Origin of the sequence: Paraconexibacter sp. AEG42_29 (assembly GCF_040581415.1) — a bacterium.
Classification (GTDB): domain Bacteria; phylum Actinomycetota; class Thermoleophilia; order Solirubrobacterales; family Solirubrobacteraceae; genus Paraconexibacter.
Map to the genome: position 1 here is coordinate 4308440 of NZ_CP114014.1, position 54618 is coordinate 4363057.

Below are 54618 nucleotides of genomic sequence, written 5' to 3' on the forward strand. Positions count from 1 at the left end.
CGTTGACGACCGGGATCCCGGTCACGCCGAGCGTGTAGACCGCACGCTGGCCGGCGGTCGAGTCGCCGTAGCAGTAGCCGGCGAACGCACGCTGGATCTTGTCGTAGCCGATGCCGGCGTCCGCCAGCGCAGCCTGTCCCGCCTCCTTCGCCCAGTCCGGGTAGTCCCCGTCCTTGGTGCCCGGCTTGTCGAACTTGGTCATGCCGACCCCGATGACGAACGTGCGATTGCTCATCGCATCACCTTAGCAATGAAACCATCACGGCTGATTGTTTGATCCCGGCACCTCAGAGCCCTGCTATCTCACAGCCGCGGGACCCGCCGGTGAACCCCTTGATCATCGCGTCGGCGTTCGCCCGCTCCATCGTGAGATAGGTCGCGCCCGGCGACCCCTCCGGTCCGAGCGTGTCGCCGTACAGCGTCAGCCCGGCCGTCGCGCCCGTCTGCTTCGCGATCGCCCTGGCGAGCCGCGCGTTCACCGAGCTCTCGGGGAAGACGGCCTTCACCGCCTGCGCGCGGATCACGCGCGCCAGGCGGCTGATCGCCGCGGCGGACGGCTGGGCCTGGGTCGTCTGCGACGGGATGACGGCGCCGACCACGGTGATGCCGTAGCGCCGCGCGAAGTAGCCGAAGGCGTCGTGGTCGGTCACGAGCTTGCGCTCTGCGGCGGGGACCGCGTCGAAGCAGGCGGTGATGCCCGCGTCGAGCTTTCGGACCTTCGCGACGTAGGCGGCGGCGGCTCGCTCGACGGCCCCGCGCGCCGCCGGCTCCGCCTTCACGAGCGCCGCAGCGATGACGCCGACCGCGGCCTCGACGTTCCGCGGGTCGTGCCACCAATGGGGGTCGTGCTCGGATGCCTCCCCGTGGCCGTGGTCCTCCCCCGGGAGCGTCTGCGGCAGGCCCTCGGCGAGGTCGACCGTGGCGGGCGAGCCGCCGCTCTGCTTCACCACGTCCTCCATCCAGTGGTCGAGGTCGTCGCCGCTGGTGAAGACGACGTCCGCCCCGGCCGTGGCCCGCACGTCCTTCGGGCGCGGCTCGTAGTCGTGCGGGTCGGTGTTGGGCGCGAGGAGCTGCGTGACCTCCACGCTCGAGCCGCCGACGGCGCGGACGATGTCCCCGACCTGGGTGGTCGTCGCGACGACCGCGACGGACCGCGCCGGCGAGGTTCCCGGCGTGGCGCCGGACGCCGCGCGGTCCTCGGTCGAGGATCCACAGCCGGGGGCCGCCGCGGCGACGGCCACCGTCACGAGGGCGGCGGCGGACAGGAGGGCGCGCGGGGGCCGGGTCGTGCCGGGATGGCCGCCGGCGAGGCGTTCGTCGCTCATCTACGCGACCGGGACGAGGTCGAGGGGCATCCACGCCGGGAACGGGTCCGGCAGCGCCGCGAGGGCGGACGGCCCGGCGGCGAGCTCCGCGTCGGTGAGCAGGCACGCCCCGAGGCGCTCGCGGATGCCGTCCTCGTCGAGGTCCTGCCCGATGAAGACGAGCTCCTGGCGCCGGTCCCCCATCGGCTCGGCCCAGAACGGCTCGATCTCGGCCGGGTCGGGCCACTCGTCCCGGGGGACGACCGCCCACCAGGCGCCGGCCGCCTCGAGGGTCAGGACGCGGCCCGCCTGCGACCAGGCGCCGGCCAGGTCCGGCCGGGTCGCGAGCCAGAAGTAGCCCTTGGCGCGCAGCAGGCCCGGCCACGCCTCGTTGGCGCGCGCCCACAGGCGCTCGGGGTGGAACGGGCGCCGCGCGGTGAACGCGAAGCTTGCGATGCCGTACTCCAGGGTCTCGGGCTGCTCGTCGCCGCGGAGCGTCGCCAGCCAGCCAGGGGCGTCCGCGGCCGCCGCGGGGTCGAAGCGCCCCGTGTCGAGGACCTCGGCGAGCGGGACCGCGCCGCGAGTCGCGCGGACGAGCCGGGCGCGCGGGTTCAGCGCGCGGATCACGGCCTCCGTCCGGGCCACGTCCTCGGGGCCGGCCAGGTCGCACTTGTTGAGCACGACGACGTCGGCGAACTCGACCTGCTCGACGAGCAGGTCGACGAGCGCCCGGTCGTCCTCGTCGGAGAGCCCGAGCCCGCGCTCGTTCAGGTCCTCGACGCAGTCGCAGCCGTCGAGGAACGTCGCGCAGTCGACGACCGTGACCATCGTGTCCAGCCGGGCGAGGTCGCCGAGGGTGGCACCCGTCTCGTCGGCGAAGGTGAAGGTCTCCGCGACGGGCAATGGCTCGCTGATGCCGCTGGACTCGATGAGCAGCGCGTCGAAGCGGCCCTCACCGGCGAGCCGCGCCACCTCCTCCAGGAGGTCCTCGCGCAGCGTGCAGCAGATGCAGCCGTTGCTCATCTCGACGAGCCGCTCCGGGACGTGGTCGACGCCGACACCGCCCGTGCGGAGGGTCTGCGCGTCGATGTTGAGCTCGCTCATGTCGTTGACGATCACCGCGACGCGACGGCCCTCGCGATTGCGGAGGAGGTGCTCGAGCACCGTCGTCTTGCCGGCGCCGAGGAAGCCGGACAGGACCGTGACGGGGAGGCGAGCGTCGTGAGAGCTGCGGATGCGGGTCATGGGGCGCATGGTACAAAATGAGAATGAATCTTGTTTTGAGCGCCAGCGCCGGAAGTTTGCCCACCAGGTCGCGTGACGGACGCGGCCACGCCCACTGACCGTCAGCCGACCGGTTGCAATTCCTACGGTCCCGTAGCTACACTGGTGTTACTTGGCCGGAGGGTGCTTCTCGACGCCCCGCCGACCGCCCGTGAGCAAGGAGCCCCAGTGTCCGTCACCGCCCCGCCGCAGCCGACCGCTGCGCCGACATCCCCGTCCAACGGCGCCGCGCCGTCCGCCGACAGCGGCCGCCGGAAGGCGAGCAACACGCGCGTCTTCCTCGATCGCCTGCGCCGCGCCAGCCCGCGCAACCTGAAGCCGATGGAGGACTACGGCTGGTTCCCGCCGGACTCGGTGACGCGGCGCGTGTGGGCGTACCCGACTGGGATGACGGTCGGCTTCAGCCGGGCCGTGGTCGTCGAGGAGCTCGACCCGTTCCTGATCGCCCCGGTGAAGAGCTCGAGCAAGATCTACAGCCAGACGAGCGTCCGCTACGACCGCACGCTGCGGTACTTCGCGACCTACCTGTTCGGCGACTCGCGGTCGATCACCAAGGCGACCGAGGTGCTCATGCGGGTCCACGCGCGGGTGGCCGCGCCGGACCCGGTGTCGGGCCTGCTGTCGGACCCGAACAACCCCGACGAGCAGCTGTGGATCCACATGACGGCGTGGCACTCGATCCTCTACACGTACGAGATCTACGGGCCCGGCCGGCTGTCGCAGGCCGACGAGGAGCGCTACTGGGCCGACTGTGCGACCGCCGCCCACGCCCAGACCATCGATCCGGACAAGGTCCCCCGCAGCCGCGAGGAGGTGCGCGAGTACTTCGCCCGGATGCGTCCGCGGCTCGCCGCGTCGGAGGCGACCCAGGAGGCGATGGGCCACCTGATGAAGGTGGACAGCCTGTACCCGGACCTCCCGCTGCTGCTCAAGCCGGGCATGTGGGTGTTCGCGAGGCTCTTCCGCATCGCGGTCATCGGGTCCCTGCCGCGGTACCAGCGCGACCTCGCGAACCTGCGCCAGCCGCGGATCCTGGACTCGGCGATCCGCCCGGTCATGCGTGCGCTGCTGCGGATCGCGTCCATGTCGCCGCGCTTGGAGCTCGCGATCGTCGGCATCGTGTCGCCGTCGACCGTCCCGGTGGTGGGGCCGACGCTGCTCGGGATCAAGCCGCTCAGCGACGAGGTCCTCTCCCCCGCCGAGTCCTTCCGCCGGCACGGCGTCCCGACGCCGGCCGAGCTCTACGCGGAGCTCGGGCACGACCAGTCGACCGCGGTCTACCCGCCGTCCGCCCCGGTCCCGGCCGAGGTCGCGGCCGCCTACCGCGTGGGCTGACGAGCCTCGCGGGGCTACGCGCGATAGCGCAGCCCGTCGAGGGCGACGCCCAGGATGCGGCGGGTCTGCTCGGGGTCGGGTGACGGGATCTTCACGATCCCGACCACGAGCTGGATGAGCTCGCCGATGGAGATGTCGGGGCGGACCGCCCCGGCCTCCTGCGCGCGGACGAGCAGCGGCTCGCCCGCGCCCCACAGCGCCTGCCGGGACGTCGCGAACAGCTCGGCGTCCTGGTCGAGGTAGTTCAGGAGCTCGCCGGCGAGCGCGCGCTTGGTCCCGATGTAGTCGACCACGCGACCGATCCAGCCGGTCAGCGCGTCCCACGGCTCGGCGTCCGCGAACTCCGAGGCCGAGCGGCAGACCTGCTCGACCTCCCCGAGGTACAGCGCCTCCAGGAGCGCCTGGCGGTTCGGGAAGTTGCGGTAGAGCGTGCCGATGCCGACCCCGGCCCGGCGCGCGATCTCCTCGAGCGCCGTGGCCTCACCGCCCTCGGCGAACGCCTCGCGTGCGGCGACGAGGACCTTCTCGTAGTTGCGCAGCGCGTCAGCGCGCTTGGGGCGCTTGAGCAGCTCGGTGGGGACAGCGTCGATGGAAGTCATGGGAGCGCGGGCTTGACAAAGCGGAGGCTACCTCCGTACTGTTCCTGAAGCAAACCGGAGGCGACCTCCAGATGTATCGGAGGTGTCCTCCAGTTTAGCCCCTCTCGCCCCAATCTCAAGTCGACAGGAGTTCCTCGTGACTCTCAGTGCTCCATCCACCCCCAGTCGCCCCTGGGCGATGCTGTTCGTGGTCTGCCTCGCGCAGCTCATGATCGTGCTCGACGCCACCATCGTGAACGTCGCGCTGCCCACCATCCAGGACGACCTCGGGCTTTCCGGCAGCGGCCTGACCTGGGTCGTCAACGCGTTCCTCGTCAGCTTCGGCAGCCTGCTGCTGCTGGCGGGCCGGCTCGGCGACCTCGCCGGCCGCCGGACCATCTTCCTCGGCGGCGTCGCCGTCTTCACGGCTGCGTCCGTGCTCTGCGGGCTCGCTCCCAGCGGCGAGGCGCTGATCGCCGCGCGGTTCCTGCAGGGCGTCGGCGCCGCCGCCCAGGCCTCGGTGATCCTCGCGATCATCGTGACGAACTTCTCGCCCGGCGCCGAGCAGGCGCGCGCGATGAGCGCGTACGTCTTCGTGTCCGTGGCCGGCGGATCCCTGGGCCTGCTGGTCGGCGGGCTGCTGACCGAGGCGCTCAGCTGGCACTGGGTGTTCTTCATCAACGTCCCGATCGGGCTGGCGACGGTCGTCCTCGGGCGGCGCTTCGTCCCGGCGGATCGCGGCCTCGGCTTCGGTCACCACGTCGACTGGTCGGGGGCCGTGCTGGTCACGACCTCGCTGATGGTGGGCATCTACGCCATCGTCCAGGCGAGCACCCACGGCTGGACGTCACTTCCGGTCCTGGGCTTCGGCGCCGTCGCGGCCGGCCTCATGGCGGCCTTCGTCGCCCTCGAGCGTCGGATCGCCGCGCCGATCATGCCGCTGCGGATCCTGGCCGTCCCGGGCCTCGTGCGGGCGAACGTCGTCCGGGCGCTGCTCGTCGTCGGCATGTACAGCACGTTCTTCCTGGGGACCCTGTACCTCGAGCGCGTGCGCGGCTTCAGCGCCATCGAGACCGGCGCGGCGTTCCTGCCGTGGACGCTCACCGTGGCGGTCCTCTCCCGCGGCGTCACGACCCGGCTCGTCGCCCGCTTCGGCCCGCAGCACGTCCTGGTCGCCGGCATGACCAGCGCGAGCCTCGGGCTGCTGCTGTTCGGCACCGCCGGGGAGAGCACGCCGTTCTTCCCGACGATCTTCTTCGCCTGCTTCGCCATCGGCCTCGGGATCGGCAGCGCGATCCAGCCGCTGCTCTCGCTGGCGATGGCCGGCGTGCCGCGGGAGGACGCCGGCCTCGGCTCGGGCCTGGCGAACGTGAGCCAGCAGTTGGCCGGCGCGCTCGGCGTCGCCGTGCTCAGCACCCTTGCCGACGACCGCACCAAGGGCCTCGTCGCGGCCGGCCACACCGAGGCGTCGGCACTGGTCGCCGGCTACCACCTGGCGTTCTTCGTCGCCGCCGCGGTCACCGCCGGCGGCGCCCTGCTCGCCGCTGTCGTCCTGCGTCCGCAGCCCGCGCGGCGCCCCGCCCCCACCCACTCCCTGGAGACCGCATGACCCCCATCACCCGCACCGCCCAGTCCGCCACCGCCCGGCGCCGCGGCATCGCTCACCGCGCAGCCGAGGGGACGATCACCGCCTACCTGCGGGACGTCTCCGCCGCCGGGCGCCGCGAGCCGATGCCCGCGCCGCCGCGGGTCCGCGCGCCGCGGACCCGCAGCTCGCGTTCACCCGGGTGAACCCGGGCTACGGGCCGAGCTGCTGCCCGCGCCCGACGGCTCGGCCAGGGCCTGGGCGAACACCTCGGCGCGCGCCTTGGAGCCGGGGAGCCGGCCGACGATGCGGCCGATGGGACCCACCGCACGGTTCAGGTCCGAGGCCGCCAGCGTCAGGTCGTTGACGGTCGGCTGCAGCGTCTCGAGGTAGCTGATGATCTGCTCGACCATCAGCTCGACGCTCTGCACGCGCGGCGTCAGCTCCGGCAGCGCGGCCGCGTGGCGGGTCAGGTCCGGGAGCGCCGCGGCGTACCCGGTGAGCTCGGTCAGCGCACCAGCGTGCTGCGTGAGCTCCGCCAGCGCCGCCGCGTGCGTCGTCAGCTCCGAGAGCGCGCTCGCGTGCTGGGAGAGCTCGGCGAGCGCCGCGGCGTTGGCCGTCAGCTCGGGCAGCGAAGCGGCGCTGTCCGCCAGCCGCGAGAGCGCCTCCGCGTGGCGCGTCAGCTCCGGCAGTGCCCCGGCGTTCTCGGCCAGCACGGCAAGGCTCTCGATGCCGCGCAGGATGCCGTCGATGCGGCGCGGGATGGCGACCGCGTGCTGCGTGATCGACAGCGTCAGCCCCACCACGGGCAGACGCGACGGGTGCTCGAGCGGTCCCCATCCCATGGCGAGAGCATGCCATCTCGCGGCTTGGGCGGCAGGCCTTGCACCCGGCCGGCATGGCACCGGCCATCCGCCGGCGATGGCGCGTGCACGCGCAGATGACGCCGCTCTCCTAGCCTGGGCAGCGCATGCGGATCCCGGGCACCGACCCTCCACTGCCCACCGGCGGCACCGGCCCCGAGCAGCTCGCCCGCAAGCTGCTGGCCGAGCGGCAGGACAAGATCCTCGCCGGTTGCCTGGCCGCCGTCGGCCTGTACGGGCTCGCGCTCACGCCGGTCGCCCCCTCCCTGCTCGGGACCCACCCGATCCTGCTGGAGATCCTGCGCGGCTCCCCCGCCTCGATGATCACGGCCGGCGGGCTGGTCCGCACCGGCGAGGCCTCGCCGGTCATCGCGGTCCTCGCCGGGCTGATCGGCTGCATCATGTTCGACTGGCTCTACTGGTGGGCCGGCCGGCGCTGGGGGCAGCACGCCATCGACCTCGTCACCGCCGGCCGACCGCGGACCGCCAGGGCCGTGGGCTCGCTGCAGCGGCAGATGCAGCGCCGCGGCAGCACCATCGTCCTGGTCTCCTACCTGCTCCCGGTCCCGACGACCGTCATCGGGGTGCTTGCCGGCTGGACCGGCATGACGCTGAGGCGTTTCCTGATCCTCGACGCGATCTCGGCCCTCGCGTGGGTCTGCGGTCTCGTCGCGCTCGGCTACTCCATCGGCCAGCCCGCCGTCGATGCTGCCGCCACCGTCTCCCGCTATGGCCTGTACATCGGGATCGCCCTGATCGTGGTCCTGGTGTTCCGCCAGCGAGGCCGCGGGACCGCCTGACGCCCGTACCCCTGACATGCAGCACGTCACCCACCGCCAGCGCGTCGACGCGCACCTCAAGGCCTACCTCGCACAGCCGGCCACCTCCCGTTCACCAGAGGCGTTCGCGGCGTTCGCGGCCGCCCGCGGGGCACCGGTCCGGATCGTCGACGCCGGCGGCGGTGCCGGGCCCGATCGCACCTGGGTCAGGATCCTCAACGTCGACGGCATCCACGGCTACGACGTCGACGTCGCGGAGCCCGAGCCGTTGGTCTGGCCGATGGACGGCGCGCACCCGGTGGCCGGGGGCTTCACCACCATGAACGTGCGGGCCCCGGGTCGTCGATGACAGCTTCTTCACCGCATGGTGGGTAAAAACTGCCAGCGGCCGCGACGCGGCGCTCAGGCCCGGTCGTCCTGCGGGTGCGCCGGGAGGAAGAGGGCGACGAGGATCGCGCCCACGAGCGCGACCCCGGCGGCGACGAAGCACCCCGCGGTGAGGCCGTCCAGGAAACCCTCCTGCGCGTGCGTGAGCAGCGTCGGGTCCCCGGCCCGGGAGGCGGCGACAGAAGCCGCGCCGAGGGACTCCTGCGCGAGGTCGCGCAGCGGGCCGGCGGGGATGGCGTCGGCGATGCTCTCGCGATAGATCGAGAGCGCCACCGAGCCGATCACCGCGACGCCGAGCGTGCCGCCGAGCTCACGGGTCGCGTCGTTGACCGCCGACCCGATGCCGGCCTTGGCCGCCGGGACGACGCCCATGATGGCCTCGGTCGCCGGTGCGCTCGTGAGCCCGAGTCCCGAACCGACCATGACCATCTGCAGCGCGATCGCCAGGTAGCCGGTGTCCCGGCCGACCGACGAGATCCAGAGGAAGCCGCCGGCGAAGACGAGCAGGCCCCCGGTCACCACCGCCTTGCTCCCGAACCGCACCGCGAGCTGCGTGCCGAGCAGCGACGTGGCGGCGACCGAGAGGGCCACCGGGATCTGGCGCAGGCCGGCTTCCAGGACGCCGTAGCCGAGCACGAACTGGAAGTACTGCGCGATGAGGAAGACGAACCCGAAGAGCGAGAAGAACGCGAACGTCACCGCACCGCTGGCAGCCGTGAAGCGCAGGTTCGCGAACAGGGTGACGTCGAGCATCGGGTGCTCCTGGCGGCGCTCCCACAGCGTGAAGAGCCCGAGCACAGCGAGCGCAACCGCGAAGCCGCCGAGCGTCTGCGCCGAAGCCCAGCCGCGCTCGGGGCCCTCGATGATCGTGTGGACCAGCGCGCCGAGCCCCGCGCTGCTCAGCAGCAGGCCGGGGACGTCCAGCGGCGGGGTCTGCGGGTCGCGACTGGTCGGGACGAGCCAGGCGGCGAGCGCGAAGGTCACGGCGCCGAGCACGGCGCAGAAGACGAAGGCCGAGCCCCACCAGTAGCTGTTCAGCAGCGCCCCGCCGACGATCGGCCCGGCCGCGATGGCGATGCCGGTCGCCGCACCCCACAGCCCGATCGCGCGGGCACGTTCGTGGCGATCCGGGAAGACGTTCGAGATGATCGAGAGCGTCGTCGGGAAGATGATGGCGGAGCTGACGCCGGCCACCGTCCGCCAGAGGATCAGCTCCCCCGGGGAGTCGCTCCAGGCGCACAGCAGCGACGAGATGACGTAGACGGCGAGCCCGGCGAGCAGCGCACCCTTGCGCCCGAAGCGATCGCTGAGCGACCCGGCCGCGAGGACGAGCGCGGCGAACGCGAGGTTGAAGGCGTCGACGATCCACAGCAGGTCGCGCGACGACGCGTCGATCTCGCGCGTCAGCGTCGGCAGCGAGACGTTGACGATCATGGTGGCGACGTTGATGGTGAACGCCGCGAGGCAGAGCACGAAGAGGACGGCGGCGCGCGAGTGGCTCATGAGTTTAGAAACTAAACCATATTGTGGTTTAGAATGGCAACCAGATGCGGTCCTACGGTCAGTACTGCGGCGTCGCCCGGGCGCTGGACGTCGTCGGCGATCGCTGGTCGCTGCTCATCGTCCGGGAGCTGCTCGCCCGTCCGTGTCGCTTCACCGACCTGCTCGACGGCCTGCCCGGGATCGCGCGCAACCTCCTGTCCGAGCGGCTGCGCGCGCTGCAGGCGGCTGAGCTCGTCGCCCGGGACGACGACCGCTACGTCCTCACCGACCGCGGCTGTGCCCTCCGGCCGGTGCTGGGCGAGCTCGTCCGCTGGTCCGTCCCGTACATGGTTCACGGCGCCGGCGAGGACGAAGCGCGCGGGCACTGGGTCGGGCTCGCCGCCGAGGCGCTCTTCGAAGGGGCCGACCTGGCCGGCCTCGGCGGCCTCGAGATCGGCGTCGACGCCGACGCCGAGCTGCTGACGCTGCGGGTCCTGGAGACCGAGGGCCTCCGCGCGCACGTCGGCCCCGCGACCGCGCCCGACGTCCGCCTGCGCGGCAGCATGGAGGGCGTGCTGGCCGCGCTCACCGGCCTGCCGGCGCCGCAGCCGGCGACCGTCGAGGGCGATGTGGCCCGACTGCGTATGCTCCGCGAACGGCTGCCGAACCCGGGCTGACACTACGTCGCGGCCAGCACCGCGCGCAGCCGTTCGGCGAACGCCTCGGGCTGCCCCGGATGGCCGAACTCCGGCCCGGCGAACCCGCCGTGATGACTGGGGAAGAAGACGGCCTCGAGCCCGAGGTGCTCCGCCGTCGCCTTCGCCGCGCGTCCGGGCATCTGCTCGGCGGACTCCTCGCCGATCGCGAGCACCACGCGCGTGGCGGCCGCGGCGAAGTCCGCGGGATCAGGCCGGTAGTCGACCATCGGCCGAGCCGCGCCCGAGAGCAGGACGTCGTCGCGGGTCCCGTCGTCCTCGGTCGGCATGCCGAACTGCGCGGGGTCGGGGGCGGGCAGGTCGAGGTAGGCGTCGGTGAACGGTCCGCTCCAGGACACCATGGTGATGAACTGCGCCATGCCGGCTCCGAACCCGCGCTCGTGGTAGGCACGCTCGGTCGCCATCGACGCGGCCTCCGCCGCCTCCGCGTCGGGCAGGAGCCGGAGCAGCGGCGGCTCGTGCGCCACGAGCGTGCGGACGAGGTCGGGATGCGCCGCGACCAGGGCGAGCCCGGTGACGGCGCCGCCGCTGCTGCCGAAGAGGTCGACGGGGCCGCCGCCGATCGCCTCGATGACGGCGAGCACGTCCGCGGCCTGCTGCTCGGGGGTCCGGTCAGTGCGTCCGTCGGTGCGCGTGCTGCGGGCGATGCCGCGCGGGTCGTAGCTGACGACCGTGCGGTCCTCCAGCAGCTCGGCCTGCCGGGCGAAGCCGGACGCCTGCATCGGGTGCCCGACCATGACCAGCGGCGGCCGGCCGTCGGCGGTGGGGAGCGGACCCCAGACGTCGTAGGCGAGTTCCGCGTCCGGGGTGGTGAGGGTGTGGGAGCGCATGCGTGTCATGCCGATCCAGACCGCGGGGGCGAGCAGAACTCATCGGCCGGTCCGCTCGACCTGGATGACACGTTCGGGCGTAGCCGGACATCTCCCTCCCATGGCCTTCTCCGTCTGTTCGTTCCGCGCGGCGTGCCGCGTGTCCGTCGTCGTGGCGGGCGTCGTGCTGCTGGGCTCCTGCGCCGGAGCCGCTGCGGCGACGTCCCCGGACTTCCGCCCGGGAGCCCGGTCACTCGGGGACTCGCTGTTCCCGACGATCGGCAACGGTGGGTATGACGTCGGCCACTACGACCTGGACCTCGACTACTCGGTGGCCACGAAACGGCTGAAGGCCACGGCGACCATCGATGCGGTCGCCACCCAGGACCTCTCCCGCTTCTCCTTCGACCTGACCCGGTGGAACACCGTCCGGCGGGTGAGCGTCAACGGGCAGCCGGCGACGTTCACCACAGACGCCAAGCGGTCCAAGGTCCTGATCACGCCGTCACGCGGGATCCGCGACGGAGCCCGCGTCCGCAGCGTCGTGCAGTACGAGGGGGTCCAGCGGCCGCTCCCGGGCAAGACCATCCTGAAGGAGGGCTGGATCCCGAACGCCAAGGCGGGCGCGGTCGCCGTCAACCAGCCGGCCGGAGCCATGGGCTGGTACCCGAACAACAACGTCCCGAGCGACAAAGCGACCTACACGACCCGCATCACCGTTCCCCGCGGCTACAGCGCCATCGCCACCGGCGTCCTCACCGACCGACGACACGACGCGCGCAACACCAGGAACCCCAGGAGCACGTTCGTCTGGAAGAGCACCGACCCGACCTCGACGTACCTCGTGTCGGTCGCGGTGGGGAGGTTCGACGTCAACTCGCTGAACCCGGCCCGGCCGAAGAAGACCGCACCCGTCGCCGGAAGCCGCAACCGACCGTTGCCGTTCTACACCGCGATCACCTCGGCGCTGCCGGCGAAGGGCAAGGCCAGGTCGGCCGCCACCCTCGGCCAGTCCTCTGGGATCGTCGACTTCTACTCCGCGTACTACGGCGTGCGCTACCCGTTCACGTCGCTCGGCGGCATCGTCACCCTGCAGTCGTTCGGCCTGAACCTCGAGACCCAGGGCAAGCCGACGTACGCCGTCACGACGATCGACCGCGACTCCGGACCGTGGATCGGCGTCGTCGCGCACGAGCTGGCGCACCAGTTCTTCGGCAATCTCGTGACGCCCGCTCGGTGGCGGGACATGTGGCTCAGCGAGGGGATGAGCATCTTCTCCGAGTGGGTCTGGTCGTCCACCGGCACCTTCTTCCCCATCCCGACGCGTGACCAGTACCTCGACGTGTACGCCAACCCGGCCTACCCGATCTCCTGGCGTGTCCCGCCGGCCGACCCGGCCCGGCCGGAGGACCTCTTCGACGGCGACGGCATGTACCGGCGTGCCCCCGCCACGATCGAGGCCATCCGCCAGGTCCTTGGCGACGCGACGTTCAAGGCGATGATGCGCCGCTGGCTGACCGAGCACGCCTACGGCAGCGCCACGACCGAGCAGTTCATCGCGCTCGTGAAGCAGACCGATCCCGCCCGGGCCGGCCGCTGGACCGAGTTCTTCCGCCAGTGGCTCTACACCAGCTACCCGACCGCGCCCCTGAGCCCCGGCGCGCCGCGGGTCGACAAGCCGCAGATCAACGCCGACAACTTCGACACCTACATCGACACCGCGGCCCTCAGGCGCTGACGGGTCGACTCACAGATCCAGCAGCAGGTCGCGAACGACCCCGGGCTGCGAGAGGAACGGGTGGTGACCCGCGTCGAGCTCGATGACGCGGTCGGCGCGCTCGGCGAACACGCGCTGGCGGTCGGCCGGCGTTCCGCGGTCATCGGCGCAGACGACGTAGGTCGTCGCCAGCTCCTTCCACCCGGCGTGCCCGACCGGTTGGCCCACGACCTGCAGGCTCTGCAGCGCCGTCCGGTCCGTGGCGTCGCGCTGCACGGATGCGTCGCAGTCCTGCAGGAACGTCCCGGCAAGGGCGTCGGGACGCACCGTGAAGGTCCCGGCCTCGGGGTCGAGGTCGAGGAAGGGTGCGGGTTCGTCGCTGCCGAACGACGAGAGGCTCTCACCGACCTCCGGCAGGTAGCTGGAGATCAGCACGAGGTGGTGGATGCCGGCCACGTCGGCCACGGCCTCCGCGGCGACGATGCCCCCGTAGCTGTGGGCCACCACGATGGTCGGCTCCTTCGCCTCGGCCAGGAGTGCGCGCAGCGCCGCGACATCCTCCGGGAGCCCGGGGCCGTCCGGCCCGGGTGTCGCGCCGGTCTCGCCGCAGCTGGGCAGCGCCGCCGCCCGGCTGGTCACGCCACGGCCGGCGAGCAGCTCGGCCGTGCGGTGCCACCACCACGCCCCGTCCTTGACGCACGCCCCGTGGACGAACACGATCTCCATGCGGCTGATGCTACGACCTCCTCGTCAGGTGTACGCCGCCGTCGGACGGCGGCTGACGAGCATGGTCGTGCGGTGCGTCATCAGCGTGTCCCCGTCCTGGTCCACGAGCTTCACCGTGAATCCGATCAGGCCGCGCCCGTCGTCGTCGAGCCGCTGCTCGTCGATCTCCGCCCGGCCCGTGATGATGGTCGACGGGCGCACGGGCCGCCGCATGCGCAGCCCGTCGACCGCGACCCCGGCGATCACCGCTGTCCCGGCGAAGAACGCGTCGAAGAGCAGGCGCTGCGCGACCGCGATGGTCTGCACGCCGCTGGCGATCAGGCCGCCGAAGTCCGTCTGCTCGGCGAACGCAGGGTCGACGTGGAACGGCTGCGGGTCCCAGTCCCGGGCGAACGCGACGATCTCCTCGGCGCTGAGCTGCCGCTCCCCGAGCTCGAAGACGGTCCCGACGGTGAGGTCCTCTGCGTAGCGCATGCGCGGCATGATCACGGACTCGGTCCCAGCCGGGCGGCGCGCTCCTCGAGGTAGCGCCGCTCAGTGTCGTTCGTGGCCCTCGCGGCTGCGCGAAGGTACTGCTCGCGTGCGTCGTGGTGGTTGCCCGCCAGCTCGTCGAGGTGGCCGCGGACCGCATCGGCGCGGTGCCCGCACGCGGCCAGGTCGTCGGGGGACATGGCGTCGACCGCCCCGAGCCCGGCCGCCGGGCCGGCTGTCAGCGCGATCGCGACGGCGCGGTTGAGCGCGACGACGGGCGTCGGCGTGAGGCGGTGCAGGACGTCGTAGAGCGTGCGGATCTGTGGCCAGTCGGTGTCCTCCGCGCGGGTCGCCTGCGCGTGGACGGCGGCGATCGCGGCTTGCAGCTGGTATTCGCCGACGGCGCCGGCCGCGAGTGCCTGTTCGACCAGGGCGGTCCCCTCCGCGACGGCGGCGGCGTCCCAGCCGCCGCGATCCTGATCGGCCAGCACCACGAGGCCCTCGTCGGCGGTGTTGCGCGCCGGGCCGCGGGCGTGGGTGAGCAGCATCAGCGCCAGCAGTCCGGTCAGCTCGTCCTCGTCCGGGAGCAGGCGGTGCGCAAGGCGCGTGAGCCGCAGCGCCTCCCGCGCGAGGTCGACGCGCTGGAGGGCCGGGCCACCGGTGGCCGTATGGCCCTCGGTGAACATCAGGTAGAGGACGTGCATCACGACGCGCAGCCGCGCCGCGCGCTCGTCGGGGTGCGGCAGCGTGAAGTGCGTGCCGGTGGCGCGGATGCGCTGCTTCGCGCGACTGATGCGCTGTGCGACGGTCGCCTCGGGCGCCAGGAACGCGCTCGCGATCTGCGCGGTGGTGAGGCCGCCGACGGCACGCAGCGCGAGCGCCAGCTGCGACGGCGGCGAGAGGGCCGGATGGCAGCAGAGGAAGAGCAGCGTCAGCGTGTCGTCGGCGCGAGTCTCCTCGTCATCGGCGCGGCCCGGGTCGCGCAGCTCGAGGGCGGCGACCTGCTCTTCGCGCCGGCGCCGGGCGCCGTCGCTGCGCTGGTGATCGATCAGGCGGTTGGCGGCGACGGTGACGAGCCAGCCGCGCGGGTGGTCCGGGATGCCGTCGACCGGCCACCGCGCGGCGCCCTCGACGAGCGCCTCCTGCACGGCGTCCTCGCACAGGTCGAAGTTCGGCTCGCGCCGGGCGAGGACGGCCAGGACCTGCGGCGCCAGGCGGCGCAGCAGGTCCTCGACGAGCTGCTCCGGGTTCACCCGTCGTGGACCATCAGGGGTCGTACCTCGATCGCCGCCGTCAGGGCGGCGGCCGGCCAGTCCGCGGCGATCTGGTTCGCGCGGGCGGCGTCGCACTCGAGGATCAGGAAGCCGCCCATGACCTCCTTCGCCTCCGCGTACGGACCGTCGGTGATCACGGGGGCGCCGCCGACCTGCGGCTTGACCGTCGTGGCCGTGCCGGCGAAGGCGTCGGTGGCGACGAGCTCCCCCGACGCGGTGAGCTCCGTCATCAGCGCGCCCATGTCCTCCATCAGCTCCGGCGTCAGCAGGTGACGGGCGTCGGGGTTGTCGTACAGCAGCAGCATGAACTTCATCGGTCGCTCCCTGGTCGTCGACGGCGAGTGATTCTCGCCTTTACCCTGACGACGGAGCCGCGAGCGGTTTCTCGACATGTCGAGAAACCGTGGTCCGCGCCGTCCTGCTGGAAACGGCGCCGAAACGCGGCGCCGGCCACCCGAGAGGCCCACCCTCATGCCCAGCCATGCGCTCACGCTCCACGAGCATCCCTTCGCGTCCTACTGCCAGAAGGCCCTGATCGCCTTCTACGAGCGGGACGTGCCGTTCACGGCGAAGGTCGTCGTGAACGCAGCCGACCGTGCCGAGCTCGCCAGGCTCTGGCCGGTCGCCAAGTTCCCGGTCCTCCGGGACGACACCGCGGGCCTGACGCTGCCGGAGTCCAGCACGATCATCGAGTACGTCGACGCGCTCGCCGACGGCGGCCCGCGGCTGCTGCCGGCCGACCCGGCCGCCGCGCTGCAGGTGCGCCTGTGGGACCGCTTCTGCGACCAGTACCTCCACACCCCCATGCAGAAGATCGTCGCCGACAGCATGCGCGCAGAAGACGAGCACGACCCGGCCGGCGTCGGCGAAGCCCGCGGCATGCTCGACGTCGCCTACGGCGTCCTGGAGGCGCAGCTCGGCGTCCGCGAGTGGATCGTGGGCACCGCTTTCTCGGCGGCGGACTGCGCCGCGGCGCCGCCGCTGTTCTACCTCCGCGCCGTCCACCGCTGGGACGAGGCCGCCCACCCGCAGATCACGCGCTACCACCGCGCGCTCATGCACCGCCCGTCGGTACGACGGGTCATCGACGAGGCCCGCGAACACCGTCCCCTCTTCCCGCTCCCCTGGCCGGACGACATCGACGTCTAGGAGCCTGTTGAAGAAAGCCCGCCGCGCGACCGAACCGTCTCGCGGCGCCAGACGCCAACGGGCGAGCCGGTGAAAGGCCACCAGCCTTCTTCGGCTCACCCGTCGTCGTCTGGCATCCACGATCCGGCCACGCTCGCATCGACGGCAGATTCTTCAACAGGCTCCTAGTTGCCGGGCCCGTCGGCGCCGGCGATGAGCCGGCGTGCCGCGACCAGCATCGGCTCGTCGACCATGGCGCCGTCGAAGACGATGACGCCCTGCCCGTCGCGGGCCGCAGCGGCGGCCGCCTCGAGGGTGGCGCGCGCTCGCGCGAGCTGCTCGGGGGACGGGAGGAACGCCTCGTCTGCGAGGGCCACCTGTCGCGGGTGGACGCAGAGCTTGCCGGTGTACCCGAGCTCGCGACCCTGGCGGGCGTCGGCGCGGAACGCGTCGTCGTCGTGGATGTCGACGACGACCTGGTCGAGGCACGGGATGCCGGCGACGCGGCAGGCGAGGGCGACACGGGAGCGGGCGTAGAGCACCTCGGTCGAGTGCTTCGTGCGAACCCCGCCGAGGTCCGCGACGTAGTCCTCGGCGCCGAAGTAGGCGGTGGTCACCGGTCCGCCGAGCAGGGCCCGGACATCGAGGACGCCGCGGGCCGTCTCGATCCCGGCGACGACGCCGAGCCCGTCGTGGCCCGCGGCGGCGAGGGCTCGGGCGACCTGCTCGAGCTGCTGCGCGTCTTCGACCTTTGGCACGACGACCGCGGTCAGCCCGGCCGGCAGCGCGGCCACGTCCGCCGCGAACGACGCCGTCGGCGGCGCGTTGACGCGGACGCAGACCGCGAACCCGGGATGCCGCTCGAGCAGCCCGGCGACCTGCCCGGCCAGCGCGGCGCGCGCCGCGTCCTTGCGGCCTTCGGGCACCCCGTCCTCGAGGTCGATCACGCCGGCTCCGGGCCGGCTGCGGGGCAGCTTGGCGACGAGGTCGGGGCGGACGGCAGGCGCGAACAGGAGCGAGCGCATCAGGTGTCCTGGGGGCGGCAGCGCATGAGGGCGGTCCGCTCGCACCGCGCGACGAGCACGTCGCGCTGGTTGTAGCCGCGGTGCTCGAACGCGACGATCCCCTGGCCGGGGCGCGAGCTCGACGGCCGGGCGCTGAGGACGGTGGACTCGGCACGGAGGGTGTCGCCGTGGAACATCGGGGCGGGGAACTCGACGGCGCCGAAGCCGAGGTTCGCGACCGTGGTGCCGAGCGTGAGCTCGTAGACCGACAGGCCGACGAGCATCGCCAGGGTCATCATGCTGTTGACCAGGCGCTCGCCGAACTCCGACTCAGCGGCGAAGTGCGCGTCCAGGTGCAGCGGCTGCGGGTTCATCGTCAGCGTCGAGAAGAGCGTGTTGTCGGACTCGTTGATGGTGCGCGTGATCGCGTGCGGGACGACGAGCCCTTCAGGCAGATCCTCGAACCAGCGGCCGGAGACGGGCCGCGCGCCGCCGGCAGCGCTCATACCGGGAAGGTCCCGTGATGACGGGTGTGGCCGCGGCGACGCCAGCCGTCGCTCGCGCTGAGCCGCGCGATCAGCTCGCCGCGCAGCTCGCCCGGCTGCACGACGGCCTCGATGTGCAGCTCCGACGCCAGGCGGATCGCGTCGAGCTCTGCCTCGAGCGTCGCGCGCCGCTCGGCGATGAACGCCTCGCGTTCCTCAGGGTCGGCGATCTCCGCGATCGTGTTGGCCCACACCGCGTTGACCGCGGCCTCGCCGGCCATCGCACCGATCTGCGCGCCGGCAAGCGCGATGGTCGCGCGCGGCTCGAAGCCGGGGCTGGACATCGCGTAGTACCCGGCGGCGAACGCCTTGCGCAGCACGACGCAGAAGCGCGGGACCTCGGCGCTCGACATCGCGGCGACCATCTTCGCGCCGTGGCGGATGATCCCCGCCCGTTCGACCTGCGAGCCGATCATGAACCCGGGGATGTCGGCGAGGAAGATCAGCGGCAGGTTGAACGCGTCGCAGAGCGAGATGAACCGCGCCGCCTTGTCGGCCGAGTCGACGTTGATCGTGCCGGAGCGGACCTTCGGCTGGTTCGCGACGATCCCGACCGCGCGGCCGTCGATGCGAGCGAAGCCGACGACGATCTCGGCCGCCCAGCGCGCCTTGACCTCGAAGAAGCTGCCGGCGTCCACCACGCGGTCGATCACGCCGTGCACGTCGTAGCCGGCGCGGAGCTTGGCCGGCAGGACGCGGTCGTCCCAGTCGGTGTGCGCCGGGGCGGCCCCCGCCGTCCGGGCGGGACGCGCGTCGTAGTGCGACGGCAGGTAGGACAGCCACGCGCGTGCTGCGGCGATCGCCACGGGCTCGTCGGCGAAGAGCTCGTCGCCGCAGCCGGAGACCGTGCAGTGCATGGTGGCGCCGCCCATCTCCTCGAGCGTGACGACCTCCCCGATCGCCTTCTCCGCGATCCGCGGCGACGCCAGGAACATCGACGCGTTGCCGTCCACCATCCCGACCCAGTCGCAGAACGCGGGCATGTACGCGCCGCCGGCGGCCGACGGGCCGAACAGGCAGCAGACCTGCGGGACGCGGCCGGACAGGCGGACCTGCAGGTGGAAGATGCGCGCGGCGCCACGGTGGCCCGGGTGGAAGCCGAGCGCGTCGGTCAGGCGGCCGCCGGCGGAGTCCACGAGGAACACGACGGGCAGCAGGTCGCGGTCGGCGAGCTCGAGGATGCGAACCTGCTTCTCGACCGTCCGCCGCCCCCACGACCCGGCCTTGACCGACGGGTCGTGTGCGATCACCGCGACGCGGCGGCCGTCGATCGTCCCCGTTCCGGTGAGCACGCCGTCGGCCCGCAGGCGCTCGTCGGCGGCGCTCGCGAGCAGGCCGTCCTCGCAGAAGCTGCCGGCGTCGAGCAGCAGCGCCAGGCGATCGCGGACGGGCAGCTTGCTCGCAATCCGGCCCGGTGCGCCGGGGGCCCGCGCGGCAGCCGTCTCGGCGGCCAGCCGGTCGGCCGGGCTGGCGGTGGTGGCCGGCACCGTGCTCACAGTCCCATCCGCTTCGCGAGGATCTCGAGCTGGACCTCGTCCGTCCCGCCACCGATCCGCAGGATCCGCGCATCGCGGTAGTGCATCGCGACGCGCGTCTCCTCGATGAAGCCGTAGCCGCCGAAGACCTGCACGGCGTGGTCGGCGACCGTGTTCGCCACACGCGCCGCGAGCAGCTTCGCCATCGCGACCGACGCCGACGCCTCCGGGTGGCCGCTGTCGCAGCGGGCGGCGGCCTGATGGGTGATGAGGCGCGCCGCGGCGATGTCGGTCGCCATCTCCCCCAGTCGATGGCTGATCGCCTGGTTGCGGCCGATCGGACGACCGAACGCCTCACGCTCGCGGGCGTGCTCGAGCGCGTCGTCGAGGCACGCCTGTGCCAGTCCGACGCCCATCCCGGCGAGCGTGATCCGCTCGACCTCGAACGCCTCCATGATCTGCTGGAACCCGCGGCCGACCGTGCCGAGGACGCGGTCCGGCCCGACGGTGACGCCGTCGAGCACGACCTCGCGCGTATCCGATGCGTGCCAGCCCATCTTCTCCAGCGGCACGCCCAGCGTGAGGCCCGGCGTGCCGGCGTCGACGATGAACGTCGTGATCCCGCCGTGCCGCGACTCCGGGTCGGTGCGAGCGCCGACGATGATCGTGTCCGCGTAGCCGGCGTTCGTGATGAACATCTTCGTCCCGGAGATCACCCAGTCCTCCCCGTCCCGGCGCGCGCTCGCCGCCATGCCGGCCACGTCCGATCCGGCGCCCGGTTCGGTGACGGCGATCGCCGCCACCGACTCGCCGCGCAGCACGGGGGCGAGGAACCGCTCGCGCTGATCGTCGGTGCCGAACCGCGCGAGGTGGGGCGCGGCCATGTAGGCGCTGACCAGCGGCGTGATCGCCAGGCCGCCGGAGGCGTGAGCGAGCGCCTCCGACAGGATCGCCAGGGCCAGGACGCCACCGCCCGTGCCGCCGTGCGCCTCCGGATGACCGACGCCGAGCAGTCCCGCGGCGGCGAGCTTGGGCCACAGCTCCGGCGGGAAGCCGTCGCGCTCGGCCTGCGCCGCGAGCGGGACGAGCTCTCGCCGCACGAAGGCATGGCACACCTCACGGAAGTCCGCGTGGTCGGCGTCGAGCTCGAACGCAGGTGTGGTCGACGGTGCAGCGGTGCTCATGCTGGTGACTCCTCGAGTTCTTCGACCGACCGGTCGGACGAAGAACGAGCCTATACTTTCCGCGATGAGCGAGAAGGTCCGTCAGCGACAGGACGCCCGCCGCGAGGCCGTCCTCGCCGCAGCGGCCCGGATCTTCGCCGCGCGCGGCTACCAGGCGACGTCGATGCACGACCTCGCCGCCGAGGTCGGGCTTACCAAGCCGTCGCTGTACCACTACGTCCGCAGCAAGGAAGAGGTCCTGGTCACCCTCTACGAGGCGGTGCTCCGCGACAGCACCGCCGCTGTGGCCGCCATCGAAGCGGCAGCGTCGACCGCGCACGCCGCACTCCGCGAGGTGGTCGTCGAACGCGTCGCCTACACCTGCGAGAACCAGGCGCTGCTCCGGGTCTTCTTCGAGGAGGAGGCAGGCCTTCCGCGCGAGCAGCTCGAGGACGTCCTGCAGGCCCGCCGTGCCTATGAGGACGCCGTCATCGCGCTCGCCCTGCGCGCCGCCGACGACGGAGCGCTCGAGTTCCGGGTCCCCGCGCGGATCTACGTCAACACGCTGCTCGGCGCCGCGAACTGGGTCTACAAGTGGTACGACCCGGACGGTCGGCTGGCGCCGCGCGAACTCGGCGACCAGGTCGCGTCGGTCCTGCTCGGTCCGCCGGCCGCGCCGGCTGACCAGAGCCACGCGCGGACCGCGAGCGATCCCGCCCGGCCCTCGGCTGTCCCGACGAACTAGGTGGACGGGCGGTCGCCGATCGCCCGGGGCCCGGCAGCCGTACCCCGGTGATGAGCGACAGCGGAACGCCGACCTCGCGCCTCGGGCGAACCGCCCGCCTGGGCGGACTGGTCGCCGGACAGGGGGCACGGGTCGCCGGCGGCCGCGCGGTCGACCGCGTCCGCTCCGACGAGGCCAAGGCGCGCGCCCAGTCCAAGCGGACCGCTGCCGTCGTCGAGCAGATCGTCGTGCAGCTCGGCACGATGAAGGGCGCAGCGATGAAGCTCGGCCAGGTGCTGTCCACCATCGAGCTCCCCGGCCTGGATCCCGAGGACGCCGAGCGGATCAAGGGGCGGCTCGCGGCCCTGCGCGACCAGGCGCCACGGGTCGAGTACCCGAAGCTCGAGCGGCTGATGGCCCAGGAGTGGGGCGAGCCGGTCGGCCGCGTCATGGCGGACATCGACCCGGTCGCGGTCGCCGCGGCGTCGATCGGCCAGGTCCACCGGGGGACGACCAGGGACGGGCGCGACGTCGCGATCAAGGTCCAGTACCCGGGCATCGCCGAGGCCGTCGAGACCGACCTGCGCAACCTGAAGCTGCTGATGCCGCTGCTCGGCCGCGTCGCGCCGGGGCTCGACACCAAGGCGCTCGCCCACGAACTCACCGAGCGGATCTCCGAGGAGCTCGACTACGAGCTCGAGGCGCAGGCCCAGCGACGCGTCGCTCGCGGCTGGCGCGAGCACCCGCATGTCGCGGTCCCCGGCGTGCTCACGGATCTCTCCACCCGCCGGGTCCTCGTGACCGAGTTCGTCGACGGCACCGGGTTCGCAGAGATGCGCACGCGGGCCGAGGCGGCGCGCGACCGCGACGGCGAGGTCATCTACCGCTTCTTCCACGACACCGCGGGACGGCTCGGCCTCGCGCTCGGCGACCCGCATCCGGGGAACATCCTGCTCGGGGCGGACGGCCGCGTCACGTTCATCGACTTCGGGATGCTGCGCCAGCTGCCGGCCGGCTATCTGGAGCGCGAGGGCGACGTGTACCGCTCGCTGCGCGCGGGCGACGCGCCCGGTCTGCGAGCGACGATGGGCGAGCTCGGCTACCTGCCGTCCCCCTGGGGGCACGATGACGAGCTGCTCTTCGAGTACATGCGGCGGGCCGCGGTCTGGATGCTGGACGACCCACAGCCCCAGCGCCTCGACGGGCAGACCGGCCGGGACATCGCACGCTCGATCTTCGCGATCGAGGGGGACTGGCTCGCCATGGTCAAGGGCTTCTCCCTGCCGAGCGAGGCGGTGCTGCTCCGGCGCATGGAGAACATCGTCTTCGCGGTCTGCTCGGACCTGCGCGCGAGCGCCGACTGGCGGGCGCTCGCCGACGAGCTGCTCGCCGGGGAGGAGCCGCGGACCGCGCTCGGCCAGGAGCACGCGGAGTGGGTGGCGGGTCGGCCGTAGCCCGAAGCGTCCCGGCGGCCGTACCTCCGATCATGCCCGCCACCTCCAGCGCCCCGACCCCGCCGAGCGCCGCCCTCCTGCTGCCGGACGGGCACTACCGTGTCGACGGCGCCGCGTCGACGGTCCGCTTCGCCGTCGCGCATTTCCGGGTGCAGACCGTCCGCGGCACCCTGACGGGCCTGACCGGCGAGGTGACGATCACGGATGGACGGCTCGTCGCACGCGGCTCCGTCGACGCGACAACCGTGCGGACCGGGACCCCACCGCGGGACGCGCACTTGCGCAGCTTCCTCCTGCGCACGGCCGATCACCCCCAGATCGAGCTGCGGGTCGACAGCGCGCCGGCCCCGGAGGTGGCCGGGATCCTGTGGATCCGTGGCCGTCCGGTCATGGTGCTCGTGTCGGTCACCGCGGACACGCAGGCGAGCCGGCTGCGCGCAGGAATCGCCCTCGACCGGCGGGCCGCCGGCCTTACCTGGCCCGCGCCGATCGAGGCGGGCGGGGTGGCGGTCGGGCGGACCGTGACCGTCGAGCTGGACCTGGCGCTGCAGCCCGCCTGACCACCCCGGCCGGCGGGCACGCGCGTTGTCAGGCGTAAGCCGCGCGCGCGTCCGCCTCGAGCAGCTCCCGCGTCCGTGCCTGGCGGTGGCGGAAGCTCGGACCCATCAGCCGGGCCACGACCAGCGCATCGGCCAACCGGCCGAGGACCCCGAGCGGCAGGGCGTACTCGATGTGGTCCACCAGGCGGGTGCGCCCGTCGCCGAGATCCTCGAACCGGTGCTGGTGCACGAACGTCCGGAACGGGCCGTCGAGCGTCTCGTCCACCAGCAGCGTCGGCTCGTCGAGCGCCGCGACCCGCACACGCCACCGCTGCGGGATGGGCAGCGGCAGCACGAGCACGCGCAGGACGACCTCGTCCCCCACGTCGAGCGGGAAGTCGCCCTCCACACCCAGGATCCGCTGGGCGGGGTGGGCGATGCGGGTCGCGTTGCGCGTATCACGGTGGAAGGCGAACACCTCGGCGATCGGTGCGTCGATGATGGTCTCGGCGTGGAACGTGCCCATGGTGATGGGTACGGGCCGTGCGCCCGCACCGGTCAGGCTCCACGGGTACATGCGGGGCGTGTTGCCCCACTGCCGAGTGCGCGTGCCTCCACGATGTCGACGGCTTCTTCAGGCCACGCCTTCGCAAATTGGCTGCCGCTGAGCACCGTGGGGTACCGTTCGCCTCGTGAGACACCGTTCGGGACCCGTGGTCGTAGCGACAGCGCTCGTCCCGGCCTCGGTGAGACACCGGCGGGGCCTGGACCGGCAGGGCGCGGCGACGGACCTGCTGAGCGCATGAGCACGGTCGCGGCACACCTGCTGGTGGTCGACGATGATCCGATCAACCGTCGTCTGCTCGCCGGGTACCTCGAGCGTGAGGGGCATACCGTGGCCACGGCGAACGACGGCCTCGCCGGCTGGGGCCTGGTCCAGCAGGAGCCGTTCGACGTCGTCCTGCTCGACGTCCTCATGCCCGAGCTCGACGGCTACGACGTCCTCGCGCGCATCCGCGGGCACGCCGCGCTGCGGCACCTGCCGGTGATCATGATCTCGAGCGTCGAGGAGATGGACTCGATCGTGCGCTGCATCGAGCTCGGCGCGGACGACTACCTCCCTAAGCCGTTCAGCCCGGTCCTGCTGCGCGCCCGTATCCGCGCGGGGCTGGCCCGCAAGCGGCTGCACGACCTCGAGCGCGAGTACCTCGAGCAGGTCGGACACGTCGTGGATGCCGCGACGGCGGTCGAGGCCGGCACGTTCGTCCTGGGCAGCCTGACCGCCGTCGCCGCCCGCGACGACGCGCTCGGGAACCTCGCGCGGGTGTTCCAGCACATGGCCCATGAGGTCGCTGCCCGCGAGCGCGTCCTCCAGGAGCAGGTGCGCGAGCTGCGCATCGAGATCGACGAGGGCAAGGCCGCCCGCCAGGTCGCCGAGATCACCGGCACCGACTACTTCCGTGACCTGCAGCGCAAGGCTGAGGAACTGCGAGCCGCCCGATGACCCGAATAGTCGCCGTCCACTCGTTCCGCGGCGGGACCGGAAAGAGCAACACGACCGCCAACGTCGCGGTCATGGCAGCCCGGCGCGGGCTCCGCGTCGGGGTCGTCGACACCGACATCCAGTCGCCGGGCATCCACGTCCTGCTCGGTGTGGACCAGACGACGATCACGCGCTCGCTCAACGACTACCTCTGGGGCCGGTGCGCGATCGCGGAGACCGCCGTGGACGTGACGGACGCCCTCGACCCCACGCTCGAGGGCCGCGTCGTCCTGATCCCGTCGAGCATCGATGCCTCCGACATCGCCCGCGTGATGCACGACGGCTACGACGTCGGCCTGCTGCACGAGGGCATCGGCAGCCTGATCACCTCGCTGTCTCTCGATCTGCTGCTGCTCGACACGCACCCGGGGCTCAACGAGGAGACGTTGCTGTCGATCGCCGTCGCCGACACCGTCGCGATCCTGCTGCGGCCCGACCAGCAGGACTACGAGGGCACCAGCGTCACCGTCTCGGTCGCCCGCAAGCTCAAGGTCCCCGACATGTTCCTGGTGGTCAACAAGACACCCGCGGCGTTCGACCCGGCCGACGTCCGCCGGCGCATGCACGAGACGTACGACTGCGAGGTCGCCGCGGTCATCCCCCACTCCGACGACCTGATGGCGTTCTCGAGCAGCGGCGTCTTCGTCCTGGCACAGCCCGGACACCGGTTGACGACGCTCTACGGCGAACTCGCCACGCGCGTCATCGGCTGACGCGGGTGTCCGACGACGCGTTCGGGGCGCTCTTCGACCGCGAGCGTCTGCTCGGTGGCCGGCCGGCGCGCCGCGCCGCCACGCTCCTGTTCCTGATCGAGAGCCGGACGGCCCGCCTGACGGCCCAGGCGCGCCAGGCGATGCAGAAGCTCGTCACCCGCGAGGCCGCACAGGCTCGGGAGCTCGCCTTCCTCGAGGCGTTCGCGACCGGCCGCGAGCCGCCGCTGCGGCCGACCGTCCAGGACCTCGAGCGCCACGCGCCCCAGTGGGCGCCGCTCGTCGCCCGCAACCCGCGGGTCCAAGCGGCGCTCGCCCACCGGATCGCCGAGAAGTATGCGCTGCCCCGCGACCGCGTGCCCGCGATTCGCGCCGCGCTCGGCCTCGACGACCCGGCCGTCGTCGCCGCGTACACCGCGCTCTTCGACCGCCCGCTCGACACCATCTACGCCACCCGCCTCGGGCTTGGCGAGCGCCGGCGCTGGGCGAGCGTCCGCCTCGGCGCGCGCTTCGACGCGTTGTCACCCTTCTGGACCGCGTACGCGCTGACCCTCACCGAGACGGTCGGCTCGACGATCGTCGCGTTGCCGATCGCCGTGGCGACGATCGGGCCGCTGCCCGCGGTCGCCGTCCTCGTGATCCTCGGGCTGATCAACGTCCTCACGGTCGCCCTGATGGCCGACGCGCTGACCCGTACGCGGACGATCCGCTTCGGCGACGCGTACGTCGGCCGGGTCGTGAGCGACCTGCTGGGATCGACCGGCGCCGTGGTGCTGACCGTCGGGCTCGTCGCCATCTGCCTGCTCGGCATGGTGGCGGACTACATCGGCGTCTCGACGACCCTCGGCTCGGCGTTCGGCGTGCCCGAGCTCGTGTTCGTGATCGCCCTGTTCGCCGTCGAGCTCTGGTATCTGCGGCGCGGCTCGATCGACGCGACGGTGACCTCGGCGCTGATCGTCGGCGCCCTCAACATCGCGCTCATCCTGCTGCTGTGCGCGATCGCCTTCGTGCACGTCGACCCGCCGAACCTGTCGCACGTCGAGCTGCCGTTCGTCGGGGACGGCGACGCGGACGTGTCGTCGCTCGGCCTCGTGTTCGGCGTGACGTTCACCGCGTACTTCGGGCACCTGTCCGTGAGCAACTGCGCGCGGGTGGTGCTGACACGCGACCCGTCGGGCGCGGCGCTCGTGCGCGGCGTGGTGGCAGCCCAGCTGACCGCGATCGTGCTGTACGTGCTGTTCGTGGTGGCCGTCGCAGGTGCGGTCGCGCCGGACGTGCTCGGCGCCGAGGAGGGGACCGCGCTGACGCCGCTCGCGGACGAGGCCGGTCCGCTCGTCCTCGCCCTCGGCGGAATCCTCGTCGTGCTCGGGATGGGCATGGCGTCGATCCACTCCGGCCTCGCGCTCTTCTCGCTGGTCCAGGAGCGCCTGCCGTCGCGAGCGGGCCTGACCGTGGTCCTGCCGCGCCGCGGCGCCCGCGTCCTGCTGCACACCCGGAGCCGGAAGGACCGCGTGGCGGTCGCCCTCACCTACCTGGGCTCGGCACCGGGCGACCGCGCGCGGCTACGCCTGGAGGTCGCCGCGGCCGGCCGTACGACGCGGGTGGAGGCGACAACGGCCGGGGAGTGGACCCCGTTCGCCGCCGGGCCACTGCGCCACCTGGGCGAGCGCGGGCTCGAGCTGCGGGTCGTCGTCCTCGCCGCCGACGAGCATGAGCTGCGTGCCGAAGTCGCCGGCAACATGCGGGTCGGCTACGAGGGTGAGTGGGACAGCGCAGGCGTCGGCCTGGCCGAGGTGCTCGCGCTGCCGGACGTGGACGCCGAGCTGCTCGCGACCGTCATGCGCGCCGGCGACCTCACTGCGGCGGCGGCCGCAGCGGCCACGGCCGCCGACGAGGGAGCCGTCGCGACGCGTCTGGAGGCGCTCGCGGCGCAGGGACTGCTGCTGCAGACCTTCCGCGGCGGCGAGCGGCGTTACGCGGCACGCGCGGGACACCGCCGCGGCGGGCGCCTGAGCAATGAGGTCTGGAGCGCGCTGCGCGGCGACGACGCCGGCGAGGACGGCGGCGGCCCGGTCGTCGCCGGGGCCTCTGCCGCCCGGCGGGGCGACGGGCTGCGGACGCGGGCCCGGGAGCTCGTCGCGGGTGACCGTGGCCGCCTCCTCGCCGGCGTCAGCCCCGTGGTCGCCGTCTTCGCGGCGGCCGCGTGGCAGTCCACGAGCGGCGAGGTCTCGCTCGCCGGCGTCCTCAGCGTCCTCGGGGTGATCGTGGTGGCCCTGCTCGCCGGCCTGTTCCCCGTGCTGCTGTGCGTCGCCGCCCGCCAGAAGGGGGAGCTCCCCGCCTGGGGCTACCGCGTGCCGACGCAGCGCGTGGTCCTCGCCGCGGTCTATGCGTTCTCCCTCGGCGCGGTCCTGCTCCACGGGCTGGTCCTGTGGGACGACGCGCCGCGGCGGGTCGCGGCGATCGGGGTGAGCGTGCTCTCGGTCCTCATGACGGTGAGCATGGTGCGGCGCGGGGCGTTCGCCCCCCAGGCCGCGATCGAGCTGCGCGAGGACCCGACGGACGGGACCGCGTCGTTCGGCGTCGTCGTCGCGGGCACCCCGACGCCGGCCGCGGTGCGCTGGACGTCGGCCGGCGGTGAGCAGAGCGCTCACGGGTCACGCGGCCACATCGGGGACTTCGCCGCCGTGCAGGAGCTCACGCTGACCCCGGACTGGGGCCCGGGCCCGGCGCCCGAGGCGCTCCGCGTCTGGGTGCACCGCGTCACCGCCGAGGGCGGATCCGAGCCGCTGCCGGTGACGGTGCGCCTCGACGGCCACGACGTCGACGGCGTGCCGCCGGCGGACGACGGCACGCTCCTGGTCCCGCTCGCCGGACGGCCGGTGACGGTGACGATCGTCCGCACCCGCTGAAGCGGGCCGCGGCCGGGTGCCCGCAGCACGCCGATCAGCCCGGACCGGCAGCGGCGGCAGCGGCCACCGCGTCCAGGGCGTCCGTCAGCTCGCTCAGCAGGACCGGCAGGCGCTCCGGGTCCTCGGTCCCCAGCGCCGCCAGGCTCTCGAGCTGCTGCGCGACGTCGGCGAGCCGCTGCGCCCCCACTGCCCGCCCCGCCCCGCGGACCCGGTGCGCGCAGCGGCGCACGTCCTCCAGCGCGATCGCGGCGATGGCCGCGCCGAGCGTGCCGAGGTCCTGCCGCGTCGTGACCAGGAACTCGTCGAGGACCTCCGCCGCGAGGCCCGCGTCCCCGCCGGTCAGCTCCTCCAGCACCGATGGGTCGATCACGCCGTCGTTGTCCGCCCGGGTTGCGGACCCGTCTCGCGCGGGTTCCCGGACCGGCGCCGGTGACCAGTCGACGTCCGGCAGCCAGCGCCGCAGCTTGCCGCCGAGGAACGGGATCGTGGTCGGCTTGGCGGCGAAGTCGTCCATGCCGGCGGCGCGGGCGCGCTCCGGCTCGCCCTGCATGACGCTTGCCGTCAGCGCGATGATCGGGACGCGCTGCGTCCCCGTCGCCTGCTCATGGTCCCGGATCGCCTGCGCCAGCTCGAACCCGTCCATCCGCGGCATGTTCAGGTCCGTGACGACGACCCCGTAGGCGCCGCCCACGCAGCGGTCGTAACCGTCCTGCCCGTCGACCGCCGTGTCCACGTGGAAGCCGATCGTCTCGAGCTGGTGCACGAGGACCGTGCGGTTGACCGGGTGGTCCTCGACGAGCAGGACGACGCTTCCCTCCGCCTCCGCTTCGGCCCGGGTCGGCAACCGGCGGGTCGTCGCCCCGGCCACCGGGCCGTCGTCGTGTGCCGCCTCGACGTCGGCGGGGTCCCCGACCGGAAGCGGCAGCACGAGCCGCATGGTCGTCCCCCGGCCGCGCGCGCTCTCCATGCTCACGTCTCCGCCCATCAGGACGGCCAGGCGCTTGGCGATGACCAGCCCGAGCCCGGTGCCGCCGTAGCGCTGGCTCGTCGAGCTCTCCGCCTGCGCGAACTCCGCGAACAGGCGCGCCTGCTGCTCGGGGTCGATGCCGATGCCCGTGTCGCTCACCGCGATCTCGACCGTCTGGGCCTCCGGCCCATCGTCCGTGACCCGGACGTCGACCTCGATCCCGCCGACCGCAGTGAACTTCACCGCGTTGGAGAGGAAGTTGCCGAGCACCTGCCGCAGCCGCAGCGCGTCGGCGACGTGGGCGGGCGCGAGGCGCTCGTCGACGTTGCCGGACAGGAGCAGGCCCTTCGACGAGGCGGTGTGGACGAAGGTGTCGACGCACGCGCCGACGAGCGCCCGCACGTCGATCGTGGCCGGCGCGAGCTCAAGCTTGGCGGCCTCGATCTTCGTCAGGTCGAGGATGTCGCCGACGATCTGCAGGAGGGAGCGCGCTGAGCTGTCCGCGGTCGCCACCATCTGGCGTTGTGCGGCGGTGAGGTCCCCCTGGGCCAGGACCTCGAGCATGCCGGTCACCCCGATCATGGGCGTGCGCAGCTCGTGGCTCATCGCGGCGAGGAACGTCGACTTCGCGCGGTTCGCGTGCTCGGCCGCCTGGCGGGCGACGACCGCCTCCTCCTCCGCGGCCTTCCGGGCGCCGATGTCCGTCTCGATCGAGACGGCCATCTCGTTGAAGGAAGCCGCCACGCGCTCGAGGTCCGACACCGAGCGGACCTGTGCCCGGTGGGCGTAGTCCCCGTCGGCGATCCGCCGCGTCGCCGCGGTGAGCGCATCGAGCGGACGCAGGACCAGCCGCGTCAGGATGACCAGCGCGCCCACGCCGACGAGCACGATCAGCACCAGGATCGCCACCTGGCCGGTCGCCAGCCGTTGGTTGTGGTCCTGCGCCTCGCGCACGTCGCGCAGCGTGCGCGCGTCGACCAGCGCCACGAAGCGCCGGATCGACCGCATGATCATGCCCTTGGAAGCCAGGTAGCTCCGGTCGGTCAGGCGCTGGTACTCCGGACGGATCTGGGCGAAGTAGTCGGCGCCAACCCCGCGGGCGACACGGCGCCCGACGCGCACGATCACAGCGCGCTCGAGCTCCGCGAGGCCGTTCGACGCGTCGAGCGAGTCCTGCAGCGCGCGGAACTCGGCGGGGGCGAAGTCCGCGGCGCGCATCTGGTCGACCAGCGATCGGCGCGGGCCGTAGCGAACCGCGCCGTCCCCGTCGGCCAGCACCCGGTCCCAGAACGAGCTGTCGTAGTCGCTCGGCCGCGGTGCCGTCCCAGCCCGGATCGCGAGGATCTGGTCGTAGTAGGCGCGGAAGCGCGGGTTGCCGGTCGCGACGTACAGACGGACGATGTTCGTCAGGTCGTTTGAGCTCTGACGGACGCTGTCGGCGACCAGGAACGATGCGGTCCGGCGGTTCTCAGCGCGCGTCTGGCGTCCCGCACCGTGCAGCTGCAGCGAGGCGACCAGGATCAGCGCCGCGATCAGAAGCGCCAGCGCGCCGAGCAGCGCCGCCAGCAGGCGACGGAGCGATCCTCGGTTCGCACGGCCCTCTGTCTCCGTCCCCACCTGCGTGCCTCCATCGGTCGACGTCAGGCCGTAAGCATCCCAGGGTGCGCACGGGGGCCGCGGTTCCCGGCCCTGCGTGTCGACGCGCCACGGAGAGACCCTGCAGCAGGTGCGCCGCATCCCACGGATGGGCATAATCGGACGATCGTTCATTTCTGACGGAGGCGGGTCGCATGAGCAGCATCGAGCAGGCCGGAGTGCAGCGGGCAGTCGCGGAGCGGTGGTACCGAGGCTGGCTCGACGCCTGGAACTCGCACGACCCCGAGCGCGTTCGTCCACTGATCACCGACGACTTCGCGTTGACCACTCCCACGTCGACGGTCATGGGCTGGGACGTCGCCGGCGTGGAGGCGACGCGCGACTACATGGCGTTCGTGGTCGGCGCCTACCCGGACCTCGTCTGGGAGCAGGTCGGTCCGGCGCTGTACGCGGACGACGCCCCGCGGGTGGCGTTCACCTGGCGCGGGACCGGCACCTTCAGCGGGCGGATGGACCCACCCGGGATCGACGGCACCGGCCGGCCGTTCGTGTTCACGGGCGTCGAGGTCTTCGACTTCCGCGGGGAGCAGGCGTGCGCGCTGGACGTTGCTTACGACCTGCAGGGCCTGATGCGACAGGTGCTGCCGAAGTCCGCCAAAGGCTGACCCCCCCGGCGGCTACGTAGGCTCTGCGACCGATGCCTGCTGCCGCACGAGCCCCGGCCGGGGCGGAGACGAAGGCGACCCGGACCCGGCGGCGGATCATCGCCGCCGCGGCGACGGAGTTTGCGGCGGGCGGCTACGAAGGCGCGAGCCTGCGCAACGTCGCTGCGGCCGCCGACCTCCAGCTGGGCAGCCTGTACTTCCACTTCGCCTCGAAGGACGAGCTGATCATCGAGGTGCTGCGCGACGCGATCGAGTTCGCGCTGGAGCGGCTGGATGAGGCACTGGCCGCCCTCGGCGACCAGGCCGGGCCCGCCGACCGTCTGTCGGCAGCGATCGACGCCCATCTCGGTGCGCTGCACGAGAGCCGCTCGCGGGGCACCGCGGTCGTCCGGATGCTCGACCCGCTGCCGGCGTCGATCCAGGACCGGAACGTGGTGCAGACACGCCGCTACGCCCGGTACTGGAGCCGGCTGCTCACGGAGGCCCAGCAGGCGGGGGTCGTCGCGTCCGATCTGGACATCCGCGTGACCCGGGACCTGCTGCTCGCGGCGATGAACGGGAGCGTCCTGTCGACGCGCTCCGGCCCGGTTTACGTCCGCGCCTGCGCGCAGAGTCTCAAGCGGATGCTGCTGACGCCGATGTAGAGCGGGTGCCGACGCGTGGGCTCGGTGTGTGACGTGCGACGGCGTCGCCGAACCGCTCCGCCCCGTCTGCTGCGCGAACTCAGCCCACCACGACGGTGTCGGACTTGCAGAGTCGCCGGTCACCCAGCCGCCGACAGACCGACAGATGCGAAGCCGGGCGCAGCGAGAAGATCGCGGGCCGTAACGTGGCCTGAACCACCTGCACGCCGTCACGGGGCTGCTTCGTGTAGGCAGAGGTCCACCGACCGCCGGCGACATAGCCCTGGGTGACGACGCCTGCGTCGAACGGACACGCGGTACCGCACTGGCTCCCATAGCCGTACCTCAAGCACCCGGATGACTTGAGCTTCAGCTGCATGTACGACGCATCGCCGAACTGGCCCCCCTGGACGCTGTAGACACACGAGCCGTAGATCGAGGGGTTCAGCAACGGTCAGCGATTCAAGACCGGTCCCACCTACATGGAGCGCGACGCTCCGTGCCGGTACGCGGCGTTCTACGAGCTCGAGGCGGAATCACTGGAGGTCGCGCTTGCGAACGCGAACGAGGGCATGGGTCGGTTCTTCATCTCCGACGCCGTGGACCTCGCGACCGCCCACGCGTACCCGTTGACACCGCTGGGCCCGCTCTTCAACAGCAGCGATGAGGCGCGCGCACACGCCGGCGGAGCCGCGGTCTGACCAGCCACGCGGCTGACCCGCCCGCCTTGCTGGTCATCGGGACCCGTGAGGAACTCGACTCGATGGTTGGCCGTGAGCTCGGCGTGAGCTCCTGGGCGGAGGTCTCCGCGGGCCTGCAGGCAGCGACCGACCCCGCCTTCGCGCCCCTCCTCCTCGGCCCCGTCCTCAAGGCCCAGGTGGTGCGCTTCGCGGGATGGCGGAGCTCGCTCAACTACGGGTACGAGGACCTCCGCTTCGGAGTTCCGGTACCGGTAGGAGGGCTGCTCCGCCTCCGCCTGCAGCTCGCGGCGCTTCACGACCGAGGGTCGTCGCTCGAGATCGTCCTTCGGCAGACGTTCGAAGCCGCAGGCGTAGCGGAGCCAGCCTGCACCGGCTGCTGGCGACTGCGGCTCGTTCCCTAGTACTCACGTCGGCCGGCGTCGTCTTCCCGGCCACGCGAGCGGCATCGATGCCCGATGAGGCCGACCTCGGTAGCTTGAGGCAGGCACATATGCCCGCTTTACTGACTTTTTGTCGACCGTGACCCGCCCTCCCGGCCGACCGGTTGCCGTGGACCTCGAGACATTGCTCGAGGCGGCGCTCCGGATCATCGACAGCGACGGAGTGAAGGCGCTGACGATGCGGCGTCTGGCGTCAACCGCCGGGGTGAGCACCATGGCGGTCTACCATCACGTCGCGAACAAGGACGAGCTGCTGCGTTTAGCGGCAGCGCATGTGATGCGGGGCATGCCTCCCCCACCGGCCGATGTGGGCTGGGTGAGCGTCCTGCGGAGCTTCTTCACTGAGCTTCACGACCGCTTCCTGCAACACCCGGGGGTCGTGCAGCTCCACGGGCGCGACACGTTCCTGAGTGAAGCGGTCTACGAGATCTGCGAGCCGGTGTTCGGTGCGATGCTGCGGGCCGGGTTTCAACCAGACGACGCGATGTCCATGTTCATGGGGTGCGCGAGCCTGACGGTGGGACACGCGCAGCTCGAGAGCGCCGGGGGCGAGCCCGATGACGCTCCCGTCGTGCTGGACAGAGATCGTTATCCGGCGCTGGCTCAGGTCGCAAAGCACCTGCCGAGCCGGGCGGCACGCGAGCGTTTCCTCACCTCGCTCGACAGACAGCTTGCGGCCTACCCCGCGAGTGACTCCGTGTCGCACTGAGGCCAGAGCGATTCGACCGTCATCCACGCTTGAGGTGTGATCCGGCGCCGGTCGATCACGTCTCCACAAGCTGAACCCGCGGTTTCAATAACACGGTACATTAAAGCGAGACAACGCCGAAAGGGGCCGACTCGTGTCCGAAGGACGCATCGCAGTTGTAGGGGCCGGCATCGCCGGCCTTGCCGCCGCACACGACCTCCACCAGGCCGGCTTCTCGCCGACGGTCTTCGAGTCCCGCGATCGGGTGGGCGGGCGTATCTGGACCGTCCGCAAGGGCGACTTCCTCATGGATCTGGGGACCGCGGTCTACCTCGGGACCTACAAGGACGCGATCGCGTTGATCCACGAGGTGGGGCTCGACGAGGAGTTCGTCGAGCGGGCCGCGACGGGCGCCATCCCGCGGGGCGGCAAGCTCCACTACCTCGACTACAGCCGGCCGCTGCGGACCGCGCTGGGGACCGGCGTGCTGTCGCCCCGGAGCAAACTCGTTGCCCTCAAGCTCGCCGGGACGCTCTTCCGGACGTGGCGGAGCCTGGGCTACGACACCTACGAGCGGCTCGCGGACATCGACACGGCGACCGTGCGCGAGTACTGCCGCGGCACGCTCAACGAGGAACTCCTGCAGTACCTCGGGCGGCCGCTGGTGAGCGGGACCTGGGTCGCCGACGACGAGGACACGTCGGTAGCGCTGATGCTGTGGACGATCCGCAACATGCTCGTGCCCAACGTCTACAACCTCACGACCGGCGTGGCCGCGCTGCCCGACGCACTGGCAGCGCCGCTCGACGTCCGATTGGGGCACGCGGTCACGAACGTCACCGATACCGGCACGCAGGTCGAGGTCAGCCATGGCGGCGGGACCGAGAGCTTCGACGCCTGCGTGATCGCGACCACCGCTGGACCGGCGCTGGAGCTGTTCCCGCAGATGGACGAGAATCACCGCGCGCTCTACGCGACGGCGCGCTATCGACGCCTGGGGTCGATCTGCCTCGGGCTCTCGCACCGGCCCAAGGACCCGGCCACCTACTTCCTGGTGCCGCCGGCGGAGGATCCGGACACCATCGCCGTGGTCGCCGACCACAACAAGTCCCCGGGGCGCGCCCCAGATCACAAGGGACTGCTCACCGTGCTGCTGTCGCACGAGTACCTCGAGCGGTCCGAGGACCTCGACGACGCGCAGGTCCTCGACCGCGCCATCCAAAGCGCCGAGCGGTATCACGGCCCGCTCGCCGACGCCGTCGAGGAGCACGCCGTCGTGCGGTGGCCCGAATCGGTGCCGACGATCGACCGGGGCCGCTTCAAGCTCATCGCCGAGTTCACCCGCCGCCGCGACCCGCACGCGCGAGTCCAGTTTGCGAGCGACCTGGACCGGATCCCCGGCCTCAACGGCGCCCTCGTCAGCGGACGCGAAGCCGCCCAGCGAGTGATCGCCGCCCACGCCAAGACCACGCCGACCCGACTGACGGCGACGCCGCTATGACTCGCGTCCGCCCCGTCCCCATGAACGCCGCGACCACGCTCGCCTTGACCCGATCGGCGATCGGCGCCAGCGCCTGGCTCATGCCGATCACCGCTGGGCGCCTGTTCGGCATCGACGCCTCCGGTGACGTCAGCGCCGCCCTGTACCTGCGCCTGGGCGGGACCCGTGACTTCGCCTTGGCGGCGGGTCCGTTGCTGACCGACGGTCCGGCCCGCGCGCGCATGGTGAAGGTCGCCGCCGCCTGCGACGTCGCCGACATCGCGGCGGCAATCGTCGCCCACCGGACGGGCAAGGCAACGACACTGAGCGCGACCCTGTTCGTCGGCGCCTCCCTCGGTTGCCTCGCGCTGGGAGCCAGGTCGCTGGCCAAGGCCTGAGATGGCCCGGCCCCGGGTCATCGTCGTCGGGGCCGGGGTGGCCGGCCTGACAGCTGCGTACCGCTTGCAGCAACAGGGGTGCGAGGTGACGGTGCTCGAGGCTGCGGCTCAGGTGGGCGGGAAGACTGCGAGCATCCGGAAAGACGGCTTCATCGTCAACACGGGGGCCACGGTCCTGGCGGGGTCGTACGACGCCATGTTCGACCTCGCGCGCGAGGTCGGTGTCGCGGATCGCCTCTTCACACCTCCGGCCGTGATCGGCGTGGTCCGCGACGGGACCGTCCACGAGCTCCGTGGCCAGGGTCTCGGAGCGATTGCGGACTTCCTCCGCACGCCGCTGCTGTCAGCGCGGAGCAAGTTGACCCTTGTCCGCGCGACGGCCGACATCCTAAGGGCCCGGACAAGGGTCGGTTACGACCGCCCGGATCTACGCGCGGAGCTCGACACCGAGACCGTCGCGGCCTACTGCGAGCGTCGCCTCAACGCCGAGATCCGCGACCACCTGTTCGACCCGGTGCTCGGCGGCATTTTCGTGGTCGAGGGGAAGAACCTGTCGATCGTGGACCTGTGGTTCACGCTCTGGAAGGTGCTTCTCGGAGGCCTGTGCGGATACCGGGGCGGGATGGACTTCTTCGCACGGGCCGTGGCCGCGGAACTCGACGTGCGCACCGACGCGCCGGTCGTTCGTGTGGTGCGCGACGGCGACGGTGCGCTGGTGCGCTGGGATGACGCCGACGGGCCGCACGAAGAACGTGTCGACGGTGTGGTGCTCGCCGTCGACGCCGTGCAGGCAACGCGGCTGTTCCCCGAGCTGAACCCGGCGCTCCAAGAGCTCATGCTCGAGGGTCTGGAGCAGGCGAACTTCGTCTCCCTGCGCCTTGGCCTGAGCCGGCGTCCGACGACGAGGTCGCTGCTGACGGTCGCCGGGTCCGGCGCTCTCGGCGGCATCGCGACGATCAGCTACGAGCACAATCTCTCCGCGGGCTGCGCCCCGGACGGTAAGGGCCTGCTGGGGATCCTCCTCTATCACGAGTGGGCCACCCCCCGACTCGGTCTGACCGACGGGGAGCTGCTCGACGCGGTCCTGCTGTCACTGGAGCGCGTGGAGCCCGGCATCGCGGACATCCTCGAGTTCGCCGAGATCACTCGCTGGACCCCTGCTGCGATCAAGGGCACGCACGGCACGCATCGAGTCATCGCTCGCGTCGACGGCCTGATCGATCCCGCGGATCGCGTGCAGCTTGCCGGCGACTACCTCGGGGTGGTCTCCGTGAACGGCAGCATCGTTTCCGGCAACGCCACGGCCCGGCGCCTGGGCGCGAGCCTCCGATAGGGCTGACCGCGGGCCCGCACCCCCGTTTCCAGCACGTCGCCGCCCCTCCGGGCCGCCCGCTCAGCGGAGAGCGGGCGCCGGCGGGTCGGGCACTGCTGCCCGGGATGCGGCGGCGGCCTTGGCCTCGTTGGCGCGAACGGCCTTCGCGGTCAGCGGCAGGGGGAGGAAACGCCGCGTGCGGGCCATGAGGGCCTGGTACTCCGGGCGCTGGCCCATGTAGTTGTCCTGGAAGGCACTGCCCAGGACTGAGGTGAGCATGATCGTGTTCACGAGCGGTCCGGCGACGGTCCACCACACATCGGTGGTGCCGTCCATGGCGACCAGCCAGACACCCCACCACACGGTGGTGGTCCCGAAGTAGTTGGGGTGGCGTGAGTGCTTCCAGACCCCGGTGTTCAGGTACCGCGGCCGCTGCTGCTGGGCGAGGAAGGCCTGCAGCTGACCGTCGGCGAGGCTCTCGAAGTACAGGCCGATGCCGAAGACGGCGATGCCGAGGAAGGCCAGCGGCCCGAGCGCTCCGTCGGCCTCGGCGCTGAGCAGGATGCCGGCGACGGCGGGCGCGCCGATCAGCACGATGATGACCGCCTGCGGCTCCATGACCTTGAAGAAGCTCTTCCACCAGTATCCGGGGGAGAGGTCGTCGACGAAGCGGATGTAGCGGGGGTCGCCGCCGTGGACGGGGACGTAGCGGCGCCAGCGGGCGGCGAGGTAGTAGCCCAGACGGCAGCCGTGCAGCAGCGCCATGACCAGCAGCACCGAAGCAGTCGCAGACTCCGGGCTGACGATCAGGTAGGCCAACACGGCCGGGATCGCGTACCCGAAGCCGTAGTAGGCGTCCATCATGGAGTGACTGGCCTGCGTGAGCCCGATCAGCCAGATGGCCGTGACCACGGCGAACGTGTAGCCGGCGATCAGGAGGAAGACATCCGTGGCGCTGTTCGGGTCGAGGCCGAGGTCGGAGACGAGGGTGGACATGGTCAGATGCTCCTGAGGCTCGGCACAGGGGCCGAGGTGGAAAGGGTGGCGGTGAGAAGCTGCTGGGCGGCCCGGCTGCCCCGACTGACCGGGGACTCCACGGAGCTGGCGCCGAAAAGATCGCCGGCGAGCACGACGCGGCTGCCGGCGCGCAGCGCCCAGGCGCGGTGCCAGGAGTCCGGCGTGACCAGGGTCACTCGGCGTACAGCGCAGCGACGAGCTCGGGGGCCTTGTAGTAGGCGTCGATTCGCGTGATGAGGCCATCGACGACCTCGTCCACCTCGACCACCGTGGTCTTGACCTCGCGGCCGGTCGCGCGCGACTTGAAGGTGGCGTCCATCCGCGCGGCGAAGCCCGACGGGGCGTCGTAGACGCTGATCGCGCCGACGTCGAGTTCCAGCCGGCTGGACATCTGCTGCAGCAGCGCCCCGAACCCGGCGTGGCCGTGGTGCTCGCCGCCATAGGGCAGCGCGGACGGTTCGATGACGACGACATCGGGATGCATGCAACCGAGGAGCTTCTCGATGTTGCCTTCGAGCATGCCCGCGACCATCGTCTCGGCGAGCTCGGTGTTCGTCATGGTGGTCATGCGCTTCTCCTTCGGGATGGGGATCGGGTAAGTGGTTCTTGTGGTGGGAGGTCCTTGCGCACGCGTTCGCGCTCGAGGCCCATGGTGCGATGGGCGTAGCGGATCGGAAGCTGCTTGATCAGCGCGGAACTGATGCGGTTCCACCACGTGTGCGTGTACACCACGGTGCCGTTGAGGCAGGCGTCCACGGTCTCCTCCGCGACGCGCCCGACGCCGGCGACCATGAACCGGGGAAGCCTGTTGGTCAGCCCACGCGCACCCGAGCTGTCAAGCAACTCCGACTCGGTGAACCCGGGAATGGTGGCGCTGAAGGTCACCCCGGTGCCGGCGTAGTCGACGGCGAGCGTCTGAGTGAGGCGCAGCATGAAGGCTTTCGTCGGCGAGTAGCAGCCGTGCAGCGGCAGCCCCGGGGTCAGCGCCGCGACGGAGCACACGCTGACAACATGGCCGCGCCCGCGTTCGACCATCCCGGGGACGAACAGGTGGATCAGACGGGCCGGGCTCACGGCCATGAGTTGGATGGTGTGGGCATGCGCCTCCCACGGCGACGCGTGGTACCAGGTCGGGTCGCCGTGGCCGGCGTTGTTGACGAGGACATCGATCTCGAGGCCCATGCCTGCGACGGCGTCGTGCAGCGCCGTCGCGCCGTCGGGGCTCGAGAGGTCGCTGGTCACGACGTCGACATCGACGCCGTGTGCAGCGCGCAACTCCGCCGCGAGCTCGTCGAGGCGCTGGCGGCGGCGGGCTGTCACTACCAACGCATAGCCGCGCGCGGCCAGGACGCGTGCGATCTCGCGGCCGATCCCGGAAGACGCGCCGGTTACCAGCGCGCGTCCTGCAACGCTCACCGCGCGCCCACCGTCGTGCGCCGACGCGTGTTCGCTGCCCGGCGGACGACGCGTGCCGCCGCCTTGTCGCCGCTGACGCAAGCCGCGTTGAGCCCGGCCACCGGGTCCAGGTCGCCGGCGAAGTGAACCGGGTCGCGGTCGTTGATCGACTGCTCGTACGCCGCGATACGCTTGAAGTAGCCGGTGGCGTTGACGGGGACGACCTGCGGCCAGCGGGCGACGTTGTGCTCCTCGATCTGGTCGCGCAGGTCTCCGTAGTAGGGCCGGATGAGCTCGAGCGCCTTGTCGATGAAGACCTGGTCGGGCTCGCCGTCGTGCTGCTGCGCCCAGGCGCTGCGACCGTCGATGGTGATCGTGATCAGGCCCTTGTGGTCGGGCGCGCGGCCGGGCGCCTTGACGTGGTCGGCGATGACGCCGATGAGCTCGTCGCTCTCGCACGGCGCGACCAGGACGTAGGCGGCGGGGATCTGCGGCCGGGTGGCCAGGCCAAGGCTGACGTTGACCAGCGCGCTGTAGGCGATGCCGTCGTAGAGCTTCCGCTGAACGGCTGACATCTGCGGGTACATCGCGACGGCCTGGTCTGCAGGTGTGGTGATGATGCATGCGCTGAAGCGCTCCGGGTCGCTGCCTTCGCACGTCACCACGGCCTCGTCGCCGTCTGCCGTGACGTTGGTGACGGTCTGCCCGAGGCGGACCTCGAGCCCCTCGAGCAGCTTCTGCGGCAGCCGAACGTTGCCGCCGCGGATGCCGTGCAGGCCGGGCGCGCCGACGTTCTTCAGTGTCCACAGCAGCAGGCCGACCGACGACTCGGCGGTGGACGACAGCCAGGTCCCACGCACCATCATGCCGGCCACGTACTCGTGGAGCTCGTCGTTGAGCTCCCGGGAGCAGTAGTCCGCGACCGACTCCGTGTCGAGGGCGGCGATGCCGGAAGAGTCGCCGTACCCCAGATGCTTCTGGTTGCGCAGCATGAAGATGCCGAGCTTGAGCGCCTTCAGCTTGCTGGCCGTGGAGATGTACTTCGTGCTGAGGATCCCGCGTAGGCCGTAGGGGATCTCGTGTAGCTGGCCGTTGCGCGGGAACGCCGCATTGGCGGTGGTGTGGCTGAGGTCGGCACCGAGCCCGATCTCCTTGATGAGCTCGACGGCGTGGCTGTAGGACGGCAGGAAGACACTGGCGCCGGGATCGAAGACGAAATCGCCCTTGCGGATCGAGTTGATCCGACCCCCGACGCGGTCCAGCCGCTCGAAGACCACCGGCTGCAGGCCGGCCTCGGCGGCCCGGTAGGCAGCCGTTGCCCCCGCGATGCCGGCGCCGACGATCGCGACGCGATCAGACACCGCTGATCCTCTCTGCGAACTCGCACGGGTCCTTGTAGAAGACGTTCACGTTGGAGATCAGGCCGTCGGTGAACCCGTAGACCTCGCACACCGGCATCTCGACCGACGCACCGCTGGCACGCGAGGTGAACTTGGCGTTGAAGATGGCGATCATCGTGTCGCCGGCGTCGTGCAGCCCGATTGGCGTGGCCTCGACCTCGACCGTCGCCCCGATCATCTCCATCAGGGCGCGGAAGCCGTCCTTCCCCTTCCACTCGCCGCCGTACGGCAGAGCCGGCGGCTCGTGGGCGAGGACGTCCGGATGAATGAACTCCAAGGCCGCGTCGACGTTGCCGCCGAGGAAGTTCTCGACGAATCCGTAGAACGCGCGCGCGTTCTCGGGTGCTACTTGACCGGTGCTCATGCGCAAATCTCCTTGGCGGTTGGTGGGGTAGCGACAACCGGACGCCCGAAGAAGCCAGCCACGGGGTTGTGACAGGCCTCGCCGCGCCCCGCGGCGGTGAGCGACGGGACGTGACGGTTCCGGTGTCGTCCGATCCGACCCGGATGAGGTGTGGCTCCCATGAGGTGATTGTCTGGCGAGCACCAGTGGCCAGACAATGCCCCGGCCCGCCGACACGTTGCCATTTCCCGCCACACGTATCCTTCGCACACATGCTGCTCGCACAGATCCCCCGCGGAACGGCGAGCGCTCGCATGCTGCTCGCGACGGCCTGCGAGCACGGCATGTCGGTCGCCGAATGCCTTGCCGATACGGGCCTGACGGCCGATCTGCTCGCAGATCCGGGTGCAGAGATCCTTGCCTCGCAGGAAGAGCAGATGATCCGGAACATCGTGACCCGTTTCGGCCAGGGCCCGGAGGTCGGCCTGGCTGCCGGCTCGAGCTACCGCCTGCCGACGTTCGGCATGTTCGGCCTGGCGATCATGAGCGCCCAGACGCCGCGCCAAACCATCGAGGTCTCCCTGCGCGTCCAAGACCTGAGCGCCACTCTCGCGCACGCGCGCCTGTCCGACTCCGCGGACTTCGGCTACATGACCCTCGACTCATCACACCTCACACCCACGATCCGCCCATTCGTGATCGACCATTGCTTGGCCGCGATCTGGGTCCCGTTCGTCAGCCTCGACGGCGTTCCGCGAACCGCGACGATCGAGCTGACCCGTAGGCGCCCGGCCGACACCACGCCGTATCGCCGGATGTTCGGGCGTGAGCCGCTGTTCGATCAGCCGGCCGATCGCATCGGCTTCTGCCACGACTTCCTCGACCAGCGCCGCCCACAGGTCGATCCGCTCGCGCTGCGCCAGTGCGAGGAGCAGTGCCGCGCGCTGATCGAGCGCCGCCGCGCGCGAATCGGGATAGCGGGCCTCGTCCGCGAGCAACTCGTTCGCTCGTTTCATGTCTGGCCGTCGATGGGCGACGTGGCCGCCGCACTGACCGTGTCTGAGCGAACGCTGACCCGGCGGCTCGCCGCCGAGGGCACGTCCTTTCGGAGGATCGAGGCCACCGCCCGCCGCAATCGCGCGGAAGCCCTTCTGCGTCAGCCGTCGCAGACGATCGAGCAGGTGGCTGACGCTCTTGGCTACGCGACCTGCTCGGCCTTCGTGCGCGCGTTCCGGCGATGGCACGGCGTACCGCCCGGAGCCTGGCGACACGCGGATTGTCTCGCCTCGGCTGCGTCAGGTGAGGCGGCTGAGCTTCAACTGGTGCGCGGAACGCCGTCCACCGGGCACGGCTCGCTCGAGGGGACCTGACCTGACCCTGTCCTCGTGGCGTGTCCCCGTCCCGTGGGTGCGCGGGACCGGACGATGGCGCCGTGAGCGCAGGAGAAGTCTCGCCAGTCCGCGCCAGGTCTCGTCGGATCAACCGGTGTTCAGCCTCGGTGCGCCGTGTTGCGATCAAGGATGAAGTCCGCGGCCCGCTCGCCGATCATGTAGCACGGGGCATTCGTGTTCCCGCCAGTGATCGACGGCATGATCGACGCATCCGCCACTCGTAGGCCGTCGATGCCGCGGACCTTGAGGTCGGGACCGACCACGGCGCGCTCGTCAACCCCCATGCGGCAGCTACCGACCGCATGCATGACCGACACTGAGCGCCGGCGGATCGCGTCCGTCATATCCGAACCCTTCGGCACCGCTGCTCCGGGATAGATCTCCTCCTTGACGCCGCCGCCGAACGCAGCACCGGCCATGATCTCGCGGATCATCTCGGTGCCCTCCGCCAGCACCTTGACGTCGTCCGGCTCGTTCAGATACCCGTAGTCGATCAGTGGGGCCGCCGTCGGATCGGCGGAGGCGAGGCGGATCGTGCCGCGGCTCTTGGGGTAGATCAGGGTGGAGAAGACGCTGAGCGCGGGGCGGGGATCCGGCCGCTGCTTTCCGTGATCGCCCGCGCCGGGGTCCGGATAGGCCCACGGCAGGGCGTGGAGCTGGATGTCGGGTACGTCGGTCGCGAGCGAGCTGCGCACGAAGCCAATGGACTCGAAGATCGAGTGGTTCAGAAACGTGTCTGCGCCTCTGGCGTTCTTCGCCAGCCCCTTGACGAAATAGGCCGGGGTGGAGCGCATCTGTACGCCGGGCACGTGGAACGCCAGCGGATGGAAGAGGTGGTCGTGCAGGTTGTCGCCGACCGGCAGGTCGGCGATGCACGTGATGCCGTGGTCGGCGAGGTGGGCGCTCGGACCTATCCCAGAGAGCATCAGCAGCTGCGGGCTGTTCACGAAGCCACCGGCGACGATGACCTCCCGATGGGCGCGAATCGTCCGTCGCCCGCCGCCCTTTTTGCGGCGGTCCAGGACCTCGACGCCGGTCGCACGGCCCCCCTCGATGAGGATCTTGGTCGCGAGCGTCTCGGTCTGGACCTCCAGGAAGCGGGGGGCGAGATCGTGGACGTAGCCGCGGGTCGCGGAGTACCGAAGGCCGTCTTTGATGTTCTCCTGCAAGCGGGCAACCCCCTCCTGCTCCGCCGCGTTGTAGTCGTCGAGCACCTTGACGCCGAGCACCTCCGAAGTCGCGTCGATGAACCGCTGGGTGGCGTCCTGGATGACCTTTGGACGGGTGACCTTGATCGGGCCACCGGCGCCGCGGTACGCGCTCTCGCCGTCCTCGAAGTCCTCCAACCGCTTGAACGCCGGCTGGACGTCATCGGCCGACCATCCAGCGTTGCCCTCTGCGGCCCACGAGTCGAAGTTCGCGCGGTTGCCGCGGACGAAGATCATGCCGTTGACCGAGCCCGAGCCCCCCATCACCCGGCCGCGCGTCGCGAGCATTTCGCGACCGGCCATACCCGCTTGGGGCACCGTCTTGTATCCCCAGTCGAAGTGGCGCTCGATGCGCTCCTCGAAATGCATCGGAGCGATCATCCCGGGCTTCCTGGTGAAGAAGCCGTGGATGCCCTTGTCGTCGGACTTGCCCGCCTCGAGCATGATCACGCTGTGGCCAGCCTGTGCGAGACGGCCGGCGACGACGGCGCCAGAGCTTCCAGAACCGACCACCACGTAGTCGGCTGCATTGCTGTACGTCAGGCCCTTGGCCATGTCCGGTCTCCTTATGTTGCATGGTCCGCGGCGGACTACGGAGGACCTTAGTACACGTTCGTTCACTTTTGGGCATCGCCTACGCTTAACGATCATTCACCACAGACCCAGATCGTGGCTAAACTCCGCCAATGCCCGAGGCACAGGTTCCGCGCGGCGTAGCCTCCGGGCGCGCCTCGATCTTCTACGAGGGCCTTGCCGCTCTCGAGTACCGACAGCTCGTGGTCGACCCGATCTTCGCTGGTGAAGGCGTCATGCCCGGAACGGGTCGGCCGGTGCTCGTCATCCCGGGCTTCCTGGCGCCCGATGTCGCAGTCCTGACCATGGTGCGGTGGCTCCGGAGCGCGGGGTATCACGCCGCTTACCCCAAGGCCGGACCGAACATCATGTGCGGAGAGGTTGCGATCGGCCGCATGGAGTCAAGGCTCGAAGAACTCGTCAAACGGCAGGGTCAGCGCGCCGTGGTCATCGGGCACAGTCGGGGGGGACAGCTCGCACGCGTGCTGTCGGTTCGCCGGCCCGACTTGATCCAGGCATCGATCAAGCTCGGCACACCGGGTCTGATCGACCGCCGAGACACGCATCCGGCGGTCCGTCTGTGCATGCACGCCTTGACTGGACTCCAGCGGCTGGGGATCCCGGGCATCTTCGGCGAGTCGTGTTTCACCGGTGCGTGCTGCGATCGATTCCGCGCGGACCTGCACAAGGCGATGCCACCTGCCGTCGAGCTCACGTGCGTGATCGGACGTCGCGACGGCCTCGTCGACCGCCAGGCCTGCGTCGACCCTGCGGCCTCGCACGTCGTGCAGGTCGACGCGTCGCACATCGGGACGATCGTCAACCCGGCCAGCTATCGCGCCATCGCCGCGGTCCTCGGCAAGCTCGACAGCGCGCATACGCCGCCCGCACGTCGAGCCGCTTGACGCCGCCGGCGGCGAGCGGTCCCGGCACCCCCGCGGGCAGTCAGCCCAGAGCGAGCACCTCAGCAAGGCTCTCGCGCATGCTCGCCCAGAGCAGCTCACTGTCCTCGAACGTCTCCCCATCGGCGTTCATCGCGACGCAGCAGACGCCCACGTGTGTCGCCATTGCCCCGGTCAGGACCGTGCCGGGCAACGGCGCGAAGACGTACATCCGCTCGGTCTTGGCCCCGGCCACGTAGCGCTCCTCGGCAATGCCGGGCCAGCTACTCGTCGTGAGGACCGAGCGCGCGTTCATGCTGCCCAGCAGCGCCGTCGCGAGTGGCGAGGGCGTCCGGTTCAGGGCCGGCGTCAAGTGACCGAGGAAGTCCAGCGCGGGCTCGGAGCGGACGATGTCCACGCGGCGATGCATCTCGCGGATGCGCTCGGCAGGGTCCGCGACACCGGACGGCGCGGCGAAGAACGCTCCGGCGAACTTGTTGCCGCCGGTCGCGTTCTCGGGTGTGCGCATCGCGACCGGTAGCGAGATCGGGACATCGCCCAGGTCTTCGCCGAACGCCGCGCAGTAGCGGCGGAGGCCGCCGAGCAAGACCGCGACGAACGTGTCGTTGAGCGATCCCCCGGCGGCTCGGCCGGCGGACTTGAGGTCGGCGACCGCGCACTCCAGGGTGCCGAAGCGCCACAGACGACGGCTCCCGCCTTGGAGCACCTTCGATGAGTTCGCTGCCGGCGGCGTCAGCACGCGGCGCAGCGAATCGGCGTAGCGCAAGCTGTCACGTGGATGCGTGAGGCTGCGCTGGACACCGCCGGCGAGACCGGCGACGAGTCGAGGCGCGGCTTGCAGCTGACGTGATACCTCGTCGCGGGTCACCTTGACCTGCCCGACCGGCTCGGCGTGAGTCCGACCGACGGCCGGCTTGTGCATCGGCTCCCGGGCGGGGTTGAGTACGCGCGACAACAAGTGCGTGAAGGCCATGCCGTCCATGAGGACGTGCTGCACCTGCAGAAGCAGCGCGGAACGCCCGCCCTCGAGCCCCTCGACCAGCGTGGTCACCCACGGTGGACGCGAGCGGTCAAGCGGCACGAGCGCGACCGACTGGCAGTAGTCCAGGAACTGGCGCTCCGTCGCCGGGCCGCCGAGCGCCACGCGGCGCAGGTGGAAGTCGAGGTCGAAGGACTCATCTGGGACCCAGGTCGGTGTCCCGACGGGAACGAGCGGGTCGACGACCCGGTCGCGCCAGCGGGGCACCATGTCGACGAACCACGCGTGAGCCTCGCGCAGACGGTCCCAATCTGGCGGCCGGTCGAGCATCTGAACGACAAGGCCCGTCCACGAGCTCTCGGGATGTCGCTCCGTCCGCCACATGAGCGCGTCGAGCTCCCCGAGCTTCGGATCCCGCCCCCATTGCTCGAGCTCTTTGAACATCTCGTTCTCTTGGGACACGTCCCCACCCACTCCGTCGGCAGCGCAAGGGGCCGTCGTTCGCGGCCCGTGAGGGCACGGTACCACAGTCGATTAACGCTCGTTTACATTAACTCATGCGCTGATCGGCCGCTTGCGACTCGCGATCAATCCGAGTGCCTGGAGATCCCAGGTGCCCTCCGTGACGCCGCGATCCCGGAGAACATGCTTCATCACGCGGTTCACCGCGTTCACCGGTAGCTCCTCCAGCACCTCGACATATCGCGGGAGCGCATAGCTCGGGACGTTCTCCTGGAAGAACGCTGCCACATCCGCGGGACTCAGGTCCGCACCGGCGACGAGCACGAGGCACGCTTTGATGTCGTCTTCGCTCAGGTCCGACGGCACAGCGTGGACGGCGACGTCGGCGATGCTCGAGTGGGTCCGGATGCCGGCCTCGAGCTGGAGACTCGAGACGTTCTCACCGCGACGGCGGAGCGCATCCTTGCGGCGGTCGACGAAGCCGATCTCGCCGCTGGGCAGCACCCGCCCGAAGTCACCCGAGTGGTACCAGAGGTGCTCGAACGCACCGACGGTTGCCTGCGGCTGCTTCCAGTACCCATCGAACATCGCGTGTGGCTCCCGGGGCCGCAGGCAGATCTCGCCGATCTGACCGTCCGCGACCCGCTGCCCGTCGTCGTCCAGCAGCGCCACTTCGAGATCCGGAGCGGGCCGACCGCATCCCGCGTTGTCCCGCTGGTCGGTCTTTGGGGTCAGGCAGATCGGCATGCACTCGGTCTGACCGAAGACGCTCACCCACGGCTCGATGCCGAACCGCTCCTGGAACCTCTGCTGGTCGACCGGCGACATCGGCGCGATCATGGCCGTGTGGACCCGGTGGGCGCGGTCGAGTGGGCCTGGTGCAGTCGCTAGGAGCGCGATCCCCATGGCGCCGACGGCGAACACGATCGACGCGTCGGTCTCGACCAGCCGCTGCAAGTATCCGCTGGCAGTGAACCGCGCCTCGAAGTGGACCGGGATGCCCACGATCAGCGCGGAGGTCAGGATCACCATGCGTCCGCCACCATGAAACAGCGGCATGGCGGTGAACAGCGAATCCTCCGCGCCGATTTCCAGCGCTTCGATGTGGCGGCTCGCCGAACGCGCGTAATAGGCGTGACTCAGGACGCAGCCCTTCGGCAGGCCCGTCGTCCCCGACGTGTAGACGATCGACATCGTGTCGCTCGCAGCGATCTCGACCTCCGGCGGCACTCCGCCCGACGGTGTCACCGCCCGGTACTCGAGCAGCTCGGGACCGCTCCACTCACCGCCGTCAAGCGGATCGATGGCCACCACCGCACGAACGCCGGCGAGGTCCTCGAGCAGCGGCTCTGCGGAAGCGATACCTGCCGCGTCGGCAACGAGGATGTCGGCCTCCGACTGCGCGAGCTGATGGTGCAGGAACATGCCCTTCAGGGCGGCATTGAGGGGCACCTGCACAGCCCCGAGCCGGGCGAGACCGAAGAACAGCTCGAGCATCTCGGGCCGGTTGGGGATCAATAGCGCGACGCGATCGCCCTTCGAAACGCCGAGCGCGGCGAACCCCGCCGCGACCTCATCGGCTCGGCGATGCATCTCGGCGAAGGTGTACCCCACACCGGCTGCGTGGCAGAACCGCGCATCGGGTCTCGTTGAGGCCTGCTCCGCGAGCATCGCCCCGATGGCGTGCGTTGGGGCGAGCTTTGGTGCTGGCGGCGCGGGCGTCATGGCAGTCCTTGATCGATCTCAGTCTTCGTTAACGATCACTAACCTTACCAGTGCCGGCCTCCTCACCGCAACCGCTGCCGGAGGCACCGATTGGGCTGCCGCCGTCCCGGGTCTCGCAAGAGCCACCACGTGCGTGTCTCGCGGTGCTCGCCCACCCGGATAAGATCGCCCAGATGCCGAGACCCGCAGCGGGCGAGACCCCCACCTACGAGAAGATCCTCGAAGTCGCCGCAGAGCTGTTTTATACGCGCGGGTTCAACGCCGTCGGGGTCGACCAGATCGGCGCCGGGGCGGGCATCAGCGGGCCTGCTATCTACCGGCACTTCGCCGGCAAGGACGAGATCCTCGCAACACTGTTCGAACACGCGATCGACGACGTACTCGTCGAGACCGCCAGCGAGTTCGACGATCCCCACGAAGCGCTCGAGCATCACGTACGGGCACATGCGACATACGCCATGCGAGACCGGCGCATGGCCGCGATCCTGATCCACGAAGGCAGGTCCCTGGCAGACCCGTACCGCCGCCGCCTGGACCGTCGGCAGGCAGACTACGTTGCGGGATTCGCTGCGAAGGTTGAAGCGTGCTACCCGGACGCGAAATCGCGAAGCCTTCCGGCCACGTGGGCAGCGGTCGCGACGCTGAACTCGATCGCGATCACCCCGCACTCTGTCGACCAGCAGGACGTCATGGAACTCCTCGTCCTCTTCGTGATCGAGGGCTTCAAGGTGTTGGTGCCAACCGGAGGGCGCGCTCCAGCCAAAAAGCGCGCTCGCTCAGCCGGATAGGAACGCGGCCCCCGAGCATGCTGTTGGCCTCAGTCCATGCCCAGCGGACCGACTTTCGAGCTGCTGACGAACTGCGCGACGAACTCGTTGCTCGAGTTGAAGATCACCTCGGCCGGCCCCGACTCGACGACGCCGCCCTGCCATAGGACTGCCGCGTAGTCGGCGACCCGGCGCGCGAGCGGCATGTTGTGCGTCACCACGATCATCGTGCCGCCGAGCTCAGCATGGCGCTCTCGCAGCAGGTCGGCCAAGAGCGCCGTACGGACCGGGTCAAGGCCGGAATCGGGCTCGTCGCAGATGACGATGCCCGGATCGAGCACGAGCGCGCGGGCCAGGCCGGCCCGCTTCTTCATCCCGCCCGAGAGCTGAGATGGAAACCGCCGGCCGGCATCGCTCAGGCCGACGGCCGCGAGGTGCTCCGACACGACATCGTGGACCTCGGAGTCGTTGAGATCGGTGTGCTGCCGCAAGGGGAACGCGACGTTCTCGAACACGTCCATCGAAGAGAACAAGGCGCCGTCCTGGAACATGACGCCGATGTCAGTTCGGAGCTTCAAGACCTCGGAGCGGCTCATGCGCGACAGGGCCCGGCCCCGAACCAACACCTCGCCCTGGTCGGGGCGCACGATCCCGGTGATGTGCTGGATGAGCACGCTCTTTCCGGTACCGGACGGCCCGAGGACGACCGCGAGCGAGCCTTCGGGGATGGCCAGGTCCATGCCCCGGAGGATGTGAGAGCGACCGAACCACTTGTGCACTCCGCGGATCTCGACCGCCAGCGTATCGGCGACGCCTCCGGTCAGCGAGTCGACCTCCGACATCTGCGAGCTCATCCGCCGTGGACCGCGAGGAGGTGCCTCAGCACCGGGTCGACCGCCAGGTAGAGGCGAACGGGACCGCGAAACGTGATCGCTCCGCTAAAGGCCTCGTTCGGGACGTTGAGGCGGCCGCTGCGGTACGCCTCGGCCTGCTCTGGCGTCAGGTCGAGAGCAACCTGACCGGGCTCGTCGTCGCCGGTGACGGCCGGCGGGTGACGATCGAGCAGGAGAGTCGCGCCCGCCCCGGGCTTCCCGATGACCCGGATCGCCACGCTTGTGCCAGTACGCCCGAGGCGTTCGAGCTGCGCCTCGTCGGCATCCCGGAGAATGCCGTCCAGATGCTCACGGAGGGTGCTCACCTTCCGACCAGGCGCAGCCCGACTCACCCCGTGGTCGATGGGCGCGACGGCCTGCGCAGGCACACCTTCTCGTGAAACGCTCGTCATACGCGACAGTCCTCTCCCGTAGAATCGCGACGAGCCTACCAGAACAGTGAACGGTCGTTGACTTTGCTCCGCAAGTCGACTGCGTCCCGCACCCGCAGTGGCGTTATCAATCGTTAACCGCGCTACGCTTCCTAAGTGGATGTCGACGTTACCCGCTTCGCGCAACTCCCCGCGATGCTGGAGCGCCTCCAGCAACGCGACACCGTCGCCGGCATGTTCGCTGAGGCCTCGGAGCTCGCTCGGATCGCCTGTGACTTCGACCGATGCCTCGTGCTGCGTGTCGAATCCGATCTCCTGATCGCTGACTCATGCGGAGCACTGAAGCATCGACCGAGTGATCGTCTCCGTCGTGAGCTGATGCAGGCGCCTCGCGGGATATCGCCGCGGACCCTGGAGGCACGATGGTTGACCGAGGGTTTGGGCGGGCAGCCGGCCGAGCGTCCTCTGCCGAGCAGCCTCGAGCGTCCCGAACTCGCCCTGGGCTACGTCAGCGTGGGCGCTATCGCACCCGACGGGAAGCTCGTCGCGGTGCTCGCGGGCACGCGGTCCGATCGCCCGATCGACGTATTGACGCAGGCGATGACGGCCGGGATCGCCGCGATGGTCGGCGTCGCTCTGGCTCGCCTCGTCCTGTCTGCCCGCTTGGTCGAGGTCCGCGGGACGCTCCGGCACCTGTCCATGTCGGCCGACACCCTCATCACCGAGGTTCTCCGTTCGTCTATCCAGGTCCCCATCGAAGGCGCCTCGGGCCCACGCTTTCCGGTGGAAGAGGCGTCGTCACGACCGAGCAACCGGGCGCGCGAGATCCTCACCGATCGGGAGATCGAGGTGGCCTCGCTACTTGTCGATGGTCGCTCTGACCGCGAGATCGCCGCACGCTTGGTGATCTCCGTGAACACCGTCAAGGATCATGTGGCGCGCCTGCGCGGCAAACTCGGCGCGTCGAATCGCGTCGAAGCGGCCTCGAAGTACCTGAGGTTGATCGTCGACGACGCCGGCCGCTGAGGGCCGGCGCCGCCGCGAGCGACGAGGTCAGCAGTCCGCCTCGACGCGTGTGAACTTGTACCCCTGGTTCGCAAGATCCTCTTCCGTCTGCGGGCGCTTGTCCGACAGGCGGTTGCGCCCGATCTGCCCGGGCTGCGGGTAGGGATCCACCTCGAGGCCGTAGCTCTTCGTGAGGAGACCGCTGTAGAGCACTGCGGCGGCCGCCTTGCTGAGCTCGGGCGGCAACCCGGAGATCGCGTTCTCGCCGGTTGTCAACGACACGCGAGCCAGGTGCCCGAGCGCGTCGTACGAATTGGTCGAGGACTGCATGTTGTTCAGTGCGCTGCCGACGTCATTCGCATACGGCGCGACGTAGCGCAGCATCGGGTTGAGCTGACAGAGCGTTGACTTGACCCTCGGGAGCGCCTTCGTCGCCGGCCCCGTCAGCGCGCGCAGGCGCGTCAACACACCGGTCAGTGGCCCGGACGCGGCGCCGAGCTGCTTGACGACCCCCCGGCCCTCAGCGGCAGCCCGGCGGAGGCTCGTGACAGCCGGTCGCACGTCCGCGACCGCGCGGGCGAGGTTCGCCACCGTGGGGGTGGCGGTTCGACTGAGCGTGCGGAGCGTTCCCGACGTCGACCTCACCTGCTGCAGGGTGGACGGCAGCACGCCGATGAGCTGTCGCAGCGAGTCATCGCGCCGTGCGACGGCCACCATCGCGGTCCTGCCGTCGGAGGCCGTCTGGCGAATGGCCGCCTGGCGCTCGCCCACCGCAGCACTGATGCTCCCGAGCCGCGCCACCAGGCTCTTGACGTTGATCTGATTGCGGGAGGCGATGTCCGCGAAGACGGCGGCGTTGCCGAGCGTGTCGCTCGCACCGCCGATGAGGTCGTTGAGATCCTGGCCACGTCCACCGACCGCACCGCCGAGTCCCTGGATCAGGTCGCGGGCACGCTCGCGGGTCGGTCCGCGCAGCGTGTCGAGGACGTCATCGATGTCGACGTAGCTGTCGGGCTGCGTCATCGGAAGCGTCGACCCGCTCGCCATGGTCGACGGGCTCGTTCCGACCCGCAGATCGACGTAGCTCTCCCCGACCGGAGTGCGCTGCCGGAGTGCCACCACCGAGTCCTTCGGTATCGGTGTGATGCCGTTGTCCACGCGCAGGGTCACGATCGCTCCGAGCCCCCGTCGCTCGATGCTCTGGATGCGGCCGGCATGTGCCCCGGCGGCGAACACACGTGCTCCGACCGAGAGGTTCGCCACCTCGGGCATGACGGCCTTGACCTCATACGAGTTCCGCTGCGGGAGCGAGCCGCTCATGGCGAGTACCACCACGGCGTAACCGACCGCCACGGCGGTGAACGCGAAGAAGACGATGCGCCGCTGAATCCACTGGCCTCGGCGTTTCATCCGTTGTCCTCCTCCGTGATAGGGCGTCCGCCGACAGACTTGCCGGGTGCGCACGTTGAGACGACCTGCTCGAACGGACTCTTGACCACTCCCGTGCTCCCGAGGCCGACGACCAGCTGACCGCGGGGTGATGGAGCGCGCACATCGCCGAACTTCGTGAACGACGCGTTCCATTGGAAGAACCGCTGGATCGGTATCTCGCAGCGGGCGGCGACATCAGTGAACTTGTCGATGTCGGCAACCTGCGGGCGAAGTCCGCGAACCGACGTCGCAAGGCTGTTGGAGACAGGACGCAGTGCCCTACTCAAGGGGACGAGCCGCTTGACGGGATCGCGCAGGGCCGTGACCGCTGGATCGGCTGCGTCGGCCAGCGCACGCACGTCGTCCAGCGCGTCCGGCAAGTGCCCCGCGACGGGCGTCAGCCGCGTCACCGCGGTGTCCACGTCTCCAAGGACCCCTCGCACCGCCGCGAAGCTGCTGTCTGCTGCCGCGATCGTGGGAGGCAGCTCGTCGAGCGTCGCGGCGAGGTCGCCGGAGCTGTCCTTCAGGGCTCCGAGCGCCGAGCTTCCCTGCTCGACGAGGGTCGACAGCGCCCCCTGTTGGTCGGCGAGTTCGCCCGTGAGCACGCTCGTGTTGCGCACGAGCCGGCGGACCAAGGGACGTCGCGCGTCCAGCTGGTCGGAGATCCGGCCGACCGTCCGTAACGTCGGCGCAAGTTCCGCGAGGGCTGACCGCAGCCGTGCACCGCGGTCGTCCAGGCCGTTGCCCAACTGGTCGAGCAGCGTTCCCAGCCGTGTACGTGCTGACGCGCGGAAGACGCTGAGGACGTCGTTGATGGACACTCCCGTCGTCGTCTGCGAAACCGGCACGGGAGATTTGGTGCTCGCCTCGCCGGCGTCCTCGCTGCCCCGGTCGGTGACGTTCAGGTACATGTCCTGAAGCGCAGTGTTCGGTCGCAGCTCGGCGGTGGCGTTCCGGTAGATCGGCCCGACGTCGGAGCGGAGCTTCACGGTGAGGACCGGGCGGCCGTCCTCCCGCTCGACCTTGGTGATGTCACCGACCGCGACGCCGCGGAACCGCACCTCGTTCTGGCCCGCGACGACGCCTGTCACATCCTTGACCTCGAAGCGCACCTCGCGGCTACCGGACAACAGGGTCTCGCTCAGTTGCGACGCGATGTACGCCGACATCGCGATGGTCGCGACGGCGCCGACGAGGATCACGATGCCGGGCCTGAGCGATCGCTTCAGCTCGAGGCTCAATCGTGCCCGCGTGATTCCTTCGGTCAGGCGACTGCGGACGTTCATCATGGCCGTCCCTCCTTGGCCCGGGTCTTCCGTGAGGCAGGCGGGTTGAACAACTGGCCGAGGACGTCGTCGACCGACTCGCACTGCAGCTGCTGG

Annotated in this window: 57 protein-coding genes (2 of these 57 only partly in view); 26 read left to right on the forward strand and 31 right to left on the reverse strand. The window is 70.9% G+C overall.

Annotated features, from left to right (window positions below; genetic code table 11):
* The 3 genes in view from DSM112329_RS20875 to DSM112329_RS20885 are tightly spaced (at most 52 nt apart) and all read right to left on the reverse strand, a layout consistent with a single transcriptional unit that may run on beyond the window.
* Positions 1–235, reverse strand: the 5' end (the start) of a protein-coding gene (locus tag DSM112329_RS20875; RefSeq protein WP_354698487.1) for a lipid-transfer protein. The gene continues 965 nt to the left of window position 1, outside the view; the window shows 235 of its 1200 coding nt (coding positions 1–235); the start codon lies at positions 233–235; the stop codon falls past the left edge of the window.
* 52 nt (positions 236–287) lie between these two features.
* Positions 288–1325, reverse strand: a complete 1038-nt coding sequence (locus DSM112329_RS20880) for a metal ABC transporter substrate-binding protein (protein WP_354698488.1) — start codon at positions 1323–1325, stop codon at positions 288–290.
* Positions 1326–2549, reverse strand: coding sequence for a GTP-binding protein (locus tag DSM112329_RS20885; protein WP_354698489.1), 1224 nt, complete (start codon positions 2547–2549; stop codon positions 1326–1328).
* A 207-nt stretch (positions 2550–2756) separates the two neighbouring features.
* On the opposite strand from DSM112329_RS20885, the gene DSM112329_RS20890 reads away from it, so the two are divergent.
* Positions 2757–3923 carry an oxygenase MpaB family protein gene (locus tag DSM112329_RS20890; RefSeq protein ID WP_354698490.1) on the forward strand — a complete coding sequence of 389 codons (1167 nt, stop codon included), beginning with the start codon at positions 2757–2759 and terminating at the stop codon, positions 3921–3923.
* A 14-nt stretch (positions 3924–3937) separates the two neighbouring features.
* On the opposite strand, the gene DSM112329_RS20895 is transcribed toward DSM112329_RS20890, so the two are convergent.
* Positions 3938–4522 (reverse strand): helix-turn-helix domain-containing protein, encoded by a 585-nt coding sequence (locus DSM112329_RS20895; protein ID WP_354698491.1) that lies wholly within the window; start codon positions 4520–4522, stop codon positions 3938–3940.
* Positions 4523–4700: 178 nt separating this feature from the next.
* Here DSM112329_RS20895 and DSM112329_RS20900 point away from each other — a divergent pair, with 178 nt between their 5' ends.
* The gene (locus DSM112329_RS20900) at positions 4701–6110 is read left to right on the forward strand and encodes an MFS transporter (RefSeq protein ID WP_354698492.1); all 1410 of its coding nucleotides are present in this window, start codon (positions 4701–4703) and stop codon (positions 6108–6110) included.
* On the forward strand, positions 6107–6292 hold the full coding sequence (locus DSM112329_RS20905) for a hypothetical protein (RefSeq protein ID WP_354698493.1): 186 nt from the start codon (positions 6107–6109) through the stop codon (positions 6290–6292). The genes DSM112329_RS20900 and DSM112329_RS20905 overlap by 4 nt, the downstream gene beginning before the upstream one ends.
* Here the strand turns inward: DSM112329_RS20905 and DSM112329_RS20910 are convergent.
* Entirely contained in the window at positions 6281–6931 is a 651-nt protein-coding gene (locus DSM112329_RS20910; protein ID WP_354698494.1) for a hypothetical protein, read from the reverse strand. The two genes, DSM112329_RS20905 and DSM112329_RS20910, sit on opposite strands and share 12 nt — an antisense overlap.
* A gap of 125 nt (positions 6932–7056) precedes the next feature.
* Between DSM112329_RS20910 and DSM112329_RS20915 the strand changes: the two genes are divergently transcribed.
* Positions 7057–7749 (forward strand): DedA family protein, encoded by a 693-nt coding sequence (locus tag DSM112329_RS20915; RefSeq protein WP_354698495.1) that lies wholly within the window; start codon positions 7057–7059, stop codon positions 7747–7749.
* A 16-nt stretch (positions 7750–7765) separates the two neighbouring features.
* Positions 7766–8077, forward strand: coding sequence for a hypothetical protein (locus DSM112329_RS20920; protein WP_354698496.1), 312 nt, complete (start codon positions 7766–7768; stop codon positions 8075–8077).
* 53 nt (positions 8078–8130) lie between these two features.
* On the opposite strand, the gene DSM112329_RS20925 is transcribed toward DSM112329_RS20920, so the two are convergent.
* Complete coding sequence (locus DSM112329_RS20925; protein ID WP_354698497.1) at positions 8131–9618, reverse strand: MFS transporter; 1488 nt, start codon at positions 9616–9618, stop codon at positions 8131–8133.
* Positions 9619–9662: 44 nt separating this feature from the next.
* Here DSM112329_RS20925 and DSM112329_RS20930 point away from each other — a divergent pair, with 44 nt between their 5' ends.
* Entirely contained in the window at positions 9663–10274 is a 612-nt protein-coding gene (locus tag DSM112329_RS20930) for a helix-turn-helix domain-containing protein (RefSeq protein WP_354698498.1), read from the forward strand.
* Between the two features lie 2 nt (positions 10275–10276).
* Here DSM112329_RS20930 and DSM112329_RS20935 read toward each other — a convergent pair whose 3' ends face one another.
* Positions 10277–11143, reverse strand: a complete 867-nt coding sequence (locus DSM112329_RS20935) for an alpha/beta hydrolase (RefSeq protein ID WP_354698499.1) — start codon at positions 11141–11143, stop codon at positions 10277–10279.
* Between the two features lie 100 nt (positions 11144–11243).
* Between DSM112329_RS20935 and DSM112329_RS20940 the strand changes: the two genes are divergently transcribed.
* Entirely contained in the window at positions 11244–12860 is a 1617-nt protein-coding gene (locus DSM112329_RS20940; RefSeq protein WP_354698500.1) for a M1 family metallopeptidase, read from the forward strand.
* Positions 12861–12869: 9 nt separating this feature from the next.
* On the opposite strand, the gene DSM112329_RS20945 is transcribed toward DSM112329_RS20940, so the two are convergent.
* Genes DSM112329_RS20945 through DSM112329_RS20960 form a run of 4 tightly spaced genes read right to left on the reverse strand, consistent with a single transcriptional unit; the run spans position 12870 to position 15624 of the window.
* Positions 12870–13565 carry an alpha/beta hydrolase gene (locus tag DSM112329_RS20945; RefSeq protein ID WP_354698501.1) on the reverse strand — a complete coding sequence of 232 codons (696 nt, stop codon included), beginning with the start codon at positions 13563–13565 and terminating at the stop codon, positions 12870–12872.
* A 24-nt stretch (positions 13566–13589) separates the two neighbouring features.
* Positions 13590–14039, reverse strand: coding sequence for a MaoC/PaaZ C-terminal domain-containing protein (locus DSM112329_RS20950; RefSeq protein WP_354698502.1), 450 nt, complete (start codon positions 14037–14039; stop codon positions 13590–13592).
* Positions 14040–14050: 11 nt separating this feature from the next.
* Positions 14051–15289, reverse strand: a complete 1239-nt coding sequence (locus DSM112329_RS20955) for a sigma-70 family RNA polymerase sigma factor (RefSeq protein ID WP_354698503.1) — start codon at positions 15287–15289, stop codon at positions 14051–14053.
* A complete protein-coding gene (locus tag DSM112329_RS20960; protein ID WP_354698504.1) occupies positions 15286–15624 on the reverse strand; it encodes a YciI family protein in 339 nt (112 codons plus the stop codon). The genes DSM112329_RS20955 and DSM112329_RS20960 overlap by 4 nt, the downstream gene beginning before the upstream one ends.
* Positions 15625–15781: 157 nt before the next feature.
* On the opposite strand from DSM112329_RS20960, the gene DSM112329_RS20965 reads away from it, so the two are divergent.
* Positions 15782–16459, forward strand: a complete 678-nt coding sequence (locus DSM112329_RS20965; RefSeq protein ID WP_354698505.1) for a glutathione S-transferase family protein — start codon at positions 15782–15784, stop codon at positions 16457–16459.
* 164 nt (positions 16460–16623) lie between these two features.
* On the opposite strand, the gene DSM112329_RS20970 is transcribed toward DSM112329_RS20965, so the two are convergent.
* Genes DSM112329_RS20970 through DSM112329_RS20985 form a run of 4 tightly spaced genes read right to left on the reverse strand, consistent with a single transcriptional unit; the run spans position 16624 to position 20646 of the window.
* Positions 16624–17463 (reverse strand): CoA ester lyase, encoded by an 840-nt coding sequence (locus tag DSM112329_RS20970; RefSeq protein WP_354698506.1) that lies wholly within the window; start codon positions 17461–17463, stop codon positions 16624–16626.
* Complete coding sequence (locus DSM112329_RS20975; protein WP_354698507.1) at positions 17463–17948, reverse strand: MaoC family dehydratase; 486 nt, start codon at positions 17946–17948, stop codon at positions 17463–17465. Before DSM112329_RS20975 ends, DSM112329_RS20970 begins: the two co-directional genes overlap by 1 nt.
* Complete coding sequence (locus DSM112329_RS20980; RefSeq protein WP_354698508.1) at positions 17945–19483, reverse strand: carboxyl transferase domain-containing protein; 1539 nt, start codon at positions 19481–19483, stop codon at positions 17945–17947. Before DSM112329_RS20980 ends, DSM112329_RS20975 begins: the two co-directional genes overlap by 4 nt.
* A complete protein-coding gene (locus DSM112329_RS20985) occupies positions 19480–20646 on the reverse strand; it encodes an acyl-CoA dehydrogenase family protein (protein ID WP_354698509.1) in 1167 nt (388 codons plus the stop codon). Before DSM112329_RS20985 ends, DSM112329_RS20980 begins: the two co-directional genes overlap by 4 nt.
* 64 nt (positions 20647–20710) lie before the next feature.
* Between DSM112329_RS20985 and DSM112329_RS20990 the strand changes: the two genes are divergently transcribed.
* The 3 genes from DSM112329_RS20990 to DSM112329_RS21000 are packed head-to-tail and all read left to right on the forward strand — an operon-like array spanning position 20711 to position 23363.
* On the forward strand, positions 20711–21370 hold the full coding sequence (locus DSM112329_RS20990; protein ID WP_354698510.1) for a TetR/AcrR family transcriptional regulator: 660 nt from the start codon (positions 20711–20713) through the stop codon (positions 21368–21370).
* Between the two features lie 50 nt (positions 21371–21420).
* Positions 21421–22803 (forward strand): AarF/ABC1/UbiB kinase family protein, encoded by a 1383-nt coding sequence (locus tag DSM112329_RS20995; protein WP_354698511.1) that lies wholly within the window; start codon positions 21421–21423, stop codon positions 22801–22803.
* A gap of 32 nt (positions 22804–22835) precedes the next feature.
* Positions 22836–23363 carry a YceI family protein gene (locus DSM112329_RS21000; protein WP_354698512.1) on the forward strand — a complete coding sequence of 176 codons (528 nt, stop codon included), beginning with the start codon at positions 22836–22838 and terminating at the stop codon, positions 23361–23363.
* A gap of 28 nt (positions 23364–23391) precedes the next feature.
* On the opposite strand, the gene DSM112329_RS21005 is transcribed toward DSM112329_RS21000, so the two are convergent.
* Positions 23392–23868: an SRPBCC family protein gene (locus DSM112329_RS21005; RefSeq protein ID WP_354698513.1), complete on the reverse strand. Its 477-nt coding sequence runs from the start codon at positions 23866–23868 to the stop codon at positions 23392–23394.
* Between the two features lie 276 nt (positions 23869–24144).
* Between DSM112329_RS21005 and DSM112329_RS21010 the strand changes: the two genes are divergently transcribed.
* The 3 genes from DSM112329_RS21010 to DSM112329_RS21020 are packed head-to-tail and all read left to right on the forward strand — an operon-like array spanning position 24145 to position 28504.
* The gene (locus DSM112329_RS21010; RefSeq protein WP_354698514.1) at positions 24145–24846 is read left to right on the forward strand and encodes a response regulator; all 702 of its coding nucleotides are present in this window, start codon (positions 24145–24147) and stop codon (positions 24844–24846) included.
* Complete coding sequence (locus DSM112329_RS21015) at positions 24843–25598, forward strand: MinD/ParA family protein (RefSeq protein WP_354698515.1); 756 nt, start codon at positions 24843–24845, stop codon at positions 25596–25598. The genes DSM112329_RS21010 and DSM112329_RS21015 overlap by 4 nt, the downstream gene beginning before the upstream one ends.
* Positions 25599–25603: 5 nt before the next feature.
* A complete protein-coding gene (locus tag DSM112329_RS21020) occupies positions 25604–28504 on the forward strand; it encodes a hypothetical protein (RefSeq protein ID WP_354698516.1) in 2901 nt (966 codons plus the stop codon).
* Positions 28505–28538: 34 nt separating this feature from the next.
* On the opposite strand, the gene DSM112329_RS21025 is transcribed toward DSM112329_RS21020, so the two are convergent.
* Entirely contained in the window at positions 28539–31088 is a 2550-nt protein-coding gene (locus DSM112329_RS21025) for an ATP-binding protein (RefSeq protein WP_354698517.1), read from the reverse strand.
* Positions 31089–31261: 173 nt separating this feature from the next.
* Here DSM112329_RS21025 and DSM112329_RS21030 point away from each other — a divergent pair, with 173 nt between their 5' ends.
* Together DSM112329_RS21030 and DSM112329_RS21035 are read left to right on the forward strand one after the other, a co-directional pair.
* On the forward strand, positions 31262–31732 hold the full coding sequence (locus DSM112329_RS21030; protein WP_354698518.1) for a nuclear transport factor 2 family protein: 471 nt from the start codon (positions 31262–31264) through the stop codon (positions 31730–31732).
* A 32-nt stretch (positions 31733–31764) separates the two neighbouring features.
* Positions 31765–32376 (forward strand): TetR family transcriptional regulator, encoded by a 612-nt coding sequence (locus tag DSM112329_RS21035; protein WP_354698519.1) that lies wholly within the window; start codon positions 31765–31767, stop codon positions 32374–32376.
* Positions 32377–32455: 79 nt separating this feature from the next.
* On the opposite strand, the gene DSM112329_RS21040 is transcribed toward DSM112329_RS21035, so the two are convergent.
* A complete protein-coding gene (locus tag DSM112329_RS21040) occupies positions 32456–32806 on the reverse strand; it encodes a hypothetical protein (RefSeq protein WP_354698520.1) in 351 nt (116 codons plus the stop codon).
* 31 nt (positions 32807–32837) lie between these two features.
* Between DSM112329_RS21040 and DSM112329_RS21045 the strand changes: the two genes are divergently transcribed.
* The 6 genes from DSM112329_RS21045 to DSM112329_RS21070 all read left to right on the forward strand — a co-directional run bounded on the left by DSM112329_RS21045 (position 32838) and on the right by DSM112329_RS21070 (position 37395).
* Positions 32838–33056, forward strand: coding sequence for a hypothetical protein (locus DSM112329_RS21045; protein ID WP_354698521.1), 219 nt, complete (start codon positions 32838–32840; stop codon positions 33054–33056).
* Between the two features lie 62 nt (positions 33057–33118).
* Positions 33119–33457 (forward strand): hypothetical protein, encoded by a 339-nt coding sequence (locus DSM112329_RS21050; RefSeq protein ID WP_354698522.1) that lies wholly within the window; start codon positions 33119–33121, stop codon positions 33455–33457.
* A gap of 148 nt (positions 33458–33605) precedes the next feature.
* Positions 33606–34205: a helix-turn-helix domain-containing protein gene (locus DSM112329_RS21055; protein ID WP_354698523.1), complete on the forward strand. Its 600-nt coding sequence runs from the start codon at positions 33606–33608 to the stop codon at positions 34203–34205.
* 133 nt (positions 34206–34338) lie between these two features.
* Positions 34339–35685, forward strand: a complete 1347-nt coding sequence (locus DSM112329_RS21060) for an FAD-dependent oxidoreductase (protein ID WP_354698524.1) — start codon at positions 34339–34341, stop codon at positions 35683–35685.
* Positions 35686–35705: 20 nt separating this feature from the next.
* The gene (locus tag DSM112329_RS21065) at positions 35706–36062 is read left to right on the forward strand and encodes a hypothetical protein (RefSeq protein WP_354698525.1); all 357 of its coding nucleotides are present in this window, start codon (positions 35706–35708) and stop codon (positions 36060–36062) included.
* Position 36063: 1 nt separating this feature from the next.
* Entirely contained in the window at positions 36064–37395 is a 1332-nt protein-coding gene (locus DSM112329_RS21070; protein WP_354698526.1) for an NAD(P)/FAD-dependent oxidoreductase, read from the forward strand.
* 60 nt (positions 37396–37455) lie between these two features.
* On the opposite strand, the gene DSM112329_RS21075 is transcribed toward DSM112329_RS21070, so the two are convergent.
* The 5 genes from DSM112329_RS21075 to DSM112329_RS21095 form a co-directional block, all read right to left on the reverse strand.
* Positions 37456–38370 carry a DUF1295 domain-containing protein gene (locus DSM112329_RS21075; RefSeq protein ID WP_354698527.1) on the reverse strand — a complete coding sequence of 305 codons (915 nt, stop codon included), beginning with the start codon at positions 38368–38370 and terminating at the stop codon, positions 37456–37458.
* A gap of 193 nt (positions 38371–38563) precedes the next feature.
* The gene (locus tag DSM112329_RS21080) at positions 38564–38959 is read right to left on the reverse strand and encodes a nuclear transport factor 2 family protein (protein ID WP_354698528.1); all 396 of its coding nucleotides are present in this window, start codon (positions 38957–38959) and stop codon (positions 38564–38566) included.
* On the reverse strand, positions 38956–39807 hold the full coding sequence (locus DSM112329_RS21085) for an SDR family NAD(P)-dependent oxidoreductase (protein WP_354698529.1): 852 nt from the start codon (positions 39805–39807) through the stop codon (positions 38956–38958). Before DSM112329_RS21085 ends, DSM112329_RS21080 begins: the two co-directional genes overlap by 4 nt.
* Positions 39804–41147 (reverse strand): NAD(P)/FAD-dependent oxidoreductase, encoded by a 1344-nt coding sequence (locus tag DSM112329_RS21090; RefSeq protein ID WP_354698530.1) that lies wholly within the window; start codon positions 41145–41147, stop codon positions 39804–39806. The genes DSM112329_RS21085 and DSM112329_RS21090 overlap by 4 nt, the downstream gene beginning before the upstream one ends.
* Complete coding sequence (locus tag DSM112329_RS21095; RefSeq protein ID WP_354698531.1) at positions 41140–41550, reverse strand: nuclear transport factor 2 family protein; 411 nt, start codon at positions 41548–41550, stop codon at positions 41140–41142. The genes DSM112329_RS21090 and DSM112329_RS21095 overlap by 8 nt, the downstream gene beginning before the upstream one ends.
* A gap of 251 nt (positions 41551–41801) precedes the next feature.
* On the opposite strand from DSM112329_RS21095, the gene DSM112329_RS21100 reads away from it, so the two are divergent.
* Positions 41802–42899: an AraC family transcriptional regulator gene (locus DSM112329_RS21100; protein ID WP_354698532.1), complete on the forward strand. Its 1098-nt coding sequence runs from the start codon at positions 41802–41804 to the stop codon at positions 42897–42899.
* Positions 42900–43018: 119 nt separating this feature from the next.
* On the opposite strand, the gene DSM112329_RS21105 is transcribed toward DSM112329_RS21100, so the two are convergent.
* The gene (locus DSM112329_RS21105; RefSeq protein WP_354698533.1) at positions 43019–44683 is read right to left on the reverse strand and encodes a GMC family oxidoreductase N-terminal domain-containing protein; all 1665 of its coding nucleotides are present in this window, start codon (positions 44681–44683) and stop codon (positions 43019–43021) included.
* Positions 44684–44814: 131 nt separating this feature from the next.
* Here DSM112329_RS21105 and DSM112329_RS21110 point away from each other — a divergent pair, with 131 nt between their 5' ends.
* Positions 44815–45606, forward strand: coding sequence for a hypothetical protein (locus tag DSM112329_RS21110; protein WP_354698534.1), 792 nt, complete (start codon positions 44815–44817; stop codon positions 45604–45606).
* Positions 45607–45646: 40 nt separating this feature from the next.
* Here DSM112329_RS21110 and DSM112329_RS21115 read toward each other — a convergent pair whose 3' ends face one another.
* The gene (locus DSM112329_RS21115) at positions 45647–47026 is read right to left on the reverse strand and encodes a wax ester/triacylglycerol synthase domain-containing protein (protein ID WP_354702513.1); all 1380 of its coding nucleotides are present in this window, start codon (positions 47024–47026) and stop codon (positions 45647–45649) included.
* 111 nt (positions 47027–47137) lie between these two features.
* Positions 47138–48769, reverse strand: coding sequence for an AMP-binding protein (locus tag DSM112329_RS21120; RefSeq protein WP_354698535.1), 1632 nt, complete (start codon positions 48767–48769; stop codon positions 47138–47140).
* Positions 48770–48942: 173 nt separating this feature from the next.
* Between DSM112329_RS21120 and DSM112329_RS21125 the strand changes: the two genes are divergently transcribed.
* The gene (locus DSM112329_RS21125; RefSeq protein ID WP_354698536.1) at positions 48943–49557 is read left to right on the forward strand and encodes a TetR/AcrR family transcriptional regulator; all 615 of its coding nucleotides are present in this window, start codon (positions 48943–48945) and stop codon (positions 49555–49557) included.
* A 29-nt stretch (positions 49558–49586) separates the two neighbouring features.
* Here DSM112329_RS21125 and DSM112329_RS21130 read toward each other — a convergent pair whose 3' ends face one another.
* Both DSM112329_RS21130 and DSM112329_RS21135 read right to left on the reverse strand, forming a co-directional pair.
* Positions 49587–50390 carry an ATP-binding cassette domain-containing protein gene (locus DSM112329_RS21130; RefSeq protein WP_354698537.1) on the reverse strand — a complete coding sequence of 268 codons (804 nt, stop codon included), beginning with the start codon at positions 50388–50390 and terminating at the stop codon, positions 49587–49589.
* Entirely contained in the window at positions 50387–50734 is a 348-nt protein-coding gene (locus DSM112329_RS21135) for a hypothetical protein (RefSeq protein WP_354698538.1), read from the reverse strand. The genes DSM112329_RS21130 and DSM112329_RS21135 overlap by 4 nt, the downstream gene beginning before the upstream one ends.
* Positions 50735–50956: 222 nt before the next feature.
* On the opposite strand from DSM112329_RS21135, the gene DSM112329_RS21140 reads away from it, so the two are divergent.
* A complete protein-coding gene (locus DSM112329_RS21140) occupies positions 50957–51826 on the forward strand; it encodes a LuxR C-terminal-related transcriptional regulator (RefSeq protein ID WP_354698539.1) in 870 nt (289 codons plus the stop codon).
* Positions 51827–51853: 27 nt separating this feature from the next.
* On the opposite strand, the gene DSM112329_RS21145 is transcribed toward DSM112329_RS21140, so the two are convergent.
* The 3 genes in view from DSM112329_RS21145 to DSM112329_RS21155 are tightly spaced (each overlapping or abutting the next) and all read right to left on the reverse strand, a layout consistent with a single transcriptional unit that may run on beyond the window.
* On the reverse strand, positions 51854–53215 hold the full coding sequence (locus tag DSM112329_RS21145) for an MlaD family protein (RefSeq protein ID WP_354698540.1): 1362 nt from the start codon (positions 53213–53215) through the stop codon (positions 51854–51856).
* Positions 53212–54525 (reverse strand): MlaD family protein, encoded by a 1314-nt coding sequence (locus DSM112329_RS21150; RefSeq protein ID WP_354698541.1) that lies wholly within the window; start codon positions 54523–54525, stop codon positions 53212–53214. The genes DSM112329_RS21145 and DSM112329_RS21150 overlap by 4 nt, the downstream gene beginning before the upstream one ends.
* Positions 54522–54618, reverse strand: partial view of an MlaD family protein gene (locus DSM112329_RS21155; protein ID WP_354698542.1) — the 3' end only. 1247 nt of this gene lie beyond the right edge of the window; only the last 97 of its 1344 coding nucleotides appear in the window; its start codon lies beyond the right edge, outside the window — the gene reads right to left on this strand; the stop codon is at positions 54522–54524. The genes DSM112329_RS21150 and DSM112329_RS21155 overlap by 4 nt, the downstream gene beginning before the upstream one ends.

Excerpts from the sequence above, each read along its gene's own strand:
- DSM112329_RS20995 (WP_354698511.1), top strand. The coding sequence starts at position 21,421 with ATGAGCGACAGCGGAACGCCGACCTCGCGCCTCGGGCGAACCGCCCGC.
- DSM112329_RS20975 (WP_354698507.1), bottom strand. The coding sequence starts at position 17,948 with ATGAGCGCTGCCGGCGGCGCGCGGCCCGTCTCCGGCCGCTGGTTCGAG.
- DSM112329_RS21100 (WP_354698532.1), top strand. The coding sequence starts at position 41,802 with ATGCTGCTCGCACAGATCCCCCGCGGAACGGCGAGCGCTCGCATGCTG.
- DSM112329_RS20940 (WP_354698500.1), top strand. The coding sequence starts at position 11,244 with ATGGCCTTCTCCGTCTGTTCGTTCCGCGCGGCGTGCCGCGTGTCCGTC.
- DSM112329_RS20970 (WP_354698506.1), bottom strand. The coding sequence starts at position 17,463 with ATGCGCTCGCTCCTGTTCGCGCCTGCCGTCCGCCCCGACCTCGTCGCC.
- DSM112329_RS20910 (WP_354698494.1), bottom strand. The coding sequence starts at position 6,931 with ATGGGATGGGGACCGCTCGAGCACCCGTCGCGTCTGCCCGTGGTGGGG.
- DSM112329_RS20880 (WP_354698488.1), bottom strand. The coding sequence starts at position 1,325 with ATGAGCGACGAACGCCTCGCCGGCGGCCATCCCGGCACGACCCGGCCC.
- DSM112329_RS20925 (WP_354698497.1), bottom strand. The coding sequence starts at position 9,618 with ATGAGCCACTCGCGCGCCGCCGTCCTCTTCGTGCTCTGCCTCGCGGCG.
- DSM112329_RS21045 (WP_354698521.1), top strand. The coding sequence starts at position 32,838 with ATGGAGCGCGACGCTCCGTGCCGGTACGCGGCGTTCTACGAGCTCGAG.
- DSM112329_RS21080 (WP_354698528.1), bottom strand. The coding sequence starts at position 38,959 with ATGACCACCATGACGAACACCGAGCTCGCCGAGACGATGGTCGCGGGC.
- DSM112329_RS21070 (WP_354698526.1), top strand. The coding sequence starts at position 36,064 with ATGGCCCGGCCCCGGGTCATCGTCGTCGGGGCCGGGGTGGCCGGCCTG.
- DSM112329_RS21015 (WP_354698515.1), top strand. The coding sequence starts at position 24,843 with ATGACCCGAATAGTCGCCGTCCACTCGTTCCGCGGCGGGACCGGAAAG.
- DSM112329_RS21105 (WP_354698533.1), bottom strand. The coding sequence starts at position 44,683 with ATGGCCAAGGGCCTGACGTACAGCAATGCAGCCGACTACGTGGTGGTC.
- DSM112329_RS20965 (WP_354698505.1), top strand. The coding sequence starts at position 15,782 with ATGCCCAGCCATGCGCTCACGCTCCACGAGCATCCCTTCGCGTCCTAC.
- DSM112329_RS21005 (WP_354698513.1), bottom strand. The coding sequence starts at position 23,868 with ATGGGCACGTTCCACGCCGAGACCATCATCGACGCACCGATCGCCGAG.
- DSM112329_RS20905 (WP_354698493.1), top strand. The coding sequence starts at position 6,107 with ATGACCCCCATCACCCGCACCGCCCAGTCCGCCACCGCCCGGCGCCGC.
- DSM112329_RS20945 (WP_354698501.1), bottom strand. The coding sequence starts at position 13,565 with ATGGAGATCGTGTTCGTCCACGGGGCGTGCGTCAAGGACGGGGCGTGG.
- DSM112329_RS21125 (WP_354698536.1), top strand. The coding sequence starts at position 48,943 with ATGCCGAGACCCGCAGCGGGCGAGACCCCCACCTACGAGAAGATCCTC.
- DSM112329_RS20920 (WP_354698496.1), top strand. The coding sequence starts at position 7,766 with ATGCAGCACGTCACCCACCGCCAGCGCGTCGACGCGCACCTCAAGGCC.
- DSM112329_RS20895 (WP_354698491.1), bottom strand. The coding sequence starts at position 4,522 with ATGACTTCCATCGACGCTGTCCCCACCGAGCTGCTCAAGCGCCCCAAG.
- DSM112329_RS20930 (WP_354698498.1), top strand. The coding sequence starts at position 9,663 with ATGCGGTCCTACGGTCAGTACTGCGGCGTCGCCCGGGCGCTGGACGTC.
- DSM112329_RS20985 (WP_354698509.1), bottom strand. The coding sequence starts at position 20,646 with ATGAGCACCGCTGCACCGTCGACCACACCTGCGTTCGAGCTCGACGCC.
- DSM112329_RS21030 (WP_354698518.1), top strand. The coding sequence starts at position 31,262 with ATGAGCAGCATCGAGCAGGCCGGAGTGCAGCGGGCAGTCGCGGAGCGG.
- DSM112329_RS21150 (WP_354698541.1), bottom strand. The coding sequence starts at position 54,525 with ATGATGAACGTCCGCAGTCGCCTGACCGAAGGAATCACGCGGGCACGA.
- DSM112329_RS20990 (WP_354698510.1), top strand. The coding sequence starts at position 20,711 with ATGAGCGAGAAGGTCCGTCAGCGACAGGACGCCCGCCGCGAGGCCGTC.
- DSM112329_RS21010 (WP_354698514.1), top strand. The coding sequence starts at position 24,145 with ATGAGCACGGTCGCGGCACACCTGCTGGTGGTCGACGATGATCCGATC.
- DSM112329_RS20885 (WP_354698489.1), bottom strand. The coding sequence starts at position 2,549 with ATGACCCGCATCCGCAGCTCTCACGACGCTCGCCTCCCCGTCACGGTC.
- DSM112329_RS21050 (WP_354698522.1), top strand. The coding sequence starts at position 33,119 with ATGGTTGGCCGTGAGCTCGGCGTGAGCTCCTGGGCGGAGGTCTCCGCG.
- DSM112329_RS20950 (WP_354698502.1), bottom strand. The coding sequence starts at position 14,039 with ATGCGCTACGCAGAGGACCTCACCGTCGGGACCGTCTTCGAGCTCGGG.
- DSM112329_RS21000 (WP_354698512.1), top strand. The coding sequence starts at position 22,836 with ATGCCCGCCACCTCCAGCGCCCCGACCCCGCCGAGCGCCGCCCTCCTG.
- DSM112329_RS21110 (WP_354698534.1), top strand. The coding sequence starts at position 44,815 with ATGCCCGAGGCACAGGTTCCGCGCGGCGTAGCCTCCGGGCGCGCCTCG.
- DSM112329_RS21130 (WP_354698537.1), bottom strand. The coding sequence starts at position 50,390 with ATGAGCTCGCAGATGTCGGAGGTCGACTCGCTGACCGGAGGCGTCGCC.
- DSM112329_RS20900 (WP_354698492.1), top strand. The coding sequence starts at position 4,701 with ATGCTGTTCGTGGTCTGCCTCGCGCAGCTCATGATCGTGCTCGACGCC.
- DSM112329_RS20915 (WP_354698495.1), top strand. The coding sequence starts at position 7,057 with ATGCGGATCCCGGGCACCGACCCTCCACTGCCCACCGGCGGCACCGGC.
- DSM112329_RS21120 (WP_354698535.1), bottom strand. The coding sequence starts at position 48,769 with ATGACGCCCGCGCCGCCAGCACCAAAGCTCGCCCCAACGCACGCCATC.
- DSM112329_RS21035 (WP_354698519.1), top strand. The coding sequence starts at position 31,765 with ATGCCTGCTGCCGCACGAGCCCCGGCCGGGGCGGAGACGAAGGCGACC.
- DSM112329_RS21075 (WP_354698527.1), bottom strand. The coding sequence starts at position 38,370 with ATGTCCACCCTCGTCTCCGACCTCGGCCTCGACCCGAACAGCGCCACG.
- DSM112329_RS20935 (WP_354698499.1), bottom strand. The coding sequence starts at position 11,143 with ATGCGCTCCCACACCCTCACCACCCCGGACGCGGAACTCGCCTACGAC.
- DSM112329_RS21095 (WP_354698531.1), bottom strand. The coding sequence starts at position 41,550 with ATGAGCACCGGTCAAGTAGCACCCGAGAACGCGCGCGCGTTCTACGGA.
- DSM112329_RS21115 (WP_354702513.1), bottom strand. The coding sequence starts at position 47,026 with ATGTTCAAAGAGCTCGAGCAATGGGGGCGGGATCCGAAGCTCGGGGAG.
- DSM112329_RS21145 (WP_354698540.1), bottom strand. The coding sequence starts at position 53,215 with ATGAAACGCCGAGGCCAGTGGATTCAGCGGCGCATCGTCTTCTTCGCG.
- DSM112329_RS20960 (WP_354698504.1), bottom strand. The coding sequence starts at position 15,624 with ATGAAGTTCATGCTGCTGCTGTACGACAACCCCGACGCCCGTCACCTG.
- DSM112329_RS21065 (WP_354698525.1), top strand. The coding sequence starts at position 35,706 with ATGAACGCCGCGACCACGCTCGCCTTGACCCGATCGGCGATCGGCGCC.